A 55170-nucleotide genomic window follows, 5' to 3' on the forward strand; every position below is an offset into this window, starting at 1 on the left:
CCAGGTCGCCGAGGGTTTTCCGTATTTTTCGACGAAGGTGCGGATGCAGGTGCGTCTCTGGCTCTTCGAGCAAAAGAACTACTCGCTCTCGGATCAGCTCGGGGTAAAGAGTTAAGGCTTCCAGGGCAGCGAGACGGATAACACTCTGCCAACCGTCGCCCATACTTCGCAATGGCGTTGGAGCGCTCTCCGGATCCGTTGCCATCGAGATGATTAGCTGCTGCGCTAGCCAATCCTTGATCGACTGAGTGCTGGTCTTAAGATCAATGCGGGCTGCCCCCCCGACGTAGCCGCTGAAGACCCTCTCCAGATCCGGTTTCATGACATCCTTCCAGAAGGGAAATGCCTCAACAATTTGCTGGAAGAACCGATACCCATTCTCCAATGTAGCTGGCATCTCCCGCTTATCGCCGTTCACGGTCTCCATCTCCCAACTGTCGCTCATGAACCGCTCTGCCAAATGCCTCGACAGCTTCGCGAGCGGGCCGGTCTTCCAGATGTAAAGGGAAGCCTCTATGTCCTCCGGCTTGAAGAACCAGGTTTCCGGCAGATGGGCGCGGACTTCGTCTATCTTCGCGTTCACTGTTTTCCAGCCGACATTTTGATCGACCAGGGTCTTCTTATCGGCCTCAGATTGCTTTGTTCGAAGATTGAGCGTGATGGACTTAACGTTCTTTCCCAACAGCGTTCGAGTATGGCTGAAAATGCCGTCCCTGCTGGTCTTACCTACGACTTGGACTCCGTGAACGAACGTTGCATCACCGATTGTCCGGACGGCAGGCAGCGCCAGTTCACCGCCAGCTTGAAAATGGACTTGAACCAAAAATTCTTTTGACCGGCTGCCCGTCGAATCGCAGAGTAGTCAGTTTCGGCGGGCGACCAATTGTAGAACTCGGCTTGGTGAAACGCCAAAGCAATGGCGTTAAGCACTGTAGTTTTACCGGCGTTGTTAGTTCCGATTAGGACAGTTGGAAACCCTGGTTTCAGTTCGAGCTCAAAATAATCGATTCCGCGAAAATTTTTGATTACGACTTTCGACAATCTGTAATCGACAGGCATCGTATCGCACCCTCGAAGTTGAACATACCCGCCTCGGCGATCAGCCGCTGTCCGACTTATGTCGGTCGCATGGGCGGACCATTAACTTATACTTGTAAAGGTTAGCGTCCTACGAAAGCGATGGCGGGGGACGACAAATTGAAGATGGTTTTAAACGGGCTCAACGGGAGCTACCTGCGAAACATTCTTGAAAGCGCGGCGGCCGAACTGAAAAACGGCTCCAATCTGACCGAACGGGTGGACGCGGCCGTAGCGTATGTTTCAGACCAAGATCTTCTTTTTGAGTGGTGTTGGAAGCGAGATATTCCTCTTCGGTTTTGGGGGCGCTTTGATGAGGGCGTCCCGATCAGTCCACACATCCTTAAACGTTTCCTTGATCGCAAATCCCCAAACTACGTTTGCAGACTCGTCAGACAGTTTCATCCAAAGGTGATTTGGTGGAGAGGATTTGGAGTCTACATCGGTTCTGCTAATCTAAGCCAGTCTGCTTGGTGGAAGAATGTCGAAGTCGGTGTTTTCCTCACGGACGACGAGTTGGTAGGCGACAACAAGGCTCTGGAACTTGAATTGTTTTTCCAAGCTGTTCATGCCCACTCGTCTCCACGAGCTTTACGCTTTGATCGAGCAACGATCTGCCGCCTTGGACAAACAGGCCGCAATTGATCGCGAAGCTGCAAAGAAATTTTGGAACACCGACTACGTGCAGCCATGGGAGGGGCTTGGGAACGTTTCAGGCAAAGCCGCCCTCGACCTCAGGAGAGATGCGTTTCTGAATGAGTGGATGCAGACGCTTCAACTCCTCCGCGATCTGGCCGCAAAAGTTTCCGCCGATGAGAATAGACCAAGTTGGGTCGCCAAGGATGCACCTTGGGGCGCTCAGGCTGACCAGTTTCTCCATGCGCACTACTATCAAAATACGTTCGATGGTCGGCGAGCCGATTACGAGACGCATTTTAAAAGCCACCAAACAAACCCCGGCTTGGCTGAAGAGACAGCCTTGTCTTGGTGGCGATCTCTTAAGTCAGCTCCAAACGGTGAAGACCTCACTCTTAACAAGTGGGCACCATATCTTCGTCAGATGCTAAGCGCCGAGCGCATCATGGCGACTACGGAGGGCGAATTTGCTGAGATTCTGTCCCACATCCACGCTGCAATAGAATACGCGCGCCGAGTGTCAAACCGGGCGGTGGGTCTTCAGGAGGGCCCTCCTTACAACATGTCCGAAAAAGTGATCGCTTTGGCCAAACACATCTATAAGCAGCCAGAGAGAGGTGGGCCGTCACCGGTGGCGACCTTGAATTATGTACTTTACGGCGGCCCTGCGAAGGAACTGCCTAGCCGCATGTGGGATGCTTTGCACGACCCAAAGTTAAGAATTGAAAACTTCGGCATTAGCGCGATGGGCGAGCTAGTAGGCTGGGCCCTGCCGAACCAATTTCCACCGCGCAACGGCCGTACAAGTAAGGCTTTGCGTTCTTTGGGACACGACGTCACGGTGCACGTGTGATTGAACGGTTTGATGCGTACTAGGGTCCCGGAAGGCGTAACCATAGAGACGCTCGCTGCCTTCGCTAACGCACAGGGCGGTACGTCGCCGATCGGCATCGCTGGCAACGGATCGATCTCCCGCGATAATGATTTCAGGGCACATAGTGTTTAGCTCTACTCAGCCTGGCGTAGCAGATACTCAGCCGTCCTTTGGCTTGTCTACGAGTTTCTCGACCAGCCGCCTGAGCTCGGAAGGAGTGGTGTGCCCGGCAACAACCTCGTGATAACCGATCCCTGCCCTTCGTAGGGCCTCCTTCTTGACAGCATCGCGCGCTGCGGCGAGACCTTGGTGATGGGCGCCGCCTTGGTATTCGATCGCATGTCGGGGCTGGCAGTCCTCGTTCACCAGAAGCAGGTCGACCCGTTTCGAGTTGATGCAACGGTAGGCGTCCGCGTCCTTGCTGCGCAGAATTTCGCCTAACGATACTTGTGCCATCACCTGCCATCCGGGATTGCAGCCTATCACTATGGTGTCGAGCTCCCGGAATACGCGCGCTTCGCTCTTGTTGAGGAGCGGCTGTATCGTGAAGTGAGCCCCCATAACGATGCGTAATTGGTCAGCAGCGTCGGGTTGTTTTGGAGTGACTGGATCAGGCTTCGGCGCTAACGGCCTGTTATCTATTTTGCTCCAATCGCGCTTCCTGTCCCAGCGCCAACGGTTCTTTTCCCGCCACGCCTGCCGTCGTATCTTTGAACAGAACCGCTCGACGGCCATACCACCAAAGGCGCCGACCAAGAGAACGGCGATCAGCAGATGTGGCTCTTCGATCAAACCAATAATCTCGGGGGGCATGCCGGTAATCTTACTGGACGCGGGTTCTTGTAATAAGCCACGACTGACGAGAAAACACCAGGGAGCGGAGCGTTTGACTTTAAGGTTGGAGCTGCGCGCCAATCGCTCCAGCATACTCCTGCAAGGGTTAGGCTGCCGGGCCGCGAAGCTTGTTGGTGCGGGCTTCTTGCCAGCGCTGGACCGGTCGCGGGGAGCGTCGGGGGAGCCGCCGCGCTTTTTTCAGCGGAGATGCCCCCTCCCAGTTAAAAAAACCGGTGGGGTCAGGGTGACTCCTGGACGCGGCAATCGCGACGAGATGGACGCCAGTCCGCCCACCAGCGGTCAGGTATATTTCAGGCGAGGGCAAGCGCCTGGGCGATATCGGCAACAAGATCGTCGGGGTGCTCGACGCCGATCGACAGCCTTATTGTCGACTCAAGAACGCCGATCCGTTCCCGAACGTCCTTGGGCACGCCCGAATGGGTCATGGCGGCAGGATGGCTAGCCAGCGATTCCGTGCCGCCAAGGCTGACGGCAAGTTTCAATATCTGAAGGGCATTGAGAAACGCGAACGCCGCGACCTGACCACCGCGAATGTCGAACGAAAATGTCGATCCGGCGCCCGTGCATTGCGTCCTGAATACGCCTGCGGCCGGAGTGTCGTCGCCGAGGAACGGCAGATATGCCACCCTTGCGACCTTCGGGTGGTCGGCCAGGAATTCGGCGACGATGCGGGCATTGGCGTTGACTTTCTCCATGCGAATGCTCAGCGTTTCCAGTGAGCGGCCGAGCATCCAGCACGAGTGCGGATCGAGCTGCGTGCCGATCGCCCCCCTTAGCGCCTTGATGGATTTGGTGACGGCCCTGCTGCCAAGTGCCGCGCCGGCGATCAGATCGGAATGGCCGCCGACATACTTGGTCAGGGAATAAACGGAAACGTCCACGCCGTGGTCAAGCGGACGCTGAAAAACCGGTCCGAGCAAAGTATTGTCGCACACGACGACCGGGCGCTGTCCCTGTTTGGCGGCGATCTCGTCGGCGATGCGGTCGACCGCCACGAAATCGACCAACGAGTTGGTCGGGTTGGAGGGCGTTTCGATGAAGATGAGCGATACGCGGCCTTTCCTGCAGCCTTCATCCGCCGCTGTGCGAATGGCTGACTCATCGACGCCATCGGCGAAACCCACAGCGCCGACGCCAAAATTGGCCAAGGTCTTGGCTAACAAAGTTTCGGTGCCGCCATAAAGCGGTTGCGAATGCACGATAACGTCACCCGGACGGGCGAAGGCAAGCAGAGTGGTGGCGATGGCCGACATGCCGGACGAGAACAGGATGCAGGCCTCGGCCCCTTCGTAGATTGCCAGGCGATCCTCGACGATTTCGCTGTTGGGATGATTGAAGCGGGAATAGACCAGCCCGGCTCCGGTTCCGCTCGGCGGTTCCTTGCGTCCGGATACGAAATCGAAGAAATCGCGGCCCTCTTCGGCAGATCGGAACACGAAGGTCGAGGTGAGGAACACCGGCGGCTTCACCGCACCTTCCGACAGCTGAGGGTCGAAGCCGTAGCTCAGCATCAACGTTTCCGGATGCAGCCGATGATTTCCAATATGCGTCTTGGACGGACGTGGGGCAGTCATGGCGATTCCTCCGGTCAGGTTTCTCAGACCAAAATTAGAGGAAGAACCAACACCAGTCTCTTGCTAATCCACTCGGGTCCATGGTCATCCAGACAGATCAGGCACGCCATGCTGCACTCGCGCCAGAGGAACGTGGTTTTCGGACTCGAAACGGTCCGGTCGGTCCGATCTCTTTCTAATTCTAAGCGCGAACGGCAACCAAGAACCGTTAGTGGCGAAGGCAGCAGGAGAATTGGAGACATACCGGACCGACCGGACCGGAAATGTTTTGCCGAGTTCCTGGGCGCCAAGCCGGAAGACGCAGTGCACGGTCAGCGAGGCGCGCGGTTGCTGGGGCATGCGGCACTGCAAGAGATCAGATCAGGAGGGATGAGGGCCGGCCTTCAGTGCGCTCTCGCGGCGCGCGGAGGCTGGCCCCGGGCCGCGCATATAGTGGAGCTCCGGCCGGTAGCGCGGTGCAACGAGTTCGCGAAAGGCTGATGCCAACCGAGTCGAACGATCCATGACAACTTTCCCTGGGCGCACTCGTAGCCGATTCCTGTAACCGCAAGCCGCCGCCGCAGGAGGCTGTTCGTTCCCGATTTTTGTCTGCGCTACGACGCCTTTTCCGCCGACCGCGGATGTACCGGCGGCGGCCGCATCTTTCAGGAATGCTATGTGCGACCACATCCACAGTCTCGCGGCCATCGAGGCGCTCCTTATGACCTTGTGACGGCCGGCGTACATGGTGGCAAAGTCCGCGACGCCGACGTCGATACGGTCTCGGTTGATCGGCCGCTTGAACAAAGACCGAATCGGATTGGGTCGCAGTCAAAAATTCCCACGAGGTGACGGACGACAAGAGGCCTACCCCCAGGGCGGCGGCCAAAAACGCTGCTGGAGGGCCGAACAGAAGCTTACGCGACATCATTGTCCCTACCTCACACGCCGGTATTGATGTGGAACAGGGTCTTCGCCGCCCGGCATGTCTGAAGCTGTAGAAGCAAGAACCGTGCCACGCAATCGCAAGGCCGGGCTTCCAGCCGCCCTGTTTTGGGCGGCGTCATGCGTTCAAGTACCTGGTTCGTCAGTCGCTTCTTACTCGTCCTAGCCATTTGCTCCCCTGGGTGTTCGGGTTGCTTGAGTCGATCGTTTGCCGGGTTTCCGAGGGGGAGCCGCAAGGCGCGGTTTTCGACGGAACTCCGTGGGACAGAGTGTTCCGCTCCCGGAGCGCTGGACAATCGTTTTCTGGCTGAATAGGTTACGGTTTGCGACGATAAGTTTCGTGGAATCAATGGGTTGCCAAGGTCGGGGTCGAGCGTTCGAATCGCTTCACCCGCTCCAGTGTCCTCTAAGGGAATCAAGCATCGAAAAGCCGCGGTCCACCGCGGCTTTTCGTTTTTGGGCAGCACGGCATCACCCAGCAGACGGAGCGAGCTTGTCACTTGCCGGCTGCCTGTGGCCTTCAGGCGCTTTGTTCGCCGCTCGGAATACCCCCAATAGAGTTAGGACTTTTGCTTTTCAATTTCGGACCAAGGTCCCTTGCGGACAGGTGTATTTAAACCAAACTGGCGAAGTAGTGGAACCATCATATCAGAGAGTCCTCATATTTATAGTCTGGAACCATCCTGGCGGGAGGGCGGCTCGAAGGAGGAATTATGAAAACTCGAACCAGTCTGTTCGCAACGGTCGCCGCTCTCGCCCTTGTCGCGTCTCCAGTCCTCGCCGGCCCCGGCGGCAATGGTGGCGGGAAGGGTAATGGCGCAAGCAACGGCAACGGCGGAAACTCGGCTGCAGCCGGATCGCAGGGCCACGGAGCCGCAACGTCTGCGGCGGCTAGGGATAAGTCCACGCGGGGAATTGCTCATGCAATGGCTGTCGTTTCGACGACGCCGGCCTCGCCGCAGGCCACCCTGTCCTTGCAGGCAGCCCTGGACAAGTTCCTGGCAAGAAAGGCCGATCCGGCCGACGATACCTCCGGCGAAATTCCTGACGCAGCCGAATAAAAATCGCAAATCATGCGCTGCGCGGCGGCGCATCCTAGCATCGAGATTCTTGGTCACTTGCCGGGCTGCTTCATCTGTTCGGCCGATGCCGTGGGTCAAGAAACAGCCGACATTCGAGTCCGATCCTAAGGGATCCCCTGGAACGGTCCTGCCCCTACAGACGGTCCAGCGAGCACCACCGGCCTCGGGCCGGTGGTGCGTTCTTGGGGCGCGGGCTCGACTGGCGCTAGCCGTGGCCGTTTCCGGCCGATCTTCATCCATGCGCGTTGGCCAACGAAGCGGCAATCGCCGCAATCGAGCGGAACAGCACGAGCGAATCATCCCTTAGCGGAATGAAACCACGCCGCTGCCAGAACGCGGCGGCTTCGGGATCGATGGCGTTGACCAGGAGCGCGCGGCCGCCGACGAGCTCCGCAGCCATTACGCAGCGCTGCAGCGCGTGCTTGACCAGGCCGGTTCCGATGCCGCGGCCGGCCCAGCCGGCGTCGGTGGCCAGCTGTCCGAGCAGCAGGCAGGGCACGGGATCGGGAGGTTGGCCGGTGCGAATGGATCGAGCGCGCCGGCATCGACCTCGAAATGCCCTGCGCATTGCTATCTGGCGCCGGCGCCTTTGCGAAAATCCGACGGCGACATGCCGGCCAGCTTGCGGAACGACTTGTTGAAGGCGCTGAGCGAGCCGAAACCGGAGTCCATGGCGACGCGCAGCACGTTGGCGTCCTGGTGCATCAGCAGCGCCTGGGCGTAGCTGAGCCGCAACAAATTGACATACTCGTTGAGCGTCATGCCGGTCGATTTCTTGAAAACGCTCATGGCGTATTTGGGATGGATGTCGGCCGCCGCCGCGATGTCGACGCAGTCGATGTCGTAGAGGAAATTCTCGGCGATGAAGTCGCACATGCGCCCGACATTGCGCAGCGATTGCTGGTCGAAGGGGCTGCCTGCTTCCTGCTCGATCGGCGTTTCGGGTACCAGCCGGTAGGGTTCGAAGCGCACCCGCTCCAGCCGCAGCAAGAGTTCGTTGACGGCGTGCTCGGCCTTGCCCGCATCGCCCGAGCGGACGTAGCGGTTCCAGCGCTCGAAATTGTCGCTGTCGGACCGGTCGGTGGCATTGGTCACCAATGTCGCGCCGGTCATCAGCCGGTTGCGGACGTCGGCGGGCAGGTGCAGCCGGAAGAAGTGCACCAGCGGCAGATGCGCGCCGGCATAGACGGCATCGTCCGACGCATCGTCCATCTGGTGCGGCAGGCCGCCCCAGAACAGGCACATGTCGCCGGCCGAAAGCGCGATCTCGTGCTCGTCCATGCGGTAGTGCACGGCGCCGCGGACGATGAAATTCACCTCGACCTGGGCATGCCAATGCGGCTTCAGCATCACCAGGGGCTGGGTGTGAAACATCTGCAGCAGCAGCGGCAGACCCTCCACGCTGCTGGCGCCGGGCTGGTAAAACGGCCTTTCCGGCATCTTACTTTCCGCCCATTCTTTATTCCCTTTGTCGCGGACAAGCCTTCGCCGGCGCCTAGTCTAGCCATGCTCGCGAAGAGAGAGCAAATGAAATGGGAGGATTTCAATGCGCATCACACTGACCTGCGCCGCGTTCGCGCTTGCCCTGGGCTCAGCCCCGGCCTTTGCGCAATCCGGCGAAATCACGATCTGGAGCTGGAACGTCGCCGCTTCGTCGCTGAAGGCCACCATAGAAGGTTTTAACAAGCAGTTCCCCGACATCAAGGTCACGGTCCAGGATCTCGGCAACCAGCCGACCTATGACAAGTCGATCGCCGGCTGCGCCGCCGGCGGAGAGGGGCTGCCGGACATCGTGACGATCGAGAACGGTGAGGCCGAGAACTACTGGAGCCAGTTCCCGGACTGCTTCGTCGACCTCCATACGCTCGGCTATACCGCCGAAGACCAGGCAAAATTCCCCGATTTCAAGCGCACCGAGCTCGAAGTGGAAGACAGGGCCTATGCGATGCCGTGGGATTCCGGCCCGGTGGCGATGTACTATCGCCGCGACTTCTATGAGAAGGCCGGCGTCGACCCGACCTCGATCAAGACCTGGGACGATTTCATTGCCGCCGGCAAGAAGATCCAGGAGGCCAATCCCGGCGTGACGATGACCAACGCCGATTTCAACGGCGACTCCGAATTCTTCCGCATGATCGCCAACGAGCAGGGCTGCGCCTATTTCGCCGCCGACGGGCAGTCGATCACCGTCAACCAGCCGGGCTGCGTGGCGTCAATGACCAAGATCAAGGAGATGAAGGACGCCGGCATCATCACCTCGGCCGACTGGGGCACCAAGATCACCAACAACACCGCCGACAAGGTCGCCAGCCAGATGTATGGCGGCTGGTACGAGGGCACCATACGCACCGAGTCGCCCGACGGCAGCGGCAAATGGGGCGTCTACCTGATGCCGAGCCTCACCGCCGACGGCCCGCGCGCCGCCAATCTCGGCGGTTCCTCGCTCGCCATCACCTCGGTGTCGAACAACAAGGAAGCCGCCTACGCCTACCTGAAATACGCGCTCGCGACCAATGAGGGCCAGATAGCGATGCTGAAGGGTTTTGGCCTGGTGCCGTCGCTGATCTCGGCGCTCGACGACCCCTATGTCTCCGAAGGCCAGCCCTATTGGGGCGGCCAGGCGGTGTGGAAGGAGATTCTCGGCACCTTGCCGAAAGTCGTCCCCAGCCGCGGCACGCCGTTCCAGAGCGACGCGGAAATCATCGTCCGCGCAGTGCAGACCAAATATCTCGGCGGCGGCTACCCCGACGCCAAGGCGGCGCTCGACGATGCCGCAAGCCAGATCGCCTCGGCGACCGGCCTGCCGGTCGAGGAGTGATCTGAACGCGACTCACCTTCTCCCCTTGTGGGAGAAGGTGGCCTCGCGAAGCGAGGTCGGATGAGGGGTGTTCCAGGGAACACCAACGTCTCATTCCGTCCAGCACCCCTCATCCGTCTTGGCGCGCGCGCCATTCCACCTTCTCCCACAAGGGGAGAAGGCAAGGCAGGCCGGTAAACCTAGAAACGGGAAGCGAAGGAGGCAACGATGCGCTATCAGAACGCCACGGCGTACCGCTTCCTCGCGCCCTATCTGCTGATCTTCTCGATCTTCTGGCTGTGGCCGATCATCAACTCCTTCCTGATCTCCTTCCAGGCGACGCGCACCGTGCCGTGGCGGTTCGCGCCGACCTTCAACTGGGGCCGGCTGATCGGCGACCCGGCCTTTTTCAACGCCTTGAAGAACACGCTGCTCATCCTCGTCATCCAGGTGCCGGTGATGATCACTTTGGCGATCGTCATGGCGGTGCTGCTCAATTCGCCGCTGCTCAAGGCCCGTGGCCTGTTCCGCTTCGCCTTTTTCGCCCCGGTCGTGGTCGGCGAAGTCGCCTATTCGGCGGTGTTCCGGCTGATGTTCAATCTCGACTACGGCATCATCAACAAGCTGCTGAACAGCGTCGGCCTGCCGCGTATCGACTGGTTTTCCAATGTCACCCCGGCGATGGCGGTGATCATGATCGCGGTGACCTGGCGCTGGGCCGGCTACAACGCCATCATCCTGCTCGCCGGCTTGCAGTCCATCCCCCAGGATGTCTATGAGGCGGCGACGCTGGACCGCGTCAGCAAGCTCAAGCAGTTCTTCTACATCACCCTGCCGCTGCTCAAGCCGATCATCGTGTTCTGCGCCGTGCTGTCGATCATCGGCACCATGCAGCTGTTCACCGAACCCTTCCTGATCACCGAGCGCGGCGGGCCAGGCGGCGGCACCGAAACGCTCGGGCTGCTGCTTTACCGCCAGGGTTTCAGGTCGCTCAATTTCGGCTACGCCTCGGCCATCGCCTACACCATGGCCGGGCTGGCGATCGCCATCTCGCTGGTGCAACTGTGGCTGACGAGGGAGCCGAAATGAGCTCACGTTCCGCTTCGAGCCGTTCCTCCTCCAGCCGCTCCTCCTCCAGATTGGGACGCAGCATCGCGCTGCATCTCTTCCTGACGCCGCTGGCGCTGATCTGGCTGTTTCCGCTGTGGATGATGGTGATCTTCTCGACCATGCCCGACAGGGGTATTTTCAGCCCCAGCATCGAGCTCTTGCCGCACGGCAGCTTCCTCGACAATGTCAACAATCTGCAGCGCGACACCAATTTCATCGGCGCCATCGGCATCTCCGTCTCGGTGGCGGTGACCTATACATTCCTGTCGGTGCTGCTCACCTCGATGGCCGGCTGGGCGCTGGCGCGCTACCAGTTCTTCGGCAAGGGCGTCGTCGTCGCCATCATCCTCGGCACCATCACGCTGCCCTATGCTGTCGTGCTGATCCCGCAATTCATCATGGTGGCGCGCGATTTCAAGCTCGCCAACACTTGGGTGGCGCTGATCGTGCCGCCGCTGTTCAATTCGCTCGGCGTGCTGTTCATGCGGCAGAGCTTCTCGATGATGCCGGGCGATCTGTTCGACGCCGCACGCGTCGAGGGGGTCAAGGAATGGCGGATCTTCCTGTTCGTCGCGCTGCCGCTGGCGCGGCCGATGCTGGCGGCGCTCGCCATCATCCTGTTCCTTGCCTCCTGGAACAATTATCTCTGGCCGCTGCTGATCAATTCCAAGCCCGGCGCGATGACGGCGCCGGTGGCGCTCGGCACGCTGATCGGCCTCACCAAAGTGTCGTGGGGCGGCATCATGGCGGGCGCCGTGATGCTCACCGTGCCGATGCTCGTCGTGTTCGTGCTCTTGCAGCGCCATTTCGTCGCCGGCATTGCCGCCGGCGCCATCAAATAGGATCAGCATGGCAGCGGTCACACTCAAAAATGTCGTCAAGCGCTTCGGCGTCTTCGAGATCGTTCACGGCGCGAACATCGACGTCGACGACGGCGAATTCGTCGTCTTCGTCGGCCCCTCCGGCTGCGGCAAGTCCACGCTGCTCAGGATGATCGCCGGGCTCGAGGACATCAGCGGCGGCGAGATCGCCATCGGCGGCAAGCTAGTGAACAATGTCGAGCCGGCGGACCGCGGCATCGCCATGGTGTTCCAGTCCTACGCGCTCTATCCGCATATGAGCGTCGAGCAGAATCTGAGCTTCGGGCTGAGAATGAACGGCAACCCGAAAGCTGACACCGAGCGGCGGGTGAAGCGGGCCGCCGAGATCCTGCGCATCGCCGAGCTGATGAAGCGGCGCCCGCGGCAATTGTCGGGCGGCCAGCGCCAGCGCGTCGCCATCGGCCGCGCCATCGTGCGCGAGCCGCAGGTGTTTCTGTTCGACGAACCGCTGAGCAATCTCGACGCCGAGCTCAGGGTGCAGATGCGGGTCGAGATCTCGCGCCTGCACAAGGAGCTCGGCGTCACCATGATCTATGTGACGCACGACCAGACCGAAGCAATGACGCTGGCCGACAGAATTGTCGTGCTCAACGCCGGCAACATCGAGCAGATCGGCGCACCGCTCGATCTCTATGACGACCCCGCCAACCGCTTCGTCGCCGGTTTCGTCGGCTCACCGAAGATGAATTTTCTGGCGGCACAAGTGGTCGGCAACGACGGCAATGCAACGCTCCTCGAACTCGCCAACCATGGCGGCGCTCGGCTGCAGAAACCGCTGTCGGGCGCCCCGCCTGCGGTCGGCGCCGAGGTCGTGCTCGGTGTGCGGCCGGAGCATTTCTTCGAGGCCGGCGAAGGCGATTGCGACATCGCCGTCAAGGCCGATGTCGCCGAGCACCTCGGATCGGTGAGCTACGTCTATGCCAATGCCGGACCAGACGAACTGATCATCGAGCGCGAGGCATCGCGGCAGCGGGCGACTGGCGACCACATGGTGGTGTCGATCAAGGCCGGCCGGTCGCTCCTCTTCGACAAGTCAGGTGCTCGCATTCGCTAGTGCCCAAAAGCATGCCCTCGGGCGTGAACCGCGCAGCGGTTTGGGACAACGCCATGCACACCAAGACACGCAATTTTTCTTTCACCAACTCGCGACGCCGAGGCGACCCCAAGGAGATCCAGGAATGACGTCCGAACCACAAAAAATCCGCTGGGGCATTCTCGGGCCCGGCACCATCGCCAAGGCCTTTGCCGGCGGCGTCGCCCATTCGCGCACCGGCACATTGGTCGCCATTGGTGCGCGCAATCCCGGCAAATCGGGCCTTAATGAAAACTTCCCCGGTGCCCGCATCCTCGACGGCTACGAGGCTCTGCTCACCGATCCGGACGTCGACGCAGTCTACATTTCGACGCCGCATCCCAGCCACGCCGAATGGGCGATCAGGGCGGCCGAGGCCGGAAAACATGTGCTTTGCGAAAAGCCGATGGGGCTCACCGCTTTCGAGTCCGACGCGATGATCCATGCAGCGCGCAGGGCCGGCACCTTTCTCGGCGAGGCCTTCATGTACCGGCTGCATCCGCAGACGGCAAAGCTGGTCGACCTCGTCAGGTCCGGCGCAATCGGCGAGGTGCGCATGGTGAAATCGAGCTTCGGCTTCGCCATGCCTGGCTTCATGCCGGAGCACCGGCTTTATGCCAACGATCTCGCCGGCGGCGGCATTCTCGACGTCGGCGGCTACCCCGTTTCGATGGCGCGGCTGATTGCCGGGGCCGCATCGGGAAAGCTTTTCGCCGAGCCGGACAAGGTGGCGGGTGCGGCGCATCTCGGCCAGTCCGGCGTCGACGAATGGGCTTCGGCGCTGCTGCATTTTCCCAACGGCATCGTCGCCGAAGTCTCCTGCGGCATCTCGCTCGCCCAGGACAATGTCCTGCGCATCCTTGGTACCAAAGGCCGCATCGAGGTCGCGGACTTCTGGTATGCGAGCGGCAGGGAAGGCGGCACCGGCGAGATCCGCATCATCCGTTCAGGCGGTGAGGAGGTGGTCGAGGTCAGGGAAGACCGCTGGCTCTACGCTTTCGAGGTCGACGCCGCCGGCGAGGCGATCCTGGCCGGAAAGCAGGAGTTTGCCTGGCCGGGCATGGGCTGGGCCGACAGTCTCGGCAATCTGCGTGTGCTCGACAAATGGCGTGCCGCCATCGGGCTCGAATACGAGATCGAAAAACCCGAAAAACGCGTCGACACCATTTCTGGCCGGCGGCTGCGCTCCGGCGGCACCATCATTGCGAAGCGCGAAATTCCGGGCCTGCCGCGGCCGGCCTCGTGCCTGGCGCTCGGCTTCGAGGATTTTCGCACCTTCTCCTCCGGCATGATCCTGCTCGATGCCTATTTCGAAGCCGGCGGCAACGTCTTCGACACCGCCTTCATCTACGGCAGCGGCTACACCGAAACGCTGCTCGGCCAATGGCTGAAAAACCGCGGCGTGCGTGAGCAAGCGGTAGTCATCGGCAAGGGCGCGCACACCCCGCTCTGCTATCCCGATGTGATCGGCAAGCAGCTCACCCAGTCGCTCGACCGGCTGCAGACCGATCATGTCGACGTCTATTTCATGCACCGCGACGATCCCGACGTGCCGGTCGACGAATTCGTCGATGCGATGGACCGGGAGGTCAGGGCTGGCCGCATCCGCGGTCCGTTCGGCGGCTCGAACTGGACGAGGGAACGCATGGACGAGGCGATTGCCTATGCCGAGCGGACCGGCAAGCAGAAGCCTGGCGCGCTTTCGAACAATTTTTCACTGGCCGAGATGCTGGTGCCGATCTGGCCGGGTTGCGTCACCTCGTCGAGCGACGACTGGAAGGCCTGGCTGACCGCCCGGCAGATGCCCAATTTCGCCTGGTCGAGCCAGGGACGGGGTTTTTTCACCGGCCGCGCCGGGCGTGACCAGCGTGACAATGAAGAGCTGGTCCGGGTCTGGTACTCCGAGAAGAATTTCGGCCGCCGCGACCGGGCGATCGAGCTCGCCAACCGGCTGGGCAAGAGCCCGATCCATGTCGCGCTCGCCTACGTCCTGGCCCAGCCGTTCCCGTCCGTCCCGCTGATCGGACCACGCACGCTCGACGAACTGGAGGACAGCCTGCAGGCGCTCGACATTGCGCTTTCGCCCGACGACATTGCGTGGCTGGATGGCGGATCGGATCAGCATCGACGCACGGGCTGAGGGGACATCGCTGCCCTTTCCTTCTCCCCTTGTGGGAGAAGGTGGATCGGCGCGCAGCGCCGAGACGGATGAGGGGTGCTGGACGGAGTGCGTCAGTGCCAACCTGGAGCACCCCTCATCCGTCGCCTTCGGCGACACCTTCTCCCACAAGGGGAGAAGGGGAAGCGCGTCCTGTAACTCTCCGACTTGCGATCGAACGGCGACCACGGCTCTAATCATCGGGATCGTTTGCACCGCGACTACGGTGTTGTTTAAATTAGCTTTTCCATTTCTTGAAAAGCTTGTTTCTTTCCTACATACTTCGCAAACTGCCCGCGCAAACATGGTAGAGGTCGAGTTCCACGAACGGCAGGGATGAGTCATGACCGAAGCAGACGGCCAAGGACGGCCGACCTCGGGCGACGAAGCCGATGGACGCGATCATGTCAGGCGCATCCCCGACATCATTTCGCTGGTGAAGGACTCTTACGGTGAATTGCGCCCGGCGGAGCGGCGCGTCGCCGATGTCGTGCTCGACGACGTCAAATTCGCGGTCGAGGCCTCCAATGCCGTGCTCGCCCAGCGCGCCCAGGTCAGCGAACCCACGGTGACCCGGTTCTGCCGCGCCATCGGTTGCGAGGGGGTGCGCGATTTCAAGCTGAAGCTGGCGCAGAGCCTGGTCGTCGGCGCGCTCTATCTGAGCAAGCTGCCGCCAGTGAGCGGCGACAATGGCATGCCGTTCTGGAATGCCGTATTCGGCGAGGCACGCCGGGCGCTGCAGGAAGCCGAACGGCAGCTTGATCCGGCGCAGCTGGTGAAGGCCGCCGAGCTCATCGCCAAGGCGCGCCAGGTCACGGTGTTCGGCCTCGGCGGCAGCTCGTCGGCGCTGGCGCAGGAAACCCAGTACCGGCTGTTCCGCTACGGCATCACCGTCGTCGCCCAATGCGACCCCTATCTGATGCGGATGACCGCCTCGACCCTGAAGCCCGGCGACCTGGTGATCGCCATTTCGGCGACCGGACGCACCCGCGAAGTGATCGAGGCCGTCGAGCTGGCCAAGCATTACCGCGCCAATGCGATCGGCGTGACCGCGCCCGACACCGAGCTTGCCCGCGCCTGCGACGTCAGGCTGACGGTGGCGGTGCCCGAATATCCCGACACGCTGAAGCCGACCGCCTCGCGCTTCGCCTTTCTGGCCGCGATCGACCTGATGGCGGTGGCGGCCGCCTACAAGCTCGACGGCTCGGCCCGCGAAACCGTCCGCCGCATCAAATACAACGCCCAGATCCACAGGACGGGCAAGGAGATGGAGCCGCTGGGAGATTGAGGCCTGGTTAAGGGGCGTTTGCGCTGCCCCTCACCCTTGCCCTCTCCCCGTGAAAAACGGGGAGAGGGGGTCGCCAGCGCTGGAGCTTGTCCCTTCTCCCCGTTGTTCACGGGGAGAAGGTGCCGGCAGGCGGATGAGGGGCAGCGCCGAGTCCGACAATTGACGACCCAATCCGGATTCGCCGACTCGAAGGAGAAAAAAATGCTCGACATGGCACCCTCAAAACAGGCGGCCACTTGGCTTTCCTCTCTCTCCCGCGCCCTCGAGGCGGGCGACGCCGCGGCCGCGACCGATCTGTTCGTCGAGGATTGCTACTGGCGTGACCTGCTGACCTTCACCTGGAACATCAAGACGATGGAAGGCCGCGCGGCGATCCGCGACATGCTGGATGCCACTCTGGCGGCGACCAAGCCGACCGCCTGGCAGCTCACTGGCGAGGCAAGCTCGCACGAAGGCATGATAGAGGCCTGGTTCAGCTTCGAGATGTCGTCGGCCTGGGGCCAAGGCATCATGCGCCTGCAGGACGGCAGATGCCGGACGCTGTTCACGGCGATGAGCGACCTCACGGGTTTTGAGGAGCGCAAGGGACCGGCGCGGCCGCTGGGTGTCCGCCACAAGGCCGACCCGGACCGCGAGACCTGGGCCGAGGCGAGGGCGCGCGAGGGGCGTGATCTTGGTGCCATTGAGCAGCCCTATTGCCTGGTCATCGGCGGCGGCCAGGGCGGCATCATGCTGGGCGCGCGGCTGCGGCAACTCGGCGTGCCGGCCATCGTCATCGAGAAGAATGCGCAGGCCGGCGATTCCTGGCGCAACCGCTATCGCTCGCTCGTGCTGCACGATCCGGTCTGGTACGACCATCTGCCCTACATCCCGTTTCCGGAAAACTGGCCGGTGTTCACGCCCAAGGACAAGATGGGCGACTGGCTGGAAATGTACACGCGCGTCATGGAGCTCAATTACTGGACCTCCACAGAATGCATCAGCGCGTCCTACGACGAAGCCAAAAAAATCTGGACGGTCGAGGTCGACCGCGCCGGCGAGCGCATCACGCTGATGCCAAAGCACATCGTCTTCGCAACCGGCGCCTATGGCCCGCCGCGGCAGATCGACCTGCCGGGCGCCGCTGCGTTCCAGGGCGAGATCCTGCATTCCAGCCAGTATTTTAGCGGCGAGAAATTCCGCGGCAGGCGCGTCGCGGTCATTGGCGCGGCAAGCTCGGGGCACGATGTCGCCGTCGACCTCTGGGAGAGCGGCGCTGCGGTGACCATGATCCAGCGCTCGCCGACGACGGTGGTGAAGTCAGACACGCTGATGGAGGTCGGCTTCGAGATCTTTTCGGAAAAGGCGCTGGCCCGCGGCATCACCACCGAAAAGGCCGACATGATCGTCGCCTCGACGCCGTTCGCGCTGCTGCCGCAAACCCAGCGGGCGCTGTACGACATCATCAAGGCGCGCGACGCGGCCTTCTACGACCGCTTGCGCGGCGCCGGATTCGCCATCGATTTCGGCGACGACGAGACGGGGCTGCTGATGAAGGCCTACCGCACCGGCTCGGGTTACTATATCGACGTCGGCGCGTCCGATCTGATCATCGACGGCGCGATCGGCATCCGCAGCGGTGTCGAGATCAAGTCGCTGACGCCGACCGGAATCCTGTTCGACGACGGCAGCGAATTGGCGGCCGATGCGATTATCTCCTGCACCGGCTATCAGTCGATGAACGAAACCGTGGCGGCGATCGTCTCGCGCGACGTCGCCGACGAGGTCGGGCCGTGCTGGGGGATTGGCTCGGGCGTGAAAGGCGACCCGGGACCATGGCAAGGCGAATTGCGCAACATGTGGAAGCCGACGGCGCAGGAAGCGCTATGGTTCCACGGCGGCAATCTGGCGCTCTCGCGTTTTTACTCGAAATATGTGGCGCTGCAGATCAAGGCGCGGATGGAAGGCGTGGCGACACCGGTTTATGGGTAGCAGCGCTCTTCTCCTTCTCCCCTTGTGGGAGAAGGTGGATTGGCGCGCAGCGCCAAGACGAATGAGGGGTGTTGGACGGAGTGAGGCGTTGGTGTTCTCTGGAGCACCCCTCATCCGACCGAGCTTCGCTCGGCCACCTTCTCCCACAAGGGGAGAAGGAAGAGCCGCCCAGCCTTCACCCACGCCCGAAATGCCGGCTCACCACATCGACATGTGTCTCATGCGCATGCGCTTCGAAGCACTCGGTGTCACCAAAATCGTTAGCCGCCTCGTTCGGCCACCAGGTGCCGCCGACCACGATGCCGTCCGAGACCAGCCGCTGCTCGGCGGTCAGCGACGCACCGACCGCGTCGACAAAGGTAAAACGGCCCGGACGCAGCCGCAGCACCGCTATGTCGCCGACGGCACCGACCTTAAGCGTGCCAAGCTCGGGCCTTGCGATCGCCTCGGCCGGCCGTTGTGTCGCCGCGCGCAGCACCTCGACCAGCGGCATGCCGAGCGCCATCAATTTCGACATGCAGACCAGAATGTCGAAGGCGGGGCCGTCGACGCAGTAGAGATGCACGTCGCTGCTGATCACGTCAGGCGCCAGCCCTTCGCTGAGCATCGCCCTGGCAACCGAGAAATCGAACGAGCCCATGCCGTGGCCGATGTCGAAGATGACGCCGCGCTCGCGCGCCAGCCGCATGTCGGGCCGGACCGCGCCCGAGGCGAAGACCGGCGCGTTGGGAAACGGCCGGAAGCAGTGGGTGAGGATGTCGCCCTTGCGCAGCCGCGGCAGCACTTCCGAACGGCCTGGCGGCGGCTCGTCGATATGCGCCATCAGCGGCAGGCCGGCCTGGTCGGCAGCCTCGAGCGCCAGATCGACCGGCGCGATGCCGCTGCTGCCGCCGGCATGGCGACCCGAGCGTACTTTTACGCCGACGACCACGTCTGCGTGCTCGCGCACCGCCGCCACCGTCTCGCGCGGTTCGCAGAGCCGCAGATCACTGCACTCGCCAACCGAAACGGTCTGCGAGAAGCCGAAAATGCCGGCAAAGGAAATGTTGACATAGGCCAGGATGCGGAGCTTCGAGCGCTCGATGACGTGGCGGCGAAAGCCGAGGAGGTTGCCGGCGCCAGCGCTTCCGGCGTCGATGAAGGTTGTGGTGCCGCTTTTTGCAGCGAGGCGGTCGGCATCGACGCCAAGCGAGGTGCCGCCCCAATAGACGTGGCTGTGCAGGTCGATGAGGCCGGGCGCGACGATGGACCCCGTCGCATCGATGACGCGCGCGGCGCGCTCGAAGGGAATGTCGGGATCGATCGCGGTGATGCGGCCGTTGGCGATGGCCAGATCGCGTTGCGCATCGAGGCCGGATGCCGGATCGATGAGGCGGCCGCCCTTCAGCAGGAGATCAAATTGCATCGGCGTCCGGCTCCTGTCTGTTCTCGTTCAACCGGCCTGTCCGCGCAATTCTCATACAGGCCATGTCGGAAAGCAACATTTTTTCGGACTTCATGTTGCTTTATTACAGGAGCGTCGCAAGCGTAAGCGTAGCGCCAAAAATTGCCGATCTCCCCCCAAGTGGGGGAGATGCCAAGTTTTGGCAAAGAGGGCAGGACAGAGGGGGGCGCTGTCCCGCCGACTTTCCGCAAGGTTCTGCCCGGCAGCAGCATTTTGGAAGGAGGGAAGCGGTGCCATGCTCCGCCAAGGCACTCACCGGTCGATCCGCGTCGACAGGATGATCGACGACGATGTCCGCTCGACCCCGTCCATCGCGCCGATCTCATCAAGCAGCGTGTCGAGATCCTTGATCGACGGCGCGTCAACGATGACGATCATGTCGAAATTGCCGCTCACCGAATGCAGCGTCCGCACCGGCGGCAGCGCCTGCAGGCTGCGCACCACCTTGTCGGCAAGCTTGGGCGTGACGGTGAGCAGGACATGCGCCCGCACCAGTCCCTGTTCGTAGTCGGGTGAAAGCCTGACGCCATAGCCGGTGATGATGCCGCGCTGTTCCAGCCGCTCGATCCGGCTCTGCACCGTCGTCCGCGACACGCCGAGCCGCCGCGCCAGTTCGGCCGTCGAGGCGCGCGCATTCGCGCGCAGCAGGGAGAGCAGGGCCTGTTCGGCGTTGCTAAGCACTTTCGACGAACCTCATCAGCATACTGTCCAATTTGGCACTTCGTTTTGAACAGTTCAACACTTCCTTTCGACAGGCAAGCTGCGATTCTGTCCGCTCTGTGAAAGGCAAGGCGAGGGAACTGTCATGAAGAACATCATAATTGTCGGCGCCGGCAAGATCGGCTCGACCATCGCCGAGATGCTGGTTTCCACCGGCGACTATCACATAACCCTCGCCGACCGTTCGGCCGCACAGCTCGGCGCGGCCGAACTGCCTGAAACGATCGAGACGTTGGAACTCGACATCGAAGCCGCCGGCACGCTCGAAGCGGCCCTGGCCGGCAAGTTCGCGGTGCTCAGCGCCGCGCCCTTCCACCTGACCACGCGCATCGCCGAAGCGGCGGCCAGTGCCGATGTGCATTATCTCGACCTGACCGAGGACGTCGTCGCGACCCGGCGCGTCAGGCAATTGGCGCGTACCGCCGACAGCGCCTTCATCCCGCAATGCGGGCTGGCGCCGGGCTTCATCTCGATCGTCGCCAATGATCTCGCCAGCCGCTTCGACACGCTGGAGAGCGTGCGCATGCGGGTCGGCGCACTGCCGCAATACCCGTCGAATGCGCTGAACTACAATCTGACCTGGAGCACGGACGGCGTCATCAACGAATATTGCGAGCCTTGCGAGGCGATCGTCGAAGGCGAACTGATCGAGGTACCGCCGCTGGAGGAGCGCGAGGAATTCTCGCTCGACGGCGTCACCTACGAGGCGTTCAACACCTCGGGCGGGCTCGGCACGCTGGCCGAAACCCTGAAGGGCAAGGTGCGCACGCTGAACTATCGTACCATCCGCTACCCCGGCCACGCCGCGATCATGAAGGCGTTGCTCAACGATCTCGGCCTGCGCCACCGCCGCGACGTGCTGAAAGACATTTTTGAGAGCGCCCTGCCGGCGACGCTGCAGGACGTCGTCATCGTCTTCGTCACCGTCAGCGGCCGCAAGAACGGCCGCCTGCTGCAGGAAACCTACGCCAACAAGATCTACGCCAGGCGCGTCGGCGACAAGGTGCGCAGCGCCATCCAGATCACCACCGCCTCCGCCATCTGCGCTGTGCTCGACATGCTGGCCGACGGCAGCTTGCCGGCGAAGGGTTTTGTCAAGCAGGAAGACATCGCGCTCGACGCCTTCCTCGTCAACCGCTTCGGCCGCGCCTATGCGCAGCACGAGATGGTTAGCCGGCTTGCGGGTTAGGTGCTCGCTGACCAGAGATCGGTGGGACAGCGCCCCCCTCTGCCCTACCGGGCATCTCCCCCACTTGGGGGGAGATTGGCCGGCATCTCCGCTTTCGCCAATCTCCAACGCTTAAAGTAGGGCGGGACGGCGAGGCTGCCGATCTCCCCCCAAGTGGGGGAGATGTCCGGCAGGACAGAGGGGGGCGCGAAGGAACTCGACCGAACGAGGTTCGAATCCGCCGTGAGGCCAGCCAGCCCTCAAACATGCAAGGCATGCCCCATCGCCTTCAGCGCCGCCTCCTGAAAACCCTCGCCTTGTGTCGGATGGGCATGGATGGTGCCGGCGATATCCTCCAGCCGCGCGCCCATTTCCAGCGCCAGGCCAAACGCCGTCGACAGTTCCGACACGCCCTGGCCGACCGCCTGGATGCCGAGCACCAAATGGTTGTCGGCGCGGGCGACAACCCGGACGAAGCCATCCTCACTCAGCTTGGTCATCGCGCGTCCGTTGGCGGCGAACGGAAACAGCCCGACCTTGATCTCGCCGCCGAGCCTCTTGGCCTCCTCCGGCGACAGGCCGGCGGTGACCAGCTCCGGATCGGTGAAGCAGATGGCGGGAATTGAGCGCTTGTCCCAGCTGCGCTTGTGGCCGGCGACGATCTCGGCGACCATTTCGCCTTGCGCCATCGCCCGGTGCGCCAGCATCGGCTCACCGGTGACGTCGCCAATGGCAAAGATGCCGCGCATCGAGGTGCGGCACTGATCGTCGATGCGGATGAATTTACCCGCCATATCGAGGTCGATCTGCTCCAGCCCCCAGTCTTCGACCACCGGCTTGCGCCCGACGGTGACCAGGATCCTGTCGGCAGCGATCTTGGCATTCTTGCCGGCCGCCGTTTCGACCAGCAGCGCATCCCCCTTGCTCGACAGGCCCTTGGCCTTGGCGTTCACGAGCACCTCGATGCCGAGCTCGGCGAGCCGCTTCACCACCGGCCGGGTCAGCTCGGCATCATATTGCGCCAGCACGCGCGGCAAGGCCTCGACCACGCTCACCTTGGCGCCCAGCTTGGCGAAGGCGATGCCGAGCTCGAGCCCGATATAGCCGCCGCCGACGACGGCAAGCCTTTCCGGGACTTCGCTCAGCGCCAGCGCTTCGGTCGACGAGATCACCGCGCCGCCAAACGGCAGGAACGGCAGCTCGACCGCCGCCGAGCCGGTCGCGATCACCACCATCTCGGCGCGGACCACCTGCATGCCGGTCTCGGTCTGGACCTCGACGGTCTTGCCGTCGCGGAATTTCGCCCAGCCATGCACGGTCTTGACCCCGGCCTTCTTGAGCAGGCCGGCAACGCCGCTGTTAAGCCGGCTAACTATACCGTCCTTCCAGGCGATGGTCGCTTCGAGATCAATCGACGGTGTGGCGATTGAAATGCCGAGCGGGCTCTTGCCGCTCGCCATGTGCGAGATTTTCTCGAACTCCTCGGCCGCATGGATCAGCGCCTTGGACGGAATGCAGCCGACATTGAGGCAGGTGCCGCCCGGCTTGCCGAACTCGACGATAACCGTGTCGATGCCGAGCTGGCCGGCACGGATGGCGCAGACATAGCCGCCCGGACCGGCGCCGATGACGAGCAGCTTGCAGGATATTTCCTTCATCATGGCACCCTGGTTGGTCGAGCCGGCGGGACAGCACCCCCCTCTGGCCTGCCGGCCATCTCCCCCTCAAGGCTGGAGATTGGCAGCTTTGGCGCTCCGCTTGGTCCTGCAACGCTGGAGATCATCGAAAGTCGGGATGACAGCCGATCTCCCCCCTTGAGGGGGAGATGTCCGGCAGGATAGAGGGGGGCGCGAAGGATCGCTACTGCTCTCATTCTGCGCCCCTGCGATCCCCTGTTCATCATCTCAATCCACGAAAATCAGCGCCGGGGTCTCCAGCAGCGTCTTGATCCGCTGGATAAACACCGCGGCGTCCCAGCCGTCGATGACGCGGTGATCGAAGCTGGAGGACAGGTTCATCATCTTGCGCGGCATGAACTGGGTGCCGTCCCACACCGGCCGCACCATCATCTTGTTGACGCCGAGGATCGCCACTTCCGGATGATTGATCACCGGCGTCGTCGCCACGCCGCCCATGGCGCCGAGCGAGGTGATGGTGATCGTCGATCCCGACAGTTCGTCGCGCGCCGCCGTGCCTGACCTGGCCGCCTCGGCGAGCCTGAAAACCTCGGCGGCGCAGTCCCAGATGTCGCGTGCCTCGGCGTGCTTGACCACCGGCACCACCAGCCCCGAAGGCGTCTGCGCGGCAATGCCGATATGGACGCCGCCATGCTGGTGGACGATGCCGGCCTCGTCGTCGAACAGCGCGTTGATTTTGGGCTGGTCGGCGATCGCCTTGACCATCGCCCGCATCAGGAACGGCAGCAGCGTCAGCTTCGGCCGCTCCACGCCGCCGCGCTTCTCCTTGTTGAGCGCCGCGCGCAAATCCTCCAATGCCGTAACGTCGATCTCCTCGACATAGGTGATGTGCGGGATGCGCGACTTGGCCAGCGCCATCTTCTCGGCGATCTTGCGCCTGAGCCCGATGATCTTGATGTCCTCGACCGCCTCGTTGCGGGCGAGGCCGGAGACCTTCGCAAGCTGCGGTCCGCGCGCCAGGAAGGCGTCGATGTCCTCGTGGAGAATGCGGCCGGCCGGGCCGCTTCCCCTGACCTGTCGGAGATCGACGCCAGCCTCCTTTGCCCTGAGGCGGACGGCCGGCGACGCCAGCGGCCTTTCACCTTCGGGACGCGGCGCGGCGACGAGCGCAGCACCCCCACCCCTAACCCCTCCCCGCAAGGGGGAGGGGGATTCCGTCGCCGATGCAACCTCACGCTCAGTGATTTTTCCGGGCGGGGACGGGTGCGGTGCCGCTTTGGCACTGGCTTCGGCGGCCGAAGCGCGTCCCCCTCCCCCTTGTGCGGAGGGGCCAGGGGTGGGGGTACTGCGGTCGGTAATCTTGGCGCCCGCCTCGCCGCCCGGCTCCGCAGCTGCATTCACATTGCCCTCGCCGGCCACTTTCAGGCGGACAATGGGCGAGCCGATCGCCACCGTGTCGCCGATCTCCGCACCCAGCCAGACGATCTCGCCGTCGACTGGCGAAGGAATCTCGACCGTCGCCTTGTCGGTCATGACGGCGGCAAGCACCGCGTCCTCGCGCACGAGGTCGCCGACCTTGACCTGCCATTCGACCAGTTCGGCCTCGGCGACGCCTTCGCCGACATCGGGCAGCTTGATCACATATTCGCCCATCGTCAGGTCCCCTCTACCGAAGCGTTTGCGCTGCCCCTCACCCCTGCCCATTCCGGGGCGAGCCGCTTGTCTCGCCCGTCCTTCGGACCCCCGTGAACAACGGGGAGAGGGGGATCGCCGGCGTGGCGGCCAGTCCCTTCTCCCCGTTCTTCACGGGGAGAAGGTGCCGGCAGGCGGATGAGGGGCGGTGCCACCACTGGCAATTGGTCCGAGGCTCTACCTGCCATCGTCAAGCCTCCATCGTTTCGACGAGCGCGCGGCCGAGCCTGGCCGGACCGGGAAAATAGTCCCATTCCTGCGCATGCGGATAGGGCGTGTCCCAGCCGGCGACCCGCACCACGGGCGCTTCCAGATGGTAGAAGCAGTTTTCCTGCACCAGCGCCGACAGTTCGGCGCCGAAGCCGGATGTCAGCGTCGCCTCGTGCACGATCACGCAGCGGCCTGTCCTGTTGACCGAGTCGACGATCGTCTCGAGATCGAGCGGCAGCAGCGTCCTCAGATCGATGATCTCGGCGTCGATACCGGTCTCCTCGGCCGCCGCTTGCGCGACATAGACCATCGTGCCGTAGGCCAGCACGGTGACAGCAGCGCCCGGCCGACGGATCACCGCCTTGCCGAGCGGGATCGTGTAATGCCCGTCGGCGACCTCGCCGAGCTCATGCTTCGACCACGGCGTCACCGGGCGCTCGTGATGGCCATCGAACGGGCCGTTGTAGAGCCGCTTCGGCTCCAGGAAGATCACCGGATCGGGATCCTCTATCGCCGCGATAAGAAGACCCTTGGCGTCATGCGGATTGGACGGCACGACGACCTTCAGGCCGGAGACATGCGTGAACAGCGCCTCCGGGCTCTGGCTGTGGGTCTGGCCGCCAAAAATGCCGCCGCCGGTCGGCATCCTGACCACAATCGGGCAGGTGAAATCGCCGTTCGAGCGGTAGCGCAGCCGCGCCGCCTCCGAGACGATCTGGTCATAGGCCGGATAAACATAGTCGGCAAATTGCACCTCGACGCAGGGTTTCAGGCCGTAGGCGGCCATGCCGATGGCCGAGCCGACGATGCCCGCTTCGCTGATCGGCGTGTCGAAGCAGCGGCTCTTGCCGTATTTCGCCTGCAGGCCTTGCGTGCAGCGAAACACGCCGCCGAAAAAACCGACATCCTCGCCGAACACGATGACGCGTTCGTCGCGCCCCATCGACACGTCCATGGCGTCGCGGATCGCCTCGATCATGGTCCGTCTTGGCATGGTCAGACCCCCGCCTGCTGGCGCTGGCGTCTGAGATGCGGCGGCATCTCACCATAGACGCCTTCGAACATGTCGCGCGTCGAAGGCTTGCCGCCGGCATGCAGCGTGCCGTGGCGCTCGGCCTCCCTTTGCGCCGCGATCACCGTTTCGAGGATTTCCGCCTCGGCCTGGGTGTGGCGCTCGTCCGACCGGACGCCGCGCTGGATGAGATGGTTCTTCAGCCTGACGATCGGGTCGCCGAGCGGCCAGGCGTCGGATTCGGCCTTCGGCCGGTAGGCCGACGGATCGTCGGAGCTTGAATGTGCGCCGACGCGATAGGTGACATATTCGACCAGCGTCGGCCCAAGATTTTTCCGCGCCCGCTCCGCCGCCCATTTGGCCACCGCGTGGACGGCGAGATAATCGTTGCCGTCGACCCGAAGCGACGGAATGCCGAAGCCGAGGCCGCGGGCGGCAAATGTGCCGGAGCCGCCGCGGGCGATGCCCTGGAAGGTCGAGATCGCCCACTGGTTGTTGACGACGTTGAGCACGACCGGCGCCTTGTAGGTCGAGGCGAACACCAGCGCCGAATGGAAGTCGGACTCGGCCGTCGAGCCGTCGCCGATCCAGGCGGCGGCGATCTTCGAATCATTGCTGATCGCCGAAGCCATCGCCCAGCCGACCGCCTGGATATATTGCGTCGCCAGATTGCCGGAGATCGAGAAGAAGCCGTGCTCCTTCGACGAATACATGATCGGCAGCTGCCGTCCCTTCAGCGGATCGGCCTGGTTCGAATAGATCTGATTCATCATCGTGACCATCGGATAGCCGTCGGCGATGAGCAGGCCGGCCTGCCGATAGGTCGGAAAATTCATGTCGCCCGGCGCCAGCGCCTTGCGGAAGGCGCAGCTCACCGCCTCTTCGCCCAGATGCTGCATGTAGAACGAGGTCTTGCCCTGGCGCTGCGCCATCTGCATGCGCGCGTCGAAGCTGCGCAGCGTCATCATATGGCGCAGGCCTTCCAGCAACTCGTCGTCGGAAAGCAGGCCGGCCCACGGCCCGACGGCTTCGCCGGCGCGGTTGAGCACGCGGATGATCGAAAACGCCAGATCGCGGATATCACGCGGATCGACATCGATCTCGGGACGCGGCACCGAGCCGGCCTTGGGGATGGTCACATCAGAAAAATCCGGCGTCCCGCCCGGTCGCACCTCGGGCTCCGGCACATGGAAGCGCAACATTCCCGCATCGGCCATGACCTTCGTCCTCCCATGTTGCCCGGCCAAGATACTTGCACACCGGCAGACCAGTGCCAATTCGTCGGGCAAGGCTTCCGGCCAACCACCGCGCCGCCAGCAGCACCTGTCAGGATGAAGATATGTCAGCGAAATTTCTTGTCGATCTTCCGGCTCTGCGCGCAATTTGGCGCATGATTGCGCCTGGTTTCCCGCCAGATTGGACAAGGCGACGGATCGAGCGGCTAGCGCTGCGGCCTTTCCTTCTCCCCTTGTGGGAGAAGGTGGCCGCGAAGCGGTCGGATGAGGGGTGTTCCAGCCTGGCACCGACGGCACTCCGTCCAACACCCCTCTTCCGTCTTGGCGCTGCGCGCCAATCCACCGCCCGGGGCGAGTCACGGGCCGCGCCCGCCCTTCGGGCCCCACAAGGGGAGAAGGAAAGGGGCGACCGCCGTTCACCCCGCGCCCGCATCATGCTAACCCATAACCCATGGCACAGAAGAAAGGTTACGAGGTCGATTCGTGGTTGGCGCGGCCGGACCCGCGTGTCTCGATCGTCCTGCTCTACGGGCCCGACCGCGGGCTGGTCGCCGAGCGCGCCCGTGCCTTTGCCGGCAAGACCGGCCTGCCGCTCGACGATCCGTTCTCTGTGGTCAGGCTGGACGGTTCGGAAGTCGATCGCGACGAGGGCCGCCTGCTCGACGAGGCCCGCACCGTCCCGATGTTTTCGGACCGGCGCCTGCTGTGGGTGCGCAATGCGTCCGGCCAGAAGGCGCTTGCCGACGACGTCAAGGCGCTGACCGCGGAGCCGCCGCGTGACGCCATCATCCTGATCGAGGCCGGCGACCTGAAGAAGGGCGTCGGGCTGCGCGCCATTGTCGAGGCGGCGGACATTGCCATGGCGCTGCCGTGCTACGCCGACGAGGCGCGGGACATCGATACGGTCATCGACGACGAATTGCGCAAGGCCGGCATGTCGATGACGCTGGAAGCCCGCCAGGCGCTGCGCCGCAACCTCGGTGGTGACCGGCTGGCCTCGCGCGGCGAGATCGAAAAGCTGGTGCTCTATGCCCACGGCCAGAGCGAAATCGGCCTCGATGACGTCAAGGCGACGTCGGGCGACGTCTCTGGCCTGTCCTTCGATGACGCCGTCGATGCCTTGCTCGACGGCAAGGTCGGCGACTTCGACATCGCCTTCACCCGTCACTGCCAGTCCGGCGGCCAGGCATTTCTGGTGCTGTCGTCGGCGATGCGGCAGCTGCAGGCGATCCAGGCAATGCGCGGCCTGATGGACGCCGGCGGCCGCAACGCGGCTTCGGTCGTCGCCGCGGCGCGCCCGCCGGTTTTTTTCGCGCGGCGCAAGCTGGTCGAAAGAGCCCTCGAACGCTGGAGCAGCGAGGCGCTCGCCCGCGCGCTCAACCGCCTGCAGACGGCGGTGCTGCAGACCCGGCGCCGGCCGGACCTCGCGGTCGCGCTGGCCCGACAGGCGCTGCTCGGCATCGCCGTGGAGAGCGCAAGACTGGCGCGCACCTGATCTCCCCCCTTGAGGGGGAGATGTCGCCGAAGGCGACAGGGCAGCGCGTGGAGCGCCGACATCTTCTTCGCTTCAGCAAGGTGCCGGCGCTTGATGTGAGGCGACCCCTTCTGGCCTGCCGGCCATCTCCCCCTCAGGGAGGGAGATCAGCAGCCTCGACGATTTCGCCAATCACCGGCGCTAGAAAAGGGGAGGGCTGCCAATCGCCGCCCCTCCTTGCCCTGCCGGCCTCTTATCTGCAACGTTGGTGATTGGCGAAGCCGTCGATGACAGCCCCCTCTCCCCGTCACTATACGGGGAGAGGATGCCGGCAGGCAGGTGAGGGGCGGCGCAAGCGCTGGAGCAGGTAGCCTATAAGGTCGCCGATCCTCGCCTAAAACAAGCGGGACCCGAGCTCTTTGCCGGCTAACTATTGCTCCTGCTTCAGCCGCCGGCAAAGCTCGTCGAGTTGCTCCAGCGTCCGATAGGCGACGCTGATCACCCCGCCGCGCTCGTTGTGCTCGATCGTGACGAACATGCCGAGCGTGTCGGTCATGAACTTTTCCAGCGCCCGCGTATCAGCATCCTTTTGCACCGGTGCTGCAGGCTGTCGCTTCACCGTCGGCGCACCCGCCGGCATCTGCGCCAGCGCTTCGGCCTGGCGCACCGAAAGCCCGTCCTCGACGATGCGCTTGGCCAGGCCCGCCGGATCCTGCGCCGTCACCAATGTACGGGCATGGCCGGCCGACAGCGCGCCGTCGACCAGCATGTCGCGGATCACGTCCGGCAGCTTCAACAGCCGCAGCGTGTTGGCGACATGGCTGCGGCTCTTGCCGATCACCTGGCCGAGATCGGCCTGGGTGTAGCCGTGATCGTCGATCAGCTGCTGGTAGCCCATCGCCTCCTCGACCGGATTGAGGTCGGTGCGCTGGACGTTTTCGATGATCGCCAGCTCGAGCGCGGTGCGATCGTTGACATCGCGCACGATGATCGGGATCTCGCTCAGCCCGGCGCGCTGCGCGGCGCGCCAGCGCCGCTCGCCGGCGATGATCTCGTAGCGGCCAGCTTGCGTCGGCGATGGCCGCGCCACCACCGGCTGCACCACGCCATGTTCGCGGATCGACTGGGCAAGATCGGTCAGGTCGGCGTCGCCGAAATGCCGGCGTGGATTCTTTGGGTTCGGGCTAAGGAACTCGATCGGCACCTTGCCGTCGGCATTCATGCCCGGCTTTTCCACTACTGCCGGACGATCGATTTCGCCGATCAGCGCCGCCAGTCCCCGGCCCAGTCTTTTTCTCGAAAGGTCTTCGCTCATCGTCTGTCCAGATCGTTTCGGTATCAATTCGGCTTCTAAGCGGCGCGCAGTTTGCGCTCGCGGCGGATCACCTCGGAGGCAAGCTGCAGATAGGCCTGGCTGCCGGAGCATTTGAGGTCGTAGAGGATCGCCGGCTTGCCGTAGGACGGCGCCTCGGAGACGCGCACATTGCGCGGGATGACGGTTTCATAGACCTTGTCGCCCATATGCGCCCGCACGTCCTGCACCACCTGGTTGGCGAGGTTGTTGCGCCCGTCGAACATGGTCAGCACGATGCCCTGGATGGTCAGCTCAGGATTGATCGAGCGGCGGACCTGCTCGACCGTCTCCAAAAGCTGGCTCAGGCCCTCGAGCGCAAAGAACTCGCATTGCAGCGGCACCAGCACCGAATCGGCTGCCGCCATCGAGTTCAGCGTCAGCAGATTGAGCGACGGCGGGCAATCGATCAGCACATAGCCAAAATTCGCCGAGCGCTCGGCCGAGGCGCGCAAGGCGTTGCGCAGCCGCAGCACCCGGTCCGGCGCCGAGGCGATCTCCATTTCGATGCCGAGCAGGTCGAGCGTCGACGGCACGATCGACAGTCCCGGCACCGCCGTCGGGATCGCCGCCGCCTCCAGATCGAGCTCGCCGGTCAGCACGTCGTAGGAGGAAACGGTGCGGTCGCGCCGGTCGATGCCGAGACCGGTGCTGGCGTTGCCTTGCGGGTCGAGATCGACGATCAGCACCCGCTCGCCGATCGCCGCCAGCGCCGTGGCCAGATTGATGGCCGTCGTCGTCTTGCCGACGCCGCCCTTCTGGTTGGCTACGGTGATGATTCGGGGGCCATTCTTCATCATGGGTCTGTGCCAGAAATTCATGCCGAGGTCGCCGATCTAAGTCAGTTGGCGCAAATCAGACAGTTCGAGGATGACGCCATGAGCGTCGGTCGCGCTGGCATGTTCTACCAGATCGAACGACCATCGTTGAGCGCTTTCTGCCAATTCGGTACGGTAATCCCGGCCTTTGTGGAACAGGCCGCAGGTGCCCGTCGTCAGCCACGGCGCCGCCAGTTCGAGCAACACCGGAAGCGACGCCACCGCTCTGGCAGTAACGATTTGAGGTGTTGAAACAAACGGATACGCGTCGTCGATGCGGCGCGCGACGACCCTGGCCGGCAGGTTGAACTGGCCCACGACCGCTTGCAGGAACGATGCCTTTTTCCGATTGCTTTCAACCAGGTCGATGCTGGCGCCGTCGCGTTCGGCAAGCAGGAACGCCAGCACCAGGCCGGGAAAACCGCCACCGGAGCCGAGATCGAGCCAGCGCTTCGCGTCTGGTTTGATTCGCGCCAGCTGCGCGCTGTCGAGGATGTGGCGGCGCCAGACGTCGCCCTGCGTCGACTGCGCCGCCAGGTTTATCCGGCGGTTCCATTTCTGAAAGACCGTCTCGAACTCTACCAAGCGTTCGAATGTTTCACGTGAAACCGGACCGGCAGCCGATTGCAGGCCCGCCCATGAGGCAGCGCTCACGCAACATTCCTTCGCGTGGCAGCCTCGGCGTTGCGGACATGCGCGACAATGATTGCCAGTGCCGCCGGCGTCATGCCTTCCATACGCTGAGCGTCGGCGATCGAGCGCGGCTGGCGTGCCAGCATCTTTTGCTTCAACTCGTTGGACAGCCCCGGAACGGAAGCAAAATCGAGCGACGCCGGGATCAATCGGCTCTCTTCATGCCTGATCTGCGTGACGTCAGCTTGCTGGCGATTGAGATAGACCGAATATTTCGCTTCCGTTTCAAGGCGTTCAGCCGTTTTGCTGTCAATTCCCGCAAACTGCGGGGCGATTCTGGCCAGCCAGGCGACGTCGACGCCGGGATAGGCCAGCAACTCATAGGCCGAGCGGCGTACCCCGTCCCGGTTGATCACCAGCCCATGACGCGCCGCTTCATTCGGGGTCATGGTGAAGCCAAGCGCAAGGTCCCTCGCATTTTCAATGTTCTGCACGATATCGCTAAACCGTTGCATCCGCTCCTGCGAGGCAATCCCGAGCTTCATCGCCAGCGGCGTCAGCCGCTCATCGGCATTGTCGGCGCGCAGCGACAGCCGGAACTCGGCCCGCGAAGTGAACATCCGATACGGTTCGGCGATGCCACGGCTGGTCAGGTCGTCGACCATCACCCCGATATAGGCCTCGGTGCGGCTGAGCACGATCTGGTCGCTTGCCGACGTTTTGCGCGCGGCGTTGAGGCCGGCCAACAACCCCTGCGCCCCGGCCTCCTCGTAACCGGTGGTGCCGTTGATCTGCCCGGCCAGAAAAAGACCGGCGATCCGCTTGGTTTCCAGCGTCGGCTTGAGCTCGCGCGGATCGACATGATCGTACTCGATGGCATAGCCGGGCTGCAGCATCGTTGCACGTTCCAGACCCGGGATGGTCTTCAAAATGTCGAGTTGCACGTCCTCGGGCAGCGAGGTCGAAATGCCGTTCGGGTAGACGGTATCGTCGTCCAGCCCTTCCGGCTCGAGGAAAATCTGGTGGCCTTCGCGGTCGCCGAACTTGACGATCTTGTCCTCGATCGACGGGCAGTAACGCGGTCCCACCCCTTCGATCGAGCCGGAATACATCGCCGACCGGCCCAGATTGGCGCGGATCAGCTCATGTGTAGCCGCCGTCGTGCGCGTGATGCCGCAATGGATCTGCGGATTGTCGATGCGGTCGGTCATCAGCGAGAACGGCACCGGGTCGTCATCCGCCGCCTGGCTCTCCAGCGACGCCCAATCGATCGTGCGCCCGTCCAGCCGCGGCGGCGTGCCGGTCTTCAGCCGTCCGAGCTTGAAGCCGGCGCGGCTCATCGTCGCCGACAGGCCGAGGCTGGCCTGCTCGTTCATGCGGCCGGCAACGATCTTCTTCTCGCCGATATGGATCAATCCGCGCAGGAAAGTGCCGGTGGTCAGCACCACGGCGCCGCAGCCAAGCCGGCGGCCATCCGCCAGCAGCACCGCCCCCAGGCGCCCATTGGCGATTTCGAAATCCAGGACCTCGCCCTCGACCACGTCGAGACCCGCCTGTTCGCGAATCGCCGCTTGCATGGCAAGCCGATACAGTTTTCTGTCGGCTTGCGTGCGCGGCCCGCGCACCGCCGGGCCCTTGCGGCGATTGAGCAAACGGAACTGGATGCCGGCCGCATCGGCGACACGTCCCATCAGCCCGTCCATGGCGTCGATCTCGCGAACCAGATGGCCCTTGCCGAGCCCGCCGATCGCCGGATTGCACGACATGACGCCGATCGTCTCGAAGCGCAGCGTCACCAGGGCAGTCTTGGCGCCAGCGCGCGCGGCAGCACTGGCCGCCTCGCAACCAGCATGGCCGCCGCCCACCACAACCACATCATAGTGATCGGTCATTTTTAGTGTTCCAGATTCAGGTTGACCGACACATGTCCCCGTCAGGACGTGGTGTCAAGCCGGCACCTTCTCCCCGTAAAGTGACGGGAGAAGCGGGCTAGCCGCAGCAACGACGGGTCTTTTGCAACGCTGGTGATTGGGGAAACCGTCGACGGTTGTGTCCTTCTCCCCGTCACTATACGGGGAGAAATGCCGGCAGGGCAATGAGGGGCAGCGCTAAGTCTCAAATTCGATCCCGTCTCGGGGACCGTGGATCGTTTCACGTGAAACAATGCCTTCGAGCTAATCGCGTAGTGTTTCACGTGAATCACCCAGAGCTGGCCGGCCCGCAATGTTTCACGTGAGTCATTTGCCGATGCAGAACTGCGCAAAGATGACGTCGAGCATGTCCTCGACATCGACCGCCCCAACGATGCGGCCAAGCCGATCCGCCGCCAGCCGCAATTCCTCTGCCCGCAGTTCCTGCCCGCGTCCATCCTCTGCCGCTGCCGCCAGCAGGAAGCGCTTCGTCTCGTTGAGCAGTTCGACGTGCTGCAGCCGCGACGGCAGGATATCGCCGGCCTGGCCGACCTGCGCTCCGGCGCGACGGCCGATCTCGGCCAGCAATTCCGCCAGCCCGGTGCCGTCCTTGATCGAGATAACCGCGTCGTAGCGCGCCACAAGCGATTCATCCCGCAGCAAATCGGCCTTCGTCCCGATCCTCAAGGCCGCGACATCAGGTGGTATTGCGCCGATCGCCACCGGCTCCACCATATCCTCGAGCACCAGCAACAGATCGGCAGTGCCGGCCTTGCTCCTCGCCCTTTCGATACCGATCGCCTCAATCCTGCCGGGCGTTTCACGCAAGCCGGCGGTATCCGTCACTCTTACCCGCATCCCCTCCAGATCCAGCACCACTTCGAGCAGATCGCGGGTGGTGCCGGGCTCTTCAGTGACGATTGCCGCCTCGCGCCGGGCCAGAGCGTTGAATAGGCTCGATTTGCCGGCATTCGGCGCACCAAGAATGACGACCTCGAACCCGTCACGGATGATTTCTGCCGCCCGGAAGCCTTGGACATGGCGCTCGATCTCACCGATCATCGCGCGGACGTCCGACCAGACCGTCTCTGCAACGGAACCGGGCACATCGTCTTCGTCGGCAAAATCGATTTCTGCCTCGATCATCGCGCGCGCATGAATCAGCCGACGGCGCCAGGCGAGGTAGAGCTCGCTCTGCACGCCTTCGGCATTCTGGACGGCAAAGCGCCGCTGCGCCTCGGTCTCGGCATTGACGAGATCGGCCAGCGCCTCGGTCTCGACCAGATCGACCTTGCCGTTGAGAAAGGCGCGGCGGGTGAACTCGCCCGGCTCGGCATGTCTGACGCCGTCGAAGCCGGCGATCACCTCCAGCATCTTCGCCACCACGGCCCGCCCGCCATGGACGTGGAATTCGGCGACATCCTCGCCGGTAAAGCTGTTTGGGCCGGCAAAGAAAACGGCCAGCCCGTTGTCGAGCACCGATCCGTCCGGCGCCCTGAACTGGCGATAGGCGGCAACACGGTTCTTGACCTTGGGGCCAGCAATCGTTTCTACGACGAATCGACTTTGCGGGCCGGAAATGCGGATCACGGCAACCCCGGCGGGCAGGCGGCCGCTCGACAGGGCAACAATGGAATTACCTGAAATCATTTGCCGACCCAGCACAACCGCCCTAGCTTCGCTTGTTCACCAACAGATTGCCGAGTTATCAACAGTGACGTTGCCCGCGAAAAACCTGCTTGCCGAAGAGGCCAGCCCCTATCTGCAGCAGCACAGCGACAACCCCGTGCATTGGCGGGCGTGGTCGCCGGCGTCGCTCGCCGAAGCAAGGGCGCTTGAGCGGCCGATCCTGCTCTCGGTCGGCTACGCCGCCTGCCATTGGTGCCATGTCATGGCGCACGAGAGTTTTGAGAACGCCGACGTCGCCGCCGTCATGAACCGTCTGTTCGTCAATATCAAGGTCGATCGCGAAGAGCGGCCGGACATCGACCAGATCTATATGGCGGCATTGTCGGCGATGGGCGAGCAGGGCGGATGGCCGCTGACAATGTTTTTGACACCGGACGGAAAACCTTTCTGGGGCGGCACCTATTTTCCGCGCGAAGCCCGTTACGGCCGCCCGGGCTTCGTACAGGTGCTGGAGGCGGTCGGCAAGGCGTGGCGGGAGAAGAAAGAAAGCGTTAACCAAAGCGCTGCCGGCCTGACCACGCATGTCGAGGCGCGCCTGGCCGGCAGCCATGCCAAGGCGGCGCTCGACCGCGACACGCTCGCGACGCTCGCCAACGGCATCGACAGCATGATCGACCGGGAACTGGGCGGGCTGCGCGGCGCGCCCAAATTCCCCAATGCGCCATTCATGCAGACGCTGTGGCTGTCCTGGCTGCGCGACGGCGCCACAGCCCATCGCGACGCTGTCTTGCTCAGCCTTGAAAAGATGCTGACGGGCGGCATCTATGACCATGTCGGCGGCGGGCTGAGCCGCTACTCGACGGATGCCGAATGGCTGGTGCCGCATTTCGAAAAGATGCTCTACGACAACGCGCAGCTCATCCGGCTCTGCAACTGGGCTTTTGCGGCGACCGGCAATGAATTGTTCCGGATACGAATCGAAGAGACGGTCGACTGGCTGTTGCGCGAGATGCGCGTCGATGGCGGTGCCTTCGCTGCCAGCCTCGACGCCGACAGCGAGGGCGAGGAGGGGTTGTTCTACACCTGGAGCAGGGATGAGATCGAAACTGCTCTCGGTGACGAATCGGCGTTGTTTTTCCAATACTTCACGCTTTCCAGCCCGCACGGCTGGGAGGGCAAGCCGATCATCCACCAGACTGCGGCCCAGCAAACACAAAGCGTCGCCGATCGCGACCGGCTCATTCCGCTCACAGAAAAACTGCTGGCGGCCAGGGAGCAGCGCGTCAGGCCCGGGCGTGATGGAAAAATCCTGACCGACTGGAACGGCCTGGTGATCGCGGCTCTCGCCGAGGTCGGGCGCGCCCTGAAACGGATCGACTGGATCGAGGCGGCGGAACAGGCCTTTGCTGCCATTGCCAGTGCCGGTCGAGACGGCCGCCTGCCGCATTCGATGCTTGGCGCAAAGAAGCTTTTTCCGGCGCTGTCGAGCGACTACGCCGCCATGGCCAACGCCGCGATCTCGCTGTTCGAGGCCACCGGCACATCGACTTATGCCGAACTGGCCGGCCAATTCATCGCGCAACTCGACCAATGGCATAGCGATGAGAACAGCACCGGCTACTACCTAACCGCATCGGACAGCAGCGACCTGCCGATCCGCATCAGGGGCGATGTCGATGAGGCCATTGCTTCAGCCACCGGCCAGATCATCGAGGCCATGGTTCGATTGTCGTCGCTCTCCGGCGGCCTCGAATTGCAGGAAAAGACCTGGAAGGTCGCCGAACACGCAGCCGGCCGGGCGGCGCATCAGGCCTATGGCCAGGCCGGCATCGTCAACGCCTGTGCCTTGGCAATCGAGCCGTTGAAGCTGGTGCTGGTGGATAGCCCTGACAATCCGAGGCTTGTTCCGGTGGCGAATCGAAATCCTGACCCGCGTCGCATCGACACGATCGTGCCGGTCGGCTCGGCGACAAACCTGCCTATCCTGCCAGGCGGCGCTTTGCCGCCAACGACCGAGCCCGGCGCCTGGCTGTGCACGGGGCAGGTCTGCCTGCCGGTGATAACGGAGGCCGAGGAACTCGAGCGTCGGTTGCGGCACGGATAGGAGAGGGATGCTGCGCCGATCCACCTTCTCCCGCAGGGGAGAAGACAAGAGGCGCCAGCCCCTTACGTATTCATCGAATCGAAGAAATCCGCGTTGGTCTTGGTCTGCTTGAGCTTGTCGATGAGGAACTCGATGGCGTCGGTCGTGCCCATCGGCGCCAGGATGCGGCGCAGCACGAAGATTTTTTGCAGGTCCTGGCGGGCGACCAAAAGATCTTCCTTGCGGGTGCCGGACTTGAGGATGTCCATGGCCGGATAGATGCGCTTGTCCGCCACCTTGCGGTCGAGCACGATTTCGGAATTGCCGGTGCCCTTGAACTCTTCGAAGATGACCTCGTCCATGCGGCTGCCGGTGTCGATCAGCGCGGTGGCGATGATGGTCAGCGAGCCGCCTTCCTCGATGTTGCGGGCGGCGCCGAAGAAGCGCTTCGGCCGCTGCAGCGCATTGGCGTCGACGCCGCCGGTCAGCACCTTGCCGGACGACGGCACCACGGTGTTGTAGGCGCGGCCGAGGCGGGTGATCGAATCCAGCAGGATGACGACGTCGCGCCCGTGCTCGACCAGGCGCTTGGCCTTCTCGATCACCATTTCGGCGACCTGGACGTGGCGCACCGCCGGCTCGTCGAAGGTCGAGGAGACGACCTCGCCCTTCACCGAGCGCTGCATGTCGGTGACTTCTTCCGGCCGCTCGTCGATCAACAGCACGATCAGGTAGCATTCGGGATGATTGGTGGTGATCGAATGGGCGATGTTCTGCAACAGCACCGTCTTGCCGGTGCGCGGCTGCGCCACGATCAGGGCGCGCTGGCCCTTGCCGAGCGGCGCCACCAGGTCGATGACGCGGGCCGAGATGTCCTTCGAGGTCGGAACGTCCATTTCCATCTTCAGCCGCGAGGTCGGGTAAAGCGGCGTCAGATTGTCGAAATGGATCTTGTGGCGGATCTTTTCCGGGTCGTCGAAATTGATCGTGTTGACCTTGAGCAGCGCGAAATAGCGCTCGCCCTCCTTCGGGCTGCGGATCGGGCCCTCGACCGTGTCGCCGGTCTTCAGCGAGAACCGGCGGATCTGCGACGGCGAGATATAGATATCGTCCGGGCCTGGCAGGTAATTGGCATTGGCCGAGCGCAGAAAGCCAAACCCGTCCTGCAGCACTTCGACGACCCCGTCACCGATGATCTCGATATCTTGGGTCGCCAGCCGCTTCAGGATCGCGAACATCAGTTCCTGCTTGCGCATGACACTGGCGTTCTCGACCTCGAGCGATTCGGCATAAGCGATCAGCTCTGGCGGTTTCTTGTTCTTGAACTCTGTGAGTTTCATTTCTTGCATCATTAGACGGACTCTGAGTGAGTAAGTATGGGGAAAATATCGGCGGGATGCGACAAATGCCGGGCGCGGCCGAAGCGATGAATGGGGCGGCGCATGACGGGAAGGAAGACCCGTCTTTTATCGTTGGTCGACTGAAAGAGCAAGCCGCTTGGAAGCGATCAATTGCGAATCTCGGCACCGCCCCTCAACCCCTGCCGGGACCTTCTCCCCGTATAGTGACGGGGAGAAGGGGCTTGGCCGCAATCTGGCGCACATACTGCAACCCTGGATATTGGCGAAGCCATCAATCACAGCGCCCCTCTCCCCGTCACTATACAGGGAGAGGATGCCGGCAGGCAGGTGAGGGGCAGCGCAAACGCGCGAAACAGACACAAATCGTCAAAACGGCTTCACGATGACCAGCACGACGATGACGATCATCAGCAATGTGGGGATCTCATTGACGATCCGCCAGTGCCGAGCCGGCTTTTCGTTGCGGTCCTCGGCGAATTTGCGTACCGCGCCGGCCAGATAGCCGTGAGCGGCCGAGAGGCCGAGCACCGCGGCGATCTTGGCATGCAGCCAGCCACCCTGAAAACCAAAGCCTTTCCAGGCCAGCCAGAGGCCGAACGCCCAGGTGATGATCATGGCTGGATTGATGATGCCGCGCAGCAGCCGGCGCTCCATCACCTTGAAGGTCTCCGACTGGACGGAGCCTTTTTCCGCATCGGCATGATAAACCAGCAGCCGCGGCAGATAGAGCATGCCCGCCATCCACGAGATGACGGCGATGACATGGATCGCCTTTGCCCAGGGATAGAAATCATCCGGCCCGAACAGGAACAGAAGCGCCGCCAGGACGAGGAAGATGATGATGGCGATCGCCGCTCGACTCATCGCTGCACTACCGCTGCTGCCCGCACCACTTTTGGCGTTGTTCATGTCGGTCATCGATGCGCCCGCACCATCTTCACCATCGCCTCGACATGCGCGATCGGCGTTTCCGGCGTGATGCCGTGGCCGAGATTGAAGACCAGCGGCCCATCGCCCAGTGCTTTCAGGATTGCGTCGACACCGTCAGAAAGCGCCTTGCCGCCGGCCACCAGCCGCAACGGATCGAGATTGCCCTGCACAGCACCATCGCGCTGCAGTTCCTTCGCCGTCGTCAACGGCACGGTCCAGTCGAGCCCCAGCCCGGTCACGCCGGTTTTTTGGCGATAGCTGCGGTAATGGGCGCCGGCGCCCTTGGGAAAGCCGATGATCGGAATGTCGGGATGGACGGCCCGGACCTGCCTGACGATCTCCGCCACCGGCCTGACGCAAAACGCCTCGAAAGAAACTTCGTCGAGCACGCCGGACCACGAGTCAAATATCTGCACCACATCGGCGCCGGCTTCGATCTGTCGGATCAGATAGGCAGCCGAGTGATCGGCAAGCACTTTCAGCAGCTGCAGAAAAGCCGCTGGCTCCCGATAGGCAAAAAGCCTGGCCGGGGCCTGATCTGAGGTTCCATGGCCGGCGATCATATAGGTCGCCACCGTCCACGGCGCGCCGCAGAAGCCGATCAGCGTTGTTTGATCAGGCAGTTTTGCCCGCAGCCGCCTGACCGTCTCATAGACCGGTTCGAGATTCACGTGAAACGTTTCGCCGTCGAGAGCGGCAATCTCCGTCGCCGAGATCGGCGTCAACAGCGGTCCACGGCCCTCTTCGAAGCGCACGTCGCGGCCCAGCGCATGCGGCACGACCAGGATATCGGAAAACAGGATCGATGCATCGAAGCCGAAGCGTTCGATCGGCTGCAGCGTCACTTCCACGGCAAGATCGGGATAATAGCAAAGGTCGAGGAACGATCCGGCCCGCCTGCGTGTCTCGCGATACTCCGGCAGATAGCGGCCGGCCTGCCGCATCATCCAGAGCGGCGGCGGAGATACCGTCTTGCCTCTCAACACGTCCAGCATGATGCGGTTTTCGGGCATTCAGCGCTCGCCTCTCCAGGCTTCTCTATAATTAAATATTCTATTTCTAGGAATCTTATGATTCTAAGAGTCTGTTGGTATCGGTGGTTGTCTGCTGTCCCGCCTTGCCCCGGAAAAGGCCAGCCAGCATATTGTCGCGTGCTTCTTCTGGCGGATAGGAGGAGTTTGGGGACAGTCGGAAATTGCCGACTGGGAACAATACGTTACCGCCCGCCTGGAGAAAATGGCCCTGTGGATGAGGCCGAGTCGAAAAAGCCCGTCCCCGGACTTGTCCCCAGCCCCCCGACGAAGCCGGCAGCGCATCGAATTGTGGACAAACCGGCATCTGATACAGTCGCCCCGAACCGACCGATCTTTCCGACCGACCTTATCCACATCGGCCCACAGCTTGGAACGTACCCCTGTGAACAAACCCCAGAGCTTCTTTCACCTTCACCTGATTTCCGATGCCACCGGTGAGACGCTGCTGGCGGCCGGGCGCGCGGCTTCGGCGCAATACAAGGATGCGCGCGCCATCGAGCATATCTACCCGCTGATCCGCACCGAGAAGCAGGTGACGAAAGTGTTCGAGGACATCGAGGAGGAGCCGGGCATCATCCTTTATACGGTCGTCGACCAGAAGCTCGCCCGCGGCATCGATGAGCGCTGCGCCGCCATGGGCCTGCCTTGCGTCTCCGTGCTGGAACCGGTGCTGACCGTGTTCCAGTCCTATCTCGGCACGCCGGCCGGCCGCCGCGTCGGCGCCCAGCATGTGCTGGACGCCGAATATTTCCGCCGCATCGACGCACTCAACTTCACCATGGAGCATGATGACGGCCAGCTGCCGGCCAATATGGATGATGCCGACATTGTGCTGGTCGGCATTTCGCGCACCTCGAAGACGCCGACCAGCATCTATCTCGCCAATCGCGGCATCAAGACCGCCAACATCCCGATCGTGATCGGCGTGCCGGTGCCGGAAAGCCTGGTCAACGCCACGAAGCCGCTGATCGTCGGGCTGATCGCCACCGCCGAGCGCATCTCGCAGGTGCGCCAGAACCGCATCCTCGGCAACACCAGTGCCTACGAGCCGACCGACTATGTCGACCGCGCGGCGATCAGCGAGGAACTCGCCTACGCCCGCCAGATCTGCACGCGGCATGGCTGGCCGATGATCGACGTCAGCCGCCGCTCGATCGAGGAGACGGCGGCAGCGATCGTTGCCCTGCGGGGAAAGACACGCTAGGTTCGGGCGCTTGTGCTGTGGGCGGCCCTTTCCTTCTCCCCTTTGTGGGAGTAGGTGGCCTCGCGAAGCGAGGTCGGATGAGGGGTGTTCCAGCCTGGCACCGACGGCGATCCTTCCAACACCCCTCAACCGTATTGGCGCTGCGCGCCAATCCACCTTCTCCCACAAGGGGAGAAGGAAAGATCAGGCGAAAACCATGGCCGAAAAAATCATTCTTGCCTCCGGCAGCCCGTTCCGCAAGGCGTTGCTTGTCAATGCCGGCGTGGCGGTCGAGGCGGTTCCGGCGGCAGTCGACGAGCGCGCGCTCGAAGCGCCCTTGCAGGGCAGCGGTATCTCGCCCGAGGACGTCGCACTGGTGCTGGCCGAGGCTAAGGCCGCCGAGGTCAGCGAGCGAAAGCCGGGCGCCCTGGTGCTCGGCTGCGACCAGACGCTGTCGCTCGGCGACGAAGTGTTTCATAAGCCGGCCGACATGGAAGCCGCCCGCCGCCATCTCCTGGCGCTGTCGGGCAGGACCCATCAACTCAACAGCGCCGTAGTGCTGGCCCGCGACGGCGCAGTTCTGTGGCGGCATGTCGGCGTCGCCAGCCTGACCATGCGAAAGCTCGATCCGGCCTTCATCGGCCGCCATCTGGCGCGGGTCGGCGCCAAGGCGCTGTCCAGCGTCGGCGCGTACCAGATCGAAGGCGAGGGCATCCAGCTGTTCGAAAGAGTAGAGGGCGACTATTTCACCATTGTCGGCCTGCCGCTTCTGCCTGTCCTGGCCAAGCTGCGCGAGTTCGGAGCCATCGATGGCTGAGGCCGCGAAAAAGGCCTTCGTCACCGGTCATCCGGTCGCGCATTCGCGGTCGCCGAAGATCCACGGCTACTGGCTGGCGAAATACGGCATCGACGGTAGCTACCGGGCGATCGACGTTGCGCCGGAGGCTTTTGCCGAATTCGTCGAAACACTCGAGGCGAATGGCTATCGTGGCGGCAACGTCACCATCCCGCACAAGGAGGCCGCCTTCGCGCTGGCGGCGCGCCGCGACGACGCGGCCGAACAGATCGGCGCCGTCAACACGCTTTGGCTCGAGGGCGGAATTTTGTGCGGCGGCAACACCGACGCCCATGGCTTTTCCGCCAATCTCGACGAGCATGCGACGGGCTGGGCCGCAAACGGCCCAGCGGTGGTGCTTGGCGCCGGCGGCGCCGCCCGCGCGGTCATCCATGCGCTCAAGCAGCGCGGCATCAGTGACATCCGCATCGTCAACCGGACGCTCGCCCGAGCCGAGGAGCTGCGCCACCGCTTCGGCGCCGGGGTCTCGGCCCACGGCACGGCGGCGACCCGCGAGCTGCTTGCCGATGCCGGCCTGCTGGTCAACACGTCAGCGCTTGGCATGCATGGCAATGAAGGCCTGTCCGCCGATCCGGCCAGACTGCCGGACCATGCCATCGTCACCGACATTGTCTATGTGCCGCTGGAAACGCCGTTGCTGGCCGCCGCCAAGGCGCGCGGCCTGAAAGCCGTCGACGGGCTCGGCATGCTGCTGCACCAGGCGGTGCCCGGCTTCGAGCGCTGGTTCGGCATCAGGCCTGAGGTCACTGCCGAATTGCGGCAGATGATCGTCGCCGATCTCGGCGCCAGGGAGTAAAAAAACATGATCGTGCTCGGCCTCACCGGATCGATCGGCATGGGCAAGTCGACGACGGCCAGGATGTTTGCCGAGGCCGGCGTGCCTGTCCACGATTCGGACGAGGCGGTGCATCGCCTCTACGCCGGCAAGGCGGCTCCGCTGGTCGAGGCGGCGTTTCCCGGAACGGCGAAATCCGGCTCCGTCGATCGCACGAGGCTGGCCGAGCGGGTGCTCGGTGATGCAGCTGCACTGAAACGGCTGGAAGCGATCATCCACCCACTGGTCCGCGCCGGCGCCGACGCTTTCCTGGCCAGACACCGGGCCGCCGGCGCGCCGCTTGTCGTTCTCGACATCCCGCTGCTGTTCGAAACCGGCGGCCGCGACCGTGTCGACAAGGTCGTGGTCGTCACCGCGTCGCCCGACATCCAGCGCGCCCGCGTGCTGGCGCGGCCGGGCATGAGCGAGGAGAAACTGGCGTCGATCCTGGCCAGGCAGGTTCCCGACGCCGAAAAGCGTGAGCGCGCCGATTTCATCATCGACACCGGACAAGGTTTTGATGCGGCGCGCGCGGCGGTCAATGCGATAGTCGCGAAACTGGTCGGGGATAAAGCCGGCAAGCCTGCTTAACGGCGCTTGCGCCCGGCGTAATATGTTGCCAATTTGTTCCCATCATGATTCGGCTGGACTAACGCCGGACCCAACGGACTGATTCGATGCGCGAGATCATCTTCGATACGGAAACCACCGGCCTTGATTTCCGCGACGACCGCGTCATCGAGCTTGGCTGCATCGAGCTGGTCAACCGTTTCCCGACCGGCCGCACCTTCCACCATTACCTCAATCCGCAGGGGCGACCGATCCATGCCGAGGCACAGGCCGTTCATGGCATCAGCGCCGCCGATCTGATGGGCAAGCCGACCTTCAGCGACATCGCCGAGGAGTTCCTTGCCTTCATCGACGGCGCCAAGCTGGTCGCCCACAATGCGACTTTCGATATCGCTTTCCTCAATGTCGAATTCGGCCGGCTTGGCCATCCGGTCGTTGACCCCGGACTTGTCGTCGACACGCTGGCGCTGGCGCGCCGCAAGCATCCGATGGGGCCCAATTCGCTGGACGCGCTGTGCCGGCGCTACGGCATCGACAATGCCCGCCGCACCAAGCACGGCGCCTTGCTCGATTCGGAATTGCTGGCCGAGGTCTATATCGAGCTCATCGGCGGCAAGCAGGCGGCACTCATCCTTGACAGTGTCACGGCGCCGGCCAGCGGCAGGAGAAACGTCGACGACATCGACATCAGCATCGCTGCACGGCCGATAGCACTGCCGTCTCGCCTGACCGAAGCAGAGCGCGCCGCGCACGCGAGCATGGTCGGCACATTAGGCGAAAAGGCGCTCTGGCTGCGCGTCGCCCCGGAAGCGAGTTCTGCGGCATAGCGATTTTGGCGGAGCGGCAGGGGCGTTCAGGATTAGCCGACCCGTAGCGATCCTTCGCTGTCCCGCCGCATCCCAAAGAAAAACCCGGCGCGAGGCCGGGTTTTTCAAACGTCACCGAGCACTCGCCTCAGCTCGCCTTGACCTTGCTGGCGGCCTGGTCCTCGGCCAGCTTCTGCTGGAACATCTGCGCGAAATCGATCGGATCGAGCATCAGCGGCGGGAAGCCGCCATTGCGCGTCGCCTCGGCGATGATCTGCCTGGCGAACGGGAACAGCAGCCGCGGGCATTCGATGAACAGCAGCGGCAGCATGTGCTCCTGCGGGAAGCCGCTGATGGCGAACACACCGCCATAGACCAGCTCGACGTTGAACAGCACTTCCTTGTCGAAGGACGCCTTGGCGTTCAGCGTCAGATTGACGTCGAACTGCTTATCAGAAAGCGGGTTGGCGTTGACATTGACGTTGATGGCGATGCCGGGAGCCTTGTCGCGGCCGCGTAGCGAATTCGGCGCGCCGGGGCTTTCGAAGGAAAGGTCCTTCACATATTGGGCAAGCACGTTGAGCGAAGGCTGCGTCGCGTCGCCGTTGCCACTGGCCGCGCCGGTCGGCGCGTCGTCTTTGCTGGCCATAAGCCTTTGTCCTTTTGCCTCGGCAGCGTTGCTGACCGGATTGAAATCGGGCGTTCGCTACCATGGCCGGCATGACAAGACAAGGTTTGCGCGGCTCTCCCTTCTCCCCTTGTGGGAGAAGGTGGATTGGCGCGCAGCGCCAAGACGGTTGAGGGGTGTTGGAAGGATCGCCGTCGGTGCCAAGCTGGAACACCCCTCATCCGACCTCGCTTCGCGAGGCCACCTTCTCCCACAAGGGGAGAAGGGAGAGCCGCGCCGGGCTACTCGTCCTCGAGGCGATCTACTCGTCCTTGAGGCGGCGCCAGGGGGAATTGGGATCGGGGCCGTGCTCGTCGCCGCGCGAATAGTCGCTGTCGTCGAGGTCGATGGTCTTGTCGCGTTGCCGGGCCCGGAATCCGCCGGTGCCGAAACTGGTGGCCATCACGATGCGGCCTTTCAGCCGGCGCCAGGCGAGGTCGCGGACCGGCGGCAGCAGCAGCAGAATGCCTAAAATGTCAGTGATGAAGCCAGGAATGATGAGCAGGATCGCCGCCAGCACGATCATGGCGCCATGCGCGAGCTGACGGCTTGGATCACGTCCGGCGTCCATTTCGGCACGGACCCGGGACATGACGCCGAACCCCTGGTATCGCAACAACAGCGCGCCGGCGATGCTCGAAGCCAGCACCAGGCCGACCGTCGCCAGGGCGCCGACCTGGCGGCCGACAACGACGAAACCGGCGATCTCCAGCAGCGGAAGCGCGAGGATGAACAGGGGAAGCAGCGAAATGCGCAAATCTTGACCGATCGTTTCGATGTTTTGCCGGCAGGCGGGCAATCGCCGCTGGCACTGAACCTTTTAGATAGGTATGGCTGCCTTTAATTTGAATGATTGCAGCTTGCGTTCTATATGCTTTGGATGTTGAACGCTATGCGACCGCAGCCATTGCCTGGCCGGGCGGTCCGGCCGGAGTAGGGATTGATTGGCGGAAGATATGGGATTCTTCGACTTCGGCACGATTTTCTTTCTGGTTGCGGCGGTTGTGATCTTTTTCCAGCTGCGCAATGTGCTCGGCCGCCGCACCGGCAGCGAGCGCCCGCCGTTCGATCCCTATACGGCGGGCCGCACCCGCGACGACGCCCAAAAACCCGAGAATGTGGTCTCGCTGCCGCGCAAGCGAGCGCCGGGAGAGCCGGCAATCGACGCCTATGCGGCGATCGACGCCTTCGCCAAGCCTGACACCGATCTCAACAAGGGCCTGCGCGCGATCAAGGACAATGATCCGGCATTCGACCCCAAGACCTTCGTCGACGGCGCCAAGATGGCCTATGAGATGATCGTCATGGCCTATGCCGATGGCGATCGCAAGACGCTGAAGAACCTGCTGTCGCGCGAGGTCTATGACGGCTTTGTCGCGGCGATCGGCGACCGCGAGGCGAAGTCGGAAAAGATCCAGTCCTCCTTCGTCGGCATCGACAAGGCCGACATCGTTTCCGCCGAGATGAAGGGCAGCGAGGCGCATATCACGCTGCGCATCGTCAGCGAACTGATTTCGGCAACGCGCGACAAGGCCGGCGCCGTCATCGACGGCGATCCCGAAACCGTCGCCGAGGTCAAGGACGTCTGGACCTTCGCCCGCGATACGCGCTCGCGCGACCCGAACTGGAAGCTCGTCGCCACCGAAGAAGAAGACTGAGCCCGGACCACGGCGGGGTCTCTCGTGTCGCTTTCTCAGGCGTTCCGCGAAAAGTCGTTTGACGATCTGCCCGGCTGGGACGAGGACGACCATCTGGCTGCGTTCGCCGCTTTCCGGCGTTCGGCTTTTCACATCCTGGCGAAACCCTATCGCTCCGGCGGGCTCGGTGTCGACTTCAATGCCTTCACCGAGGCCTATGCTGCAGCCCGCACCGTGTCGCCAACCGACCGGCGCGAAGCCCGCGCCTTCTTCGAGCGGCATTTCATCCCGGCGCACATAGCGGCGGAAAGCGGCGGCGCCGGCCTCGTCACCGGCTTCTATGAACCGGTGGTCGACGCTTCGCCGGTGCGAACCGAACGATTTACGGTGCCGCTGCTGTCGCGTCCGGCCGATCTCGTCGACATCGACGACGGCAACCGGTCCGTCGGCATGGATCCCTATCTCGCCTTCGGCCGCGCCACGCCGGACGGACCGGTCGAGTATTTCGACCGCGGCGAGATCGAGCGCGGCGCGCTCGCTGGCAAGGATTTGGCGGACAAGGGTTTGGAAATCGCCTGGCTCGCCGACAAGGTCGATGCCTTCTTCATCCACGTACAGGGTTCTGCGCGGCTCACCATGACCGACGGCCGGCTTTGCCGCGTCACCTATGCCGCCAAATCCGGCCAGCGCTTTACCGGACCGGGCAAGATCCTGAGTGAGCTAGGCGAAATCCCGCTGGAAGCGGTGACCATGCAGTCGGTCCGCGCCTGGTTCAAGGCGCATCCGCAACGCATCGACGAGATCCTGTGGCGCAACCGCTCCTATATTTTTTTCCGCGAGATTTCCGCCAGCGAGGCGGCGGCGGCCGACGACCCGGAACTCGGGCCGATCGCTGCCGCAAAGGTGCCGCTGACGCCGGGCCGCTCCGTCGCTGTCGACCGTCTGCTGCATACATTCGGCACGCCGTTCTACATCGATGGGCCGTCGCTGGCCGCTTTCGACAACAAGCCGTTCCGGCGGCTGATGATCGCGCAGGACACCGGCTCGGCGATCACCGGCCAGGCGCGTGGCGATTTGTTCACTGGTACGGGAGATGCGGCCGGCGAGATCGCCGGCGTTGTCCGCAACCCCGCCGATTTCTACGTGCTGATCCCGCGTCGGCTTGTGCCGGGAGCGGGGCGATGACCCGGCGGATCGACAGGCTGAGCGAGGACGACCGGGTGCTGTGGAACCTGGTAGCGCGCACTGCCAAGCCGCTGAAGGGCAAGTCCGCCGTCGACATCCCGGATATTGGCCCGGACATCGCTGATGACACCAAGCCAATGCTGCGTGACCAGGCGATGGCTCCTGCTGCGGCCACGAAAGCCAGGACGCAGAATGTTTCGCATGCGCTCGACGAGCCGACGCTGGAAAAACTGTCGAAGGGCCGGCTGCCGATCGAAGGCCGCGTCGATCTGCACGGCCTGAGCCAGGACGAAGCCTATTCGCTTTTGTTCTCCTTCCTGCACCGGGCGCATGCCGGCGGCATCCGCTATGTGCTGGTGATCACCGGCAAGGGCTCCTCGTCCGGCGGCGACGGCATCTTGCGGCGCACCGTGCCGGCCTGGCTGTCGACGCCCGCATTCAGGCCGCTGGTCTCCAGCCACGACCACGCCGCCCGCAAGCATGGCGGCTCGGGCGCGCTCTATATCCGCCTGCGGCGCACGCGCTGATGCGGATGCGCGCATGAGGGTGCACCCGACGAGGATGGACTTGTGACCCCGTTCGGCGAAAAGCTTCGCGCCCTGCGGAGCGAACGCGGCGTCAGCCAAAAGGACATGGCCAGGGCGATCGGCGTCAGCGCCGCCTATCTGTCGGCGCTGGAGCACGGCCGCCGCGGCGCGCCGACCTGGACGCTGATCCAGAAGATCATCGGCTATTTCAATGTCATCTGGGACGATGCCGAAGAACTGGCGCGGCTGGCCGAGACCTCGCACCCGCGGGTAAAACTCGACACGTCGGGCCTCAGCCCCGCCGCCACCGAGCTTGCCAATGTCCTGGCCGAAAACATCGAAAAGCTAGACGAGGCGGAGCTTCGCCGCATCACCGCATCGATCCGCGCCGCGCTGGGGCGGACGTAGGGTTTGCCCGACTCGTGTGGAGGCGATCAATTGTCGATGTTGGCGCCGCCCCTCATTGCCCTGCCGGGCATTTCTCCCCGTAAACGGGCAGAAAGAGGCTGATCGCGAACGGTGGTGGCTTGCAAAAACCTTACTGAACCGCGCCGACCAGAACCGGCTGGCCATCACGGATCGACACCCAGCGACCGGTATTGTCGATCGCCTGCCGCTTGAGGAAGCGGTAGCCGGTCCGGTCCCATGAGCGGACCTTTCCGTCGAGATTGTCGAGGACGTAGTCGCCCTTGCTTGTGCGCACGGTCAGCACGGCATGGCCCTCGCCGTCCGGCTTGCGCACGACGGTCATCAGAAGATTGGCATAGGACACGCCCAAGCGGTTCAATTCGCGGCGCTTTTCCAGGACATAGTCCTCACAGTCGCCAACGCCCCTGACTGGGTAGGCCCAGACCTCGTCCTTGCCGTAAATATCGATGTCGCTTATCGGCTTGACGGCGTTGTTGACCTTGGCGTTGACGCTGAGAATCTTGCGCCAGAGCGCGCCTGTCATGGTGGCGGGGGCGAGATTGCCCGGGTGGATCAAGCATTCGGCCGGACTGGTCTTGCAGAAATCGTAATGGCCGATCGGCTGCGATGTCGGGCCGCCGGTTGTCATTGGCCCGGCCGCCGAAGCCGCCGTAGACCAGCCTGTCGCAAGTGCCAGCCCTAACAGGGCGCACACGCGCAGCCCTCTCGCCATTGGTGAGGAAATCATTGTCCCCCTCGTCCCTTGTTGTTAATGAAACGTTAAGGGCGATCTACAGTCCCTGTCAATTATACCAACGGCCAGTTTTGCGATATGGTTACCCGCGCCGCCGAAAGCGCGGCTATTGTGCAACAGGTCGACTTGAACGGCGGCTGCCATCCGGGACATCTTTACTTTTTGGCGGTGCGAACCAGCTTCGGCCTCACCGCAACGCGGGTCTGGCGGCCATAGCTGGTGATGAAGTCGACGATGCGCGGCACGATTTCGGAGCGGAAGCGCGAGCCGTTGAAGACGCCGTAATGGCCGACCGCCGGCTGCATGTAGTGGGCGTGCCTGTCCGCGGGGATGTTGATGCAGAGGTCGTGCGCGGCCTGGGTCTGGCCGAGGCCGGAAATGTCGTCGTTCTCGCCCTCGACCGTGAACAGCGCAACATTGCGGATATCGGCGGGATCGATGGCGACGCCGCGATGCATCATATCGCCCTTGGGCAGAGCATGGCGTACGAACACGGTGTCGACCGTCTGCAGGTAGAACTCCGCTGTCAGATCCATCACCGCCATATATTCGTCGTAGAAGTCGCGGTGCTTCTCGGCACTGTCGCCGTCATGCTTCACCAGGTGCATGAAGAAGTCCTTGTGGGCGATGATGTGGCGGTCGAGATTCATGCTCATGAAACCCGAAAGCTGCAGGAAGCCGGGATAGACCTCGCGGCCGAAGCCCGGCACCGGCCATGGCGCCTGCATGGTGACGTTGTCGCGGAACCAGTCGGTGCCCTTTTCCTCGGCCAGAAGGTTGACCGCAGTCGGATTGCGGCGGGTGTCGATCGGCCCGCCCATCAGCGTCATCGTCGAGGGAACGAACGGGTCGCCCCGCGTTTCCATCAGCGCCACCGCCGCCAGCACCGGGACCGACGGCTGGCACACCGCCATGACATGGGTGTCGGGGCCCAGCGCATGCAGCATGTCGACGATGTAGTCGATATAGTCGTCGAGGTCGAAGCTGCCCTCGCTGATCGGCACCATGCGGGCGTCGAACCAATCGGTGATGTGAACGTCGGCATGCGGCAGCATCGCCTCGACCGTGCCGCGCAGCAGCGTCGCGTAGTGGCCGGACATCGGCGCCACGATCAGCAGCTTCGGATCAGGCCGGCGGCCGGCGGGAACCGCCCGCTCGAAACGGAGCAGATTGCAGAACGGCCGCGACCACACCGTCTTTTCGGTGACAGCGACGCCTTTCCAGTCGACGACGGTCCTGGTCAGGCCGAACTGCGGCTTGCTGTAGCGGCGCGTCGTGCGCTCGAACAATTCGGCCGTCGCCGCGACCGAGCGGCCCCAGGACGTGTGCGCAAACGGATTGAGCGGATTGGTGTAGAACATCCGCACCGCATCGGCATAGACGCGGGCCGGCTGCACGGCGGCGTGGTTCAATTCGTAGAGCTGGTAGAACATTGAGAACTCCGCTGCTGCGACCGAAGGGACGACAGCAGTGCCGAGCCTTGAATCTCTCGCGCAAAGGTTAACAACAAACTGCTGCGATGCAATACGTCAATTGAATTGATTTATGCTTATACTTTTGTCTAAGGCGTTGAAAATCGGTTTTGAACGGCGGCAGCCGGCTTATTGTGCAGCTGCGAAAGGTGCCGGAGAGAGCAAGGGCAATTGCTTCAGGTTTGCGCTGCCCCTCATCCGCCTGGCCGCAAAGCGGCGCGGCCATTCACACGCGGTCGGTGCACACAGTAGCATGGCCTGAGCTGATGAAGCCGAGCCGCCCCGCGGCGCCCTTCGACAGGTCGATCACGCGACCCTTGATAAACGGGCCGCGGTCGTTGATGCGCACGACGACGCTGCGGCCGTTTTTGCGGTTGGTGACCTTCAGCCTGGTGCCAAACGGCAAGGTGCGGTGCGCGGCGGTCAGCGCCGACGGGTTCATCCGCTCGCCGGAAGCGGTCTTTGAGGTCAGCGCGTACCAGGAGGCGCGGCCGCATTGTGCGGCGGCAGGGGAGGTGGATGCGCCGACCATCAGGCAAGCCGCTGTCGCCGCCGCGACAAGCGCGGTCCGGTTGGGTTTCTTCATCTGCGGCAAGGGACTCCGTTTGACAGACCCGGCCGTTACGGATGGAATGTGGCACCAAATGCGGCAGTCGTCTGGCGGTTCCATGACAATAGTACACGTTTGGAGTCGGCGCGAAACAGTCTGTCATGGAATGTCGGGATTGCGCCGATGTATGTCTGGTGGTCTTCGCGCCAGCACCGGGGCGTTTCCGGCAAGACCCGGCTTTATTATGCAAGTAGATGTGACAGCGATCGGGTCGCTTCCTTTCGCCTTGCCATCGCGGTCATAGCGGACTTGGCGATCGACTTGGGAAAGGAATTCCGACGATGAGATTGATCAAAAATCTGCTGGCGCTGATTGTGCTCGCCATCGGTGTGCTGTGGTCGCTGCAGGGCATCGGCCTCGTCGGCGGCAGCTTCATGACCGGCCAGTCGCAATGGCTCTATATCGGCATCGTCACCGCGCTGGTTGGCCTGGGCGGGCTGGTGTGGGCGAACCGTTCGCTCCCCTGACACTCGAACGGCCCTGGCGGCGTTTCGGTCGACCGGCGAATGCGCGGCCCGCCGCAAACACGCATTTCCTGTTTTGCGCGCAGCTTCGGCAAATGAATGCTGCGAATGGCCGACGATTTGAAAACCGGTTCCTGTATCGCGGCTAAGTATAGTAGTCTTATCGACATTACAGGAATTTGAGAACGATGAGCGATGTCCATATCGCGGCGATCACCCGCATGAGTGCCGAGCGCCGGCTGTCGCCATTGGCGTGCCTCGCGGCTTCAGGAGGAAAGAACGTCCGGCAAGTCGTCGCAGCGGCTTGAAAATCAAGCAAAATCAATGGTGCCCGTCTTGTATATCATGTCACTAGAATTTATGTGTCTTGAAAGCCTGGACGCGGACGCGGTGGGGACGCACGCCAGGCGTTTCGCAACCGGTGGCCCTTCGCCATCGCATGACAGAGAAACGTTCGGTCTATGCTCACAAAAAAGGGCAAGTACGGCCTCAAGGCGCTCGTCCATCTGGCGCGGCTGCCGGTTGGTCAGCTCGCCTTCGTCGGCGATATCGCCGCCGGAAACAACATCCCGAAGAAATTTCTCGACGCCATCCTCGGCGAACTGCGCAATGCCGGTTTTGTCCAGAGCCGCAAGGGCAAGGAGGGCGGTTACCGCCTGGCGCGGCCGGCGGATGAAATCAAGATCGGCCACGTCGTGCGCGTGCTCGACGGGCCGCTTGCCCCAATTCCCTGCGCCAGCCGCACCCGGTATCAGCGCTGTGAAGACTGCAACGAGGCGACATGCCAAGTCCGACATCTGATGCTGGAGGTCCGGCAAGCGATCGCCGAGGTGCTGGATCAGCGCAGCCTCGCCGAGATGCGCGATATCGCCGGCGACGACGAGCTTTCGGCTGCGTTGAAAATCCAGGCCTGAGCCGGAACCGACGGCTCCTCAGGTACTTGGTGCGCGCATGACCGGCCGTGCCAATTCGACCCTCCCGAATTCGATTATTATCGTCGGCGGTGGCGCCAGCGGCGTCGTGCTTGCCGCGCATCTGTTGAAGTCGCCCAATCCCGATCTTCGTGTCACGCTGATCGAAAAGCGTCCGCATTTCGGCCAAGGCATCGCCTATTCCACGCTGCTGTCGGCGCATGTGCTGAATGTCAGCGCGGCCGGCATGAGCGCCTATGCCGACGACCCCGGCGATTTCTGGCGCTGGCTTCTTGAGCGCGGCCTGGCAACGCCAGAGCAGGCGCCGGTCTACGCACCGCGCAGCGTCTACGCCCGCTATCTGAAGGAACTGCTGGACGAGCTCGAGGCGCGCGAGACGGGGCGTCTTCGCCTGATCCGCGAGGAGAGCCTGTCGATCTCGCCGACCGGGTCCGGGGTCGAGGTGGCGCTGGCCAACGGCACCAGCGTCGTCGCCCACCTTGCCGTGCTGGCGACCGGACATGACGAGGAGCCAGGTGCCGGCAACGGCCATGCGATCAGGATGGGATCGGAGGCCGACACCGGGCTCGACGGGGAAGCCCGGGTCCTGGTGCTGGGCACGGGGTTGAGCATGGTCGATGCCTTCCTGTCGCTCGAGCAACGCGGCCATCGCGGCGAGATTATTGCGGTGTCGCGGCGCGGCCTGCTGCCTTCGCCGCACCGCAAGGGCAATCCGATCAAGCTCGACGTCGCCGACATTCCGCTCGGCACCCAGCTCTCCTATCTCGTCGGCTGGTTCCGCGACCTGATCCGGGAAAACCAGAAGGCCGGCATCGACTGGCGCGACGTCGTCGACGGTCTCAGGCCGTTCAACCAGAAGATCTGGCAGAACTGGCCGTCTTCGGCCAAGCGCCGCTTTGTCGAGCACACCAAGGCGTGGTGGGACGTCCACCGCCATCGCATGGCGCCGGAAGTCTATGCCCGTGTCACCGAGGCGGTGCAGTCGGGCCGCATCCGGCTTGTCGCCGGGCGCGTCGTCGGCATCACGGCGGGCGACGAATTCAGCGTGCAGGTCCAGTCGCGCCACACGCAAAACATCGAGACGTTCGACGTTGCCCGCATCTACGATTGCACCGGCATCGCCAGGGACATCTCGACAACGTCGAACAGCGTGGTGCGGTCGCTGGTCGACCGCGGGCTGGCCCGGCCGGATCCGCTGCGCCTTGGCCTCGACGTATCGGACAATTGCGAGGTCATCGCCAGCGATGGCACCGTCTCGGCCAAGATCCTGGCGGTCGGGCCGCTGACCCGCGGCACCTTCTTCGAGATCGACGCCATACCGGATATTCGCGTGCAGTGCGCAAGGCTGGGGAAGCGGTTGCTGGGGTGAGGCTGCTGAGATCGGCGCTCTACGGCGCCCCCTCTGTCCTGCCGGCCATCTCCCCCTCAAGGAGGGAGATTGGACTTCACATCGGCCTTCGCCTATCTCCAGCGTTGAAGAAGAGGTGAGACGTTGAAACTGCCGATCACCCCCCTTGAGGGGCCCTTGAGGGGGAGATGGCCGGCAGGCCAGAGGGGGGTGCTGTCCCGCGACCTATCGTGATTGGTGTGACGGAGCGGCCCTACGGAATCCCATTCCCCGTCTGGCCAATGGATTGGCACGATC

The 55170-nt window shown here is 63.2% G+C and carries 51 protein-coding genes (1 of these 51 cut by a window edge); 25 read left to right on the top strand and 26 right to left on the bottom strand.

All coding sequences use genetic code 11. From position 1 onward, the window contains the following. Together AC0L2K_RS01270 and AC0L2K_RS01275 are read right to left on the bottom strand one after the other, a co-directional pair. Positions 1-682, bottom strand: the 5' portion of a protein-coding gene (locus tag AC0L2K_RS01270) for an ATP-dependent nuclease (protein ID WP_473530385.1). The gene continues 641 nt to the left of window position 1, outside the view; 682 of the gene's 1323 nt are visible here — the first part of the coding sequence; its start codon is at positions 680-682; its stop codon lies off the left edge, out of view. A 44-nt stretch (positions 683-726) separates the two neighbouring features. Beyond that, positions 727-1059, bottom strand: a complete 333-nt coding sequence (locus tag AC0L2K_RS01275; protein ID WP_473530386.1) for an AAA family ATPase — start codon at positions 1057-1059, stop codon at positions 727-729. 144 nt (positions 1060-1203) lie between these two features. Between AC0L2K_RS01275 and AC0L2K_RS01280 the strand changes: the two genes are divergently transcribed. Both AC0L2K_RS01280 and AC0L2K_RS01285 read left to right on the top strand, forming a co-directional pair. Further along, the gene (locus tag AC0L2K_RS01280; protein WP_473530547.1) at positions 1204-1722 is read left to right on the top strand and encodes a phospholipase D family protein; all 519 of its coding nucleotides are present in this window, start codon (positions 1204-1206) and stop codon (positions 1720-1722) included. After that, the gene (locus tag AC0L2K_RS01285) at positions 1700-2566 is read left to right on the top strand and encodes a hypothetical protein (RefSeq protein WP_473530387.1); all 867 of its coding nucleotides are present in this window, start codon (positions 1700-1702) and stop codon (positions 2564-2566) included. The genes AC0L2K_RS01280 and AC0L2K_RS01285 overlap by 23 nt, the downstream gene beginning before the upstream one ends. A gap of 180 nt (positions 2567-2746) precedes the next feature. Here the strand turns inward: AC0L2K_RS01285 and AC0L2K_RS01290 are convergent, their stop codons facing one another. From AC0L2K_RS01290 to AC0L2K_RS01300, 3 genes are all read right to left on the bottom strand, one after another. Continuing rightward, positions 2747-3400, bottom strand: coding sequence for a DUF2726 domain-containing protein (locus AC0L2K_RS01290; RefSeq protein ID WP_473530548.1), 654 nt, complete (start codon positions 3398-3400; stop codon positions 2747-2749). Between the two features lie 332 nt (positions 3401-3732). Further along, positions 3733-5016 (bottom strand): cystathionine gamma-synthase family protein, encoded by a 1284-nt coding sequence (locus tag AC0L2K_RS01295; RefSeq protein WP_473530388.1) that lies wholly within the window; start codon positions 5014-5016, stop codon positions 3733-3735. A 360-nt stretch (positions 5017-5376) separates the two neighbouring features. Continuing rightward, positions 5377-5520 carry a hypothetical protein gene (locus AC0L2K_RS01300; RefSeq protein ID WP_287068146.1) on the bottom strand — a complete coding sequence of 48 codons (144 nt, stop codon included), beginning with the start codon at positions 5518-5520 and terminating at the stop codon, positions 5377-5379. A gap of 1346 nt (positions 5521-6866) precedes the next feature. Here AC0L2K_RS01300 and AC0L2K_RS01305 point away from each other — a divergent pair. Then, positions 6867-7001 (top strand): hypothetical protein, encoded by a 135-nt coding sequence (locus AC0L2K_RS01305; RefSeq protein WP_287068147.1) that lies wholly within the window; start codon positions 6867-6869, stop codon positions 6999-7001. Positions 7002-7254: 253 nt separating this feature from the next. Here AC0L2K_RS01305 and AC0L2K_RS01310 read toward each other — a convergent pair whose 3' ends face one another. Beyond that, complete coding sequence (locus tag AC0L2K_RS01310; RefSeq protein WP_287240060.1) at positions 7255-7521, bottom strand: GNAT family N-acetyltransferase; 267 nt, start codon at positions 7519-7521, stop codon at positions 7255-7257. 71 nt (positions 7522-7592) lie between these two features. Continuing rightward, on the bottom strand, positions 7593-8462 hold the full coding sequence (locus tag AC0L2K_RS01315; protein ID WP_473530389.1) for a helix-turn-helix domain-containing protein: 870 nt from the start codon (positions 8460-8462) through the stop codon (positions 7593-7595). Between the two features lie 106 nt (positions 8463-8568). Between AC0L2K_RS01315 and AC0L2K_RS01320 the strand changes: the two genes are divergently transcribed. From AC0L2K_RS01320 to AC0L2K_RS01350, 7 genes are all read left to right on the top strand, one after another. Further along, positions 8569-9840: an ABC transporter substrate-binding protein gene (locus AC0L2K_RS01320; protein ID WP_473530390.1), complete on the top strand. Its 1272-nt coding sequence runs from the start codon at positions 8569-8571 to the stop codon at positions 9838-9840. Between the two features lie 207 nt (positions 9841-10047). Continuing rightward, on the top strand, positions 10048-10908 hold the full coding sequence (locus AC0L2K_RS01325; RefSeq protein ID WP_023802709.1) for a carbohydrate ABC transporter permease: 861 nt from the start codon (positions 10048-10050) through the stop codon (positions 10906-10908). Beyond that, positions 10905-11771, top strand: coding sequence for a carbohydrate ABC transporter permease (locus AC0L2K_RS01330; RefSeq protein WP_023802708.1), 867 nt, complete (start codon positions 10905-10907; stop codon positions 11769-11771). The genes AC0L2K_RS01325 and AC0L2K_RS01330 overlap by 4 nt, the downstream gene beginning before the upstream one ends. A 7-nt stretch (positions 11772-11778) precedes the next feature. After that, on the top strand, positions 11779-12864 hold the full coding sequence (locus tag AC0L2K_RS01335; protein WP_473530391.1) for an ABC transporter ATP-binding protein: 1086 nt from the start codon (positions 11779-11781) through the stop codon (positions 12862-12864). Between the two features lie 124 nt (positions 12865-12988). After that, positions 12989-15022 (top strand): aldo/keto reductase, encoded by a 2034-nt coding sequence (locus AC0L2K_RS01340; RefSeq protein ID WP_473530392.1) that lies wholly within the window; start codon positions 12989-12991, stop codon positions 15020-15022. Positions 15023-15383: 361 nt separating this feature from the next. Then, positions 15384-16328, top strand: coding sequence for a MurR/RpiR family transcriptional regulator (locus AC0L2K_RS01345; protein ID WP_473530393.1), 945 nt, complete (start codon positions 15384-15386; stop codon positions 16326-16328). 201 nt (positions 16329-16529) lie between these two features. Next, positions 16530-18299, top strand: a complete 1770-nt coding sequence (locus AC0L2K_RS01350; protein ID WP_473530394.1) for a flavin-containing monooxygenase — start codon at positions 16530-16532, stop codon at positions 18297-18299. A gap of 175 nt (positions 18300-18474) precedes the next feature. Here AC0L2K_RS01350 and AC0L2K_RS01355 read toward each other — a convergent pair whose 3' ends face one another. After that, entirely contained in the window at positions 18475-19704 is a 1230-nt protein-coding gene (locus AC0L2K_RS01355) for an amidohydrolase/deacetylase family metallohydrolase (RefSeq protein WP_473530395.1), read from the bottom strand. A 291-nt stretch (positions 19705-19995) separates the two neighbouring features. After that, positions 19996-20424 (bottom strand): Lrp/AsnC family transcriptional regulator, encoded by a 429-nt coding sequence (locus tag AC0L2K_RS01360; protein ID WP_027153643.1) that lies wholly within the window; start codon positions 20422-20424, stop codon positions 19996-19998. Positions 20425-20548: 124 nt separating this feature from the next. Between AC0L2K_RS01360 and AC0L2K_RS01365 the strand changes: the two genes are divergently transcribed. After that, the gene (locus AC0L2K_RS01365) at positions 20549-21652 is read left to right on the top strand and encodes a saccharopine dehydrogenase family protein (protein ID WP_473530396.1); all 1104 of its coding nucleotides are present in this window, start codon (positions 20549-20551) and stop codon (positions 21650-21652) included. 239 nt (positions 21653-21891) lie between these two features. Here the strand turns inward: AC0L2K_RS01365 and lpdA are convergent, their stop codons facing one another. The 4 genes from lpdA to AC0L2K_RS01385 form a co-directional block, all read right to left on the bottom strand. After that, the gene (gene lpdA, locus AC0L2K_RS01370; protein ID WP_473530549.1) at positions 21892-23289 is read right to left on the bottom strand and encodes a dihydrolipoyl dehydrogenase; all 1398 of its coding nucleotides are present in this window, start codon (positions 23287-23289) and stop codon (positions 21892-21894) included. Between the two features lie 246 nt (positions 23290-23535). Continuing rightward, positions 23536-24921 (bottom strand): dihydrolipoamide acetyltransferase family protein, encoded by a 1386-nt coding sequence (locus AC0L2K_RS01375; protein ID WP_473530397.1) that lies wholly within the window; start codon positions 24919-24921, stop codon positions 23536-23538. 229 nt (positions 24922-25150) lie between these two features. Further along, positions 25151-26164 (bottom strand): alpha-ketoacid dehydrogenase subunit beta, encoded by a 1014-nt coding sequence (locus tag AC0L2K_RS01380; RefSeq protein ID WP_473530398.1) that lies wholly within the window; start codon positions 26162-26164, stop codon positions 25151-25153. A gap of 2 nt (positions 26165-26166) precedes the next feature. Next, positions 26167-27399, bottom strand: coding sequence for a thiamine pyrophosphate-dependent enzyme (locus tag AC0L2K_RS01385; RefSeq protein ID WP_473530399.1), 1233 nt, complete (start codon positions 27397-27399; stop codon positions 26167-26169). 469 nt (positions 27400-27868) lie between these two features. On the opposite strand from AC0L2K_RS01385, the gene holA reads away from it, so the two are divergent. Then, entirely contained in the window at positions 27869-28912 is a 1044-nt protein-coding gene (gene holA, locus AC0L2K_RS01390) for a DNA polymerase III subunit delta (protein WP_473530400.1), read from the top strand. 409 nt (positions 28913-29321) lie between these two features. Here the strand turns inward: holA and AC0L2K_RS01395 are convergent, their stop codons facing one another. The 5 genes from AC0L2K_RS01395 to mnmE all read right to left on the bottom strand — a co-directional run bounded on the left by AC0L2K_RS01395 (position 29322) and on the right by mnmE (position 35253). Next, a complete protein-coding gene (locus AC0L2K_RS01395; RefSeq protein WP_128176564.1) occupies positions 29322-30206 on the bottom strand; it encodes a ParB/RepB/Spo0J family partition protein in 885 nt (294 codons plus the stop codon). Between the two features lie 35 nt (positions 30207-30241). Continuing rightward, a complete protein-coding gene (locus tag AC0L2K_RS01400; protein WP_084646769.1) occupies positions 30242-31042 on the bottom strand; it encodes a ParA family protein in 801 nt (266 codons plus the stop codon). Positions 31043-31078: 36 nt separating this feature from the next. Beyond that, the gene (gene rsmG / locus AC0L2K_RS01405) at positions 31079-31714 is read right to left on the bottom strand and encodes a 16S rRNA (guanine(527)-N(7))-methyltransferase RsmG (RefSeq protein WP_473530401.1); all 636 of its coding nucleotides are present in this window, start codon (positions 31712-31714) and stop codon (positions 31079-31081) included. Continuing rightward, positions 31711-33585 (bottom strand): tRNA uridine-5-carboxymethylaminomethyl(34) synthesis enzyme MnmG, encoded by a 1875-nt coding sequence (mnmG, locus tag AC0L2K_RS01410; protein WP_473530402.1) that lies wholly within the window; start codon positions 33583-33585, stop codon positions 31711-31713. Before mnmG ends, rsmG begins: the two co-directional genes overlap by 4 nt. Before the next feature lie 345 nt (positions 33586-33930). After that, positions 33931-35253 (bottom strand): tRNA uridine-5-carboxymethylaminomethyl(34) synthesis GTPase MnmE, encoded by a 1323-nt coding sequence (gene mnmE / locus AC0L2K_RS01415; RefSeq protein ID WP_473530403.1) that lies wholly within the window; start codon positions 35251-35253, stop codon positions 33931-33933. A 64-nt stretch (positions 35254-35317) separates the two neighbouring features. Between mnmE and AC0L2K_RS01420 the strand changes: the two genes are divergently transcribed. Next, entirely contained in the window at positions 35318-37336 is a 2019-nt protein-coding gene (locus AC0L2K_RS01420; protein WP_473530404.1) for a thioredoxin domain-containing protein, read from the top strand. Positions 37337-37398: 62 nt separating this feature from the next. Here AC0L2K_RS01420 and rho read toward each other — a convergent pair whose 3' ends face one another. The 3 genes from rho to hemE form a co-directional block, all read right to left on the bottom strand. Further along, a complete protein-coding gene (gene rho, locus AC0L2K_RS01425; RefSeq protein ID WP_027153631.1) occupies positions 37399-38664 on the bottom strand; it encodes a transcription termination factor Rho in 1266 nt (421 codons plus the stop codon). A gap of 378 nt (positions 38665-39042) precedes the next feature. Next, complete coding sequence (hemJ, locus tag AC0L2K_RS01430; protein WP_473530405.1) at positions 39043-39594, bottom strand: protoporphyrinogen oxidase HemJ; 552 nt, start codon at positions 39592-39594, stop codon at positions 39043-39045. Beyond that, positions 39591-40619, bottom strand: coding sequence for a uroporphyrinogen decarboxylase (gene hemE / locus AC0L2K_RS01435; RefSeq protein WP_473530406.1), 1029 nt, complete (start codon positions 40617-40619; stop codon positions 39591-39593). The genes hemJ and hemE overlap by 4 nt, the downstream gene beginning before the upstream one ends. 403 nt (positions 40620-41022) lie before the next feature. Between hemE and AC0L2K_RS01440 the strand changes: the two genes are divergently transcribed. The 5 genes from AC0L2K_RS01440 (at position 41023) to dnaQ (ending at position 44890) form a co-directional block, all read left to right on the top strand. Continuing rightward, positions 41023-41844 (top strand): pyruvate, water dikinase regulatory protein, encoded by an 822-nt coding sequence (locus AC0L2K_RS01440; RefSeq protein WP_023802686.1) that lies wholly within the window; start codon positions 41023-41025, stop codon positions 41842-41844. Between the two features lie 196 nt (positions 41845-42040). Then, positions 42041-42640 carry a Maf-like protein gene (locus tag AC0L2K_RS01445; protein ID WP_287065690.1) on the top strand — a complete coding sequence of 200 codons (600 nt, stop codon included), beginning with the start codon at positions 42041-42043 and terminating at the stop codon, positions 42638-42640. Further along, positions 42633-43475, top strand: coding sequence for a shikimate dehydrogenase (locus AC0L2K_RS01450; RefSeq protein ID WP_473482930.1), 843 nt, complete (start codon positions 42633-42635; stop codon positions 43473-43475). Before AC0L2K_RS01445 ends, AC0L2K_RS01450 begins: the two co-directional genes overlap by 8 nt. 6 nt (positions 43476-43481) lie before the next feature. Beyond that, complete coding sequence (gene coaE, locus AC0L2K_RS01455) at positions 43482-44084, top strand: dephospho-CoA kinase (RefSeq protein WP_473530407.1); 603 nt, start codon at positions 43482-43484, stop codon at positions 44082-44084. 86 nt (positions 44085-44170) lie between these two features. Beyond that, positions 44171-44890, top strand: a complete 720-nt coding sequence (dnaQ, locus tag AC0L2K_RS01460; protein WP_473530408.1) for a DNA polymerase III subunit epsilon — start codon at positions 44171-44173, stop codon at positions 44888-44890. Positions 44891-45017: 127 nt separating this feature from the next. On the opposite strand, the gene secB is transcribed toward dnaQ, so the two are convergent. Together secB and AC0L2K_RS01470 are read right to left on the bottom strand one after the other, a co-directional pair. Beyond that, entirely contained in the window at positions 45018-45518 is a 501-nt protein-coding gene (gene secB, locus AC0L2K_RS01465) for a protein-export chaperone SecB (RefSeq protein ID WP_023802681.1), read from the bottom strand. 280 nt (positions 45519-45798) lie between these two features. Continuing rightward, positions 45799-46293: an FxsA family protein gene (locus AC0L2K_RS01470; protein ID WP_091592440.1), complete on the bottom strand. Its 495-nt coding sequence runs from the start codon at positions 46291-46293 to the stop codon at positions 45799-45801. A gap of 199 nt (positions 46294-46492) precedes the next feature. Here AC0L2K_RS01470 and AC0L2K_RS01475 point away from each other — a divergent pair, with 199 nt between their 5' ends. Genes AC0L2K_RS01475 through AC0L2K_RS01490 form a run of 4 tightly spaced genes read left to right on the top strand, consistent with a single transcriptional unit; the run spans position 46493 to position 49293 of the window. Next, positions 46493-47194: a Tim44/TimA family putative adaptor protein gene (locus AC0L2K_RS01475; RefSeq protein ID WP_023802679.1), complete on the top strand. Its 702-nt coding sequence runs from the start codon at positions 46493-46495 to the stop codon at positions 47192-47194. A gap of 24 nt (positions 47195-47218) precedes the next feature. Beyond that, positions 47219-48358 carry a murein transglycosylase A gene (gene mltA, locus AC0L2K_RS01480; RefSeq protein ID WP_473530409.1) on the top strand — a complete coding sequence of 380 codons (1140 nt, stop codon included), beginning with the start codon at positions 47219-47221 and terminating at the stop codon, positions 48356-48358. Continuing rightward, positions 48355-48885, top strand: a complete 531-nt coding sequence (locus AC0L2K_RS01485) for a Smr/MutS family protein (protein ID WP_473530410.1) — start codon at positions 48355-48357, stop codon at positions 48883-48885. Before mltA ends, AC0L2K_RS01485 begins: the two co-directional genes overlap by 4 nt. A 42-nt stretch (positions 48886-48927) precedes the next feature. Beyond that, entirely contained in the window at positions 48928-49293 is a 366-nt protein-coding gene (locus AC0L2K_RS01490; protein ID WP_287344367.1) for a helix-turn-helix domain-containing protein, read from the top strand. Between the two features lie 130 nt (positions 49294-49423). Here the strand turns inward: AC0L2K_RS01490 and AC0L2K_RS01495 are convergent, their stop codons facing one another. The 3 genes from AC0L2K_RS01495 to AC0L2K_RS01505 form a co-directional block, all read right to left on the bottom strand. Continuing rightward, positions 49424-50041 (bottom strand): transglutaminase-like cysteine peptidase, encoded by a 618-nt coding sequence (locus AC0L2K_RS01495; RefSeq protein WP_473530411.1) that lies wholly within the window; start codon positions 50039-50041, stop codon positions 49424-49426. 161 nt (positions 50042-50202) lie between these two features. Continuing rightward, entirely contained in the window at positions 50203-51480 is a 1278-nt protein-coding gene (locus tag AC0L2K_RS01500; protein ID WP_473530412.1) for a polyhydroxyalkanoate depolymerase, read from the bottom strand. Between the two features lie 265 nt (positions 51481-51745). After that, positions 51746-52105: a septal ring lytic transglycosylase RlpA family protein gene (locus tag AC0L2K_RS01505; RefSeq protein ID WP_473530413.1), complete on the bottom strand. Its 360-nt coding sequence runs from the start codon at positions 52103-52105 to the stop codon at positions 51746-51748. 305 nt (positions 52106-52410) lie between these two features. Here AC0L2K_RS01505 and AC0L2K_RS01510 point away from each other — a divergent pair, with 305 nt between their 5' ends. The 3 genes from AC0L2K_RS01510 (at position 52411) to AC0L2K_RS01520 (ending at position 54894) form a co-directional block, all read left to right on the top strand. Then, positions 52411-52596, top strand: a complete 186-nt coding sequence (locus AC0L2K_RS01510) for a hypothetical protein (protein WP_473530414.1) — start codon at positions 52411-52413, stop codon at positions 52594-52596. Positions 52597-53054: 458 nt separating this feature from the next. Next, the gene (locus tag AC0L2K_RS01515; protein ID WP_473530415.1) at positions 53055-53507 is read left to right on the top strand and encodes an RrF2 family transcriptional regulator; all 453 of its coding nucleotides are present in this window, start codon (positions 53055-53057) and stop codon (positions 53505-53507) included. A 37-nt stretch (positions 53508-53544) separates the two neighbouring features. Further along, positions 53545-54894, top strand: coding sequence for an FAD/NAD(P)-binding protein (locus tag AC0L2K_RS01520; RefSeq protein ID WP_128245750.1), 1350 nt, complete (start codon positions 53545-53547; stop codon positions 54892-54894). Positions 54895-55170: the final 276 nt, after the last annotated feature.

The organism is Mesorhizobium sp. WSM4817 (assembly GCF_055811135.1).

Excerpts from the sequence above, each read along its gene's own strand:
- AC0L2K_RS01290 (WP_473530548.1), bottom strand. The coding sequence starts at position 3,400 with ATGCCCCCCGAGATTATTGGTTTGATCGAAGAGCCACATCTGCTGATC.
- AC0L2K_RS01495 (WP_473530411.1), bottom strand. The coding sequence starts at position 50,041 with ATGATTTCCTCACCAATGGCGAGAGGGCTGCGCGTGTGCGCCCTGTTA.
- AC0L2K_RS01355 (WP_473530395.1), bottom strand. The coding sequence starts at position 19,704 with ATGCAATTTGATCTCCTGCTGAAGGGCGGCCGCCTCATCGATCCGGCA.
- AC0L2K_RS01350 (WP_473530394.1), top strand. The coding sequence starts at position 16,530 with ATGCTCGACATGGCACCCTCAAAACAGGCGGCCACTTGGCTTTCCTCT.
- AC0L2K_RS01400 (WP_084646769.1), bottom strand. The coding sequence starts at position 31,042 with ATGATGAAGAATGGCCCCCGAATCATCACCGTAGCCAACCAGAAGGGC.
- AC0L2K_RS01515 (WP_473530415.1), top strand. The coding sequence starts at position 53,055 with ATGCTCACAAAAAAGGGCAAGTACGGCCTCAAGGCGCTCGTCCATCTG.
- secB (WP_023802681.1), bottom strand. The coding sequence starts at position 45,518 with ATGGCCAGCAAAGACGACGCGCCGACCGGCGCGGCCAGTGGCAACGGC.
- AC0L2K_RS01385 (WP_473530399.1), bottom strand. The coding sequence starts at position 27,399 with ATGGCCGATGCGGGAATGTTGCGCTTCCATGTGCCGGAGCCCGAGGTG.
- hemJ (WP_473530405.1), bottom strand. The coding sequence starts at position 39,594 with ATGACCGACATGAACAACGCCAAAAGTGGTGCGGGCAGCAGCGGTAGT.
- AC0L2K_RS01510 (WP_473530414.1), top strand. The coding sequence starts at position 52,411 with ATGAGATTGATCAAAAATCTGCTGGCGCTGATTGTGCTCGCCATCGGT.
- holA (WP_473530400.1), top strand. The coding sequence starts at position 27,869 with ATGGCACAGAAGAAAGGTTACGAGGTCGATTCGTGGTTGGCGCGGCCG.
- AC0L2K_RS01395 (WP_128176564.1), bottom strand. The coding sequence starts at position 30,206 with ATGAGCGAAGACCTTTCGAGAAAAAGACTGGGCCGGGGACTGGCGGCG.
- AC0L2K_RS01345 (WP_473530393.1), top strand. The coding sequence starts at position 15,384 with ATGACCGAAGCAGACGGCCAAGGACGGCCGACCTCGGGCGACGAAGCC.
- AC0L2K_RS01330 (WP_023802708.1), top strand. The coding sequence starts at position 10,905 with ATGAGCTCACGTTCCGCTTCGAGCCGTTCCTCCTCCAGCCGCTCCTCC.
- AC0L2K_RS01450 (WP_473482930.1), top strand. The coding sequence starts at position 42,633 with ATGGCTGAGGCCGCGAAAAAGGCCTTCGTCACCGGTCATCCGGTCGCG.
- AC0L2K_RS01445 (WP_287065690.1), top strand. The coding sequence starts at position 42,041 with ATGGCCGAAAAAATCATTCTTGCCTCCGGCAGCCCGTTCCGCAAGGCG.
- dnaQ (WP_473530408.1), top strand. The coding sequence starts at position 44,171 with ATGCGCGAGATCATCTTCGATACGGAAACCACCGGCCTTGATTTCCGC.
- AC0L2K_RS01305 (WP_287068147.1), top strand. The coding sequence starts at position 6,867 with ATGGCTGTCGTTTCGACGACGCCGGCCTCGCCGCAGGCCACCCTGTCC.
- AC0L2K_RS01320 (WP_473530390.1), top strand. The coding sequence starts at position 8,569 with ATGCGCATCACACTGACCTGCGCCGCGTTCGCGCTTGCCCTGGGCTCA.
- rho (WP_027153631.1), bottom strand. The coding sequence starts at position 38,664 with ATGCAAGAAATGAAACTCACAGAGTTCAAGAACAAGAAACCGCCAGAG.
- AC0L2K_RS01280 (WP_473530547.1), top strand. The coding sequence starts at position 1,204 with ATGGTTTTAAACGGGCTCAACGGGAGCTACCTGCGAAACATTCTTGAA.
- AC0L2K_RS01380 (WP_473530398.1), bottom strand. The coding sequence starts at position 26,164 with ATGCCAAGACGGACCATGATCGAGGCGATCCGCGACGCCATGGACGTG.
- AC0L2K_RS01295 (WP_473530388.1), bottom strand. The coding sequence starts at position 5,016 with ATGACTGCCCCACGTCCGTCCAAGACGCATATTGGAAATCATCGGCTG.
- AC0L2K_RS01365 (WP_473530396.1), top strand. The coding sequence starts at position 20,549 with ATGAAGAACATCATAATTGTCGGCGCCGGCAAGATCGGCTCGACCATC.
- AC0L2K_RS01475 (WP_023802679.1), top strand. The coding sequence starts at position 46,493 with ATGGGATTCTTCGACTTCGGCACGATTTTCTTTCTGGTTGCGGCGGTT.
- AC0L2K_RS01485 (WP_473530410.1), top strand. The coding sequence starts at position 48,355 with ATGACCCGGCGGATCGACAGGCTGAGCGAGGACGACCGGGTGCTGTGG.
- hemE (WP_473530406.1), bottom strand. The coding sequence starts at position 40,619 with ATGCCCGAAAACCGCATCATGCTGGACGTGTTGAGAGGCAAGACGGTA.
- AC0L2K_RS01300 (WP_287068146.1), bottom strand. The coding sequence starts at position 5,520 with ATGGATCGTTCGACTCGGTTGGCATCAGCCTTTCGCGAACTCGTTGCA.
- AC0L2K_RS01520 (WP_128245750.1), top strand. The coding sequence starts at position 53,545 with ATGACCGGCCGTGCCAATTCGACCCTCCCGAATTCGATTATTATCGTC.
- AC0L2K_RS01500 (WP_473530412.1), bottom strand. The coding sequence starts at position 51,480 with ATGTTCTACCAGCTCTACGAATTGAACCACGCCGCCGTGCAGCCGGCC.
- lpdA (WP_473530549.1), bottom strand. The coding sequence starts at position 23,289 with ATGAAGGAAATATCCTGCAAGCTGCTCGTCATCGGCGCCGGTCCGGGC.
- coaE (WP_473530407.1), top strand. The coding sequence starts at position 43,482 with ATGATCGTGCTCGGCCTCACCGGATCGATCGGCATGGGCAAGTCGACG.
- mnmE (WP_473530403.1), bottom strand. The coding sequence starts at position 35,253 with ATGATTTCAGGTAATTCCATTGTTGCCCTGTCGAGCGGCCGCCTGCCC.
- AC0L2K_RS01340 (WP_473530392.1), top strand. The coding sequence starts at position 12,989 with ATGACGTCCGAACCACAAAAAATCCGCTGGGGCATTCTCGGGCCCGGC.
- AC0L2K_RS01335 (WP_473530391.1), top strand. The coding sequence starts at position 11,779 with ATGGCAGCGGTCACACTCAAAAATGTCGTCAAGCGCTTCGGCGTCTTC.
- AC0L2K_RS01325 (WP_023802709.1), top strand. The coding sequence starts at position 10,048 with ATGCGCTATCAGAACGCCACGGCGTACCGCTTCCTCGCGCCCTATCTG.
- AC0L2K_RS01505 (WP_473530413.1), bottom strand. The coding sequence starts at position 52,105 with ATGAAGAAACCCAACCGGACCGCGCTTGTCGCGGCGGCGACAGCGGCT.
- AC0L2K_RS01375 (WP_473530397.1), bottom strand. The coding sequence starts at position 24,921 with ATGGGCGAATATGTGATCAAGCTGCCCGATGTCGGCGAAGGCGTCGCC.
- AC0L2K_RS01275 (WP_473530386.1), bottom strand. The coding sequence starts at position 1,059 with ATGCCTGTCGATTACAGATTGTCGAAAGTCGTAATCAAAAATTTTCGC.
- mnmG (WP_473530402.1), bottom strand. The coding sequence starts at position 33,585 with ATGACCGATCACTATGATGTGGTTGTGGTGGGCGGCGGCCATGCTGGT.
- AC0L2K_RS01315 (WP_473530389.1), bottom strand. The coding sequence starts at position 8,462 with ATGCCGGAAAGGCCGTTTTACCAGCCCGGCGCCAGCAGCGTGGAGGGT.